This window comes from Microbacterium sp. A20 (assembly GCF_004794515.1).
In the GTDB taxonomy this organism is placed as follows: Bacteria; Actinomycetota; Actinomycetes; order Actinomycetales; family Microbacteriaceae; genus Microbacterium.
The window spans coordinates 1-50,173 of record NZ_SSDF01000049.1; the positions used below are offsets into that span (position 1 = coordinate 1).

Annotated in this window: 47 protein-coding genes and 1 pseudogene; 11 read left to right on the forward strand and 37 right to left on the reverse strand. The window is 68.8% G+C overall.

The features are described 5' to 3' along the window. Window positions 1-454 precede the first annotated feature (454 nt). Entirely contained in the window at window positions 455-1,351 is an 897-nt protein-coding gene (locus DW298_RS03365) for an aldose 1-epimerase family protein (RefSeq protein ID WP_136041074.1), read from the forward strand. Window positions 1,352-1,475: 124 nt separating this feature from the next. Here the strand turns inward: DW298_RS03365 and DW298_RS03370 are convergent, their stop codons facing one another. The 4 genes from DW298_RS03370 to DW298_RS03385 form a co-directional block, all read right to left on the reverse strand. After that, on the reverse strand, window positions 1,476-4,685 hold the full coding sequence (locus tag DW298_RS03370) for an efflux RND transporter permease subunit (protein WP_136041075.1): 3,210 nt from the start codon (window positions 4,683-4,685) through the stop codon (window positions 1,476-1,478). Between the two features lie 16 nt (window positions 4,686-4,701). After that, complete coding sequence (locus DW298_RS03375) at window positions 4,702-5,289, reverse strand: TetR family transcriptional regulator (protein ID WP_136041076.1); 588 nt, start codon at window positions 5,287-5,289, stop codon at window positions 4,702-4,704. 67 nt (window positions 5,290-5,356) lie between these two features. After that, window positions 5,357-5,716: a CrcB family protein gene (locus DW298_RS03380; protein WP_136041077.1), complete on the reverse strand. Its 360-nt coding sequence runs from the start codon at window positions 5,714-5,716 to the stop codon at window positions 5,357-5,359. After that, window positions 5,713-6,087, reverse strand: a complete 375-nt coding sequence (locus DW298_RS03385; RefSeq protein ID WP_240745005.1) for a CrcB family protein — start codon at window positions 6,085-6,087, stop codon at window positions 5,713-5,715. The genes DW298_RS03380 and DW298_RS03385 overlap by 4 nt, the downstream gene beginning before the upstream one ends. An 85-nt stretch (window positions 6,088-6,172) precedes the next feature. On the opposite strand from DW298_RS03385, the gene DW298_RS03390 reads away from it, so the two are divergent. Then, window positions 6,173-7,699: an FAD-dependent oxidoreductase gene (locus DW298_RS03390; RefSeq protein WP_136041079.1), complete on the forward strand. Its 1,527-nt coding sequence runs from the start codon at window positions 6,173-6,175 to the stop codon at window positions 7,697-7,699. Here the strand turns inward: DW298_RS03390 and DW298_RS03395 are convergent. From DW298_RS03395 to DW298_RS03425, 7 genes are all read right to left on the reverse strand, one after another. Beyond that, window positions 7,668-8,507, reverse strand: coding sequence for a nitroreductase family protein (locus DW298_RS03395; protein ID WP_136041080.1), 840 nt, complete (start codon window positions 8,505-8,507; stop codon window positions 7,668-7,670). The two genes, DW298_RS03390 and DW298_RS03395, sit on opposite strands and share 32 nt — an antisense overlap. Window positions 8,508-8,511: 4 nt before the next feature. Next, a complete protein-coding gene (locus DW298_RS03400; protein ID WP_136041081.1) occupies window positions 8,512-8,886 on the reverse strand; it encodes a hypothetical protein in 375 nt (124 codons plus the stop codon). Between the two features lie 213 nt (window positions 8,887-9,099). Beyond that, window positions 9,100-9,924 carry a MerR family transcriptional regulator gene (locus tag DW298_RS03405; RefSeq protein WP_136041082.1) on the reverse strand — a complete coding sequence of 275 codons (825 nt, stop codon included), beginning with the start codon at window positions 9,922-9,924 and terminating at the stop codon, window positions 9,100-9,102. Between the two features lie 332 nt (window positions 9,925-10,256). Next, window positions 10,257-10,721 carry a hypothetical protein gene (locus DW298_RS03410; protein ID WP_205820238.1) on the reverse strand — a complete coding sequence of 155 codons (465 nt, stop codon included), beginning with the start codon at window positions 10,719-10,721 and terminating at the stop codon, window positions 10,257-10,259. A gap of 255 nt (window positions 10,722-10,976) precedes the next feature. Next, window positions 10,977-11,942 (reverse strand): nucleoside hydrolase, encoded by a 966-nt coding sequence (locus DW298_RS03415; protein ID WP_168443191.1) that lies wholly within the window; start codon window positions 11,940-11,942, stop codon window positions 10,977-10,979. 22 nt (window positions 11,943-11,964) lie between these two features. Then, complete coding sequence (locus tag DW298_RS03420; protein ID WP_136041085.1) at window positions 11,965-12,249, reverse strand: hypothetical protein; 285 nt, start codon at window positions 12,247-12,249, stop codon at window positions 11,965-11,967. A gap of 7 nt (window positions 12,250-12,256) precedes the next feature. Continuing rightward, window positions 12,257-13,576: an MFS transporter gene (locus tag DW298_RS03425; RefSeq protein WP_136041086.1), complete on the reverse strand. Its 1,320-nt coding sequence runs from the start codon at window positions 13,574-13,576 to the stop codon at window positions 12,257-12,259. A 94-nt stretch (window positions 13,577-13,670) separates the two neighbouring features. Here DW298_RS03425 and DW298_RS03430 point away from each other — a divergent pair, with 94 nt between their 5' ends. Then, window positions 13,671-14,084, forward strand: coding sequence for a hypothetical protein (locus tag DW298_RS03430; protein ID WP_136041087.1), 414 nt, complete (start codon window positions 13,671-13,673; stop codon window positions 14,082-14,084). Window positions 14,085-14,098: 14 nt separating this feature from the next. On the opposite strand, the gene DW298_RS03435 is transcribed toward DW298_RS03430, so the two are convergent. Genes DW298_RS03435 through DW298_RS03480 form a run of 10 tightly spaced genes read right to left on the reverse strand, consistent with a single transcriptional unit; the run spans window position 14,099 to window position 22,408 of the window. Further along, entirely contained in the window at window positions 14,099-15,085 is a 987-nt protein-coding gene (locus DW298_RS03435; protein WP_136041088.1) for a nucleoside hydrolase, read from the reverse strand. A 22-nt stretch (window positions 15,086-15,107) separates the two neighbouring features. After that, complete coding sequence (locus DW298_RS03440; RefSeq protein WP_136041089.1) at window positions 15,108-15,785, reverse strand: substrate-binding domain-containing protein; 678 nt, start codon at window positions 15,783-15,785, stop codon at window positions 15,108-15,110. Beyond that, window positions 15,782-16,420, reverse strand: coding sequence for a class II aldolase/adducin family protein (locus tag DW298_RS03445; RefSeq protein WP_136041090.1), 639 nt, complete (start codon window positions 16,418-16,420; stop codon window positions 15,782-15,784). The genes DW298_RS03440 and DW298_RS03445 overlap by 4 nt, the downstream gene beginning before the upstream one ends. Continuing rightward, a complete protein-coding gene (gene otnK / locus DW298_RS03450; protein WP_136041091.1) occupies window positions 16,417-17,643 on the reverse strand; it encodes a 3-oxo-tetronate kinase in 1,227 nt (408 codons plus the stop codon). Before otnK ends, DW298_RS03445 begins: the two co-directional genes overlap by 4 nt. Then, window positions 17,640-18,308 (reverse strand): hypothetical protein, encoded by a 669-nt coding sequence (locus DW298_RS03455; RefSeq protein ID WP_136041092.1) that lies wholly within the window; start codon window positions 18,306-18,308, stop codon window positions 17,640-17,642. Before DW298_RS03455 ends, otnK begins: the two co-directional genes overlap by 4 nt. Beyond that, complete coding sequence (locus DW298_RS03460) at window positions 18,305-19,111, reverse strand: TIM barrel protein (RefSeq protein WP_136041093.1); 807 nt, start codon at window positions 19,109-19,111, stop codon at window positions 18,305-18,307. Before DW298_RS03460 ends, DW298_RS03455 begins: the two co-directional genes overlap by 4 nt. Continuing rightward, complete coding sequence (locus tag DW298_RS03465) at window positions 19,108-20,097, reverse strand: phosphoglycerate dehydrogenase (protein ID WP_136041094.1); 990 nt, start codon at window positions 20,095-20,097, stop codon at window positions 19,108-19,110. Before DW298_RS03465 ends, DW298_RS03460 begins: the two co-directional genes overlap by 4 nt. After that, window positions 20,094-20,885, reverse strand: coding sequence for an NAD(P)-dependent oxidoreductase (locus tag DW298_RS03470; protein WP_240745006.1), 792 nt, complete (start codon window positions 20,883-20,885; stop codon window positions 20,094-20,096). The genes DW298_RS03465 and DW298_RS03470 overlap by 4 nt, the downstream gene beginning before the upstream one ends. A 21-nt stretch (window positions 20,886-20,906) precedes the next feature. Continuing rightward, window positions 20,907-21,701 carry an MBL fold metallo-hydrolase gene (locus tag DW298_RS03475; protein ID WP_136041096.1) on the reverse strand — a complete coding sequence of 265 codons (795 nt, stop codon included), beginning with the start codon at window positions 21,699-21,701 and terminating at the stop codon, window positions 20,907-20,909. A 44-nt stretch (window positions 21,702-21,745) separates the two neighbouring features. Next, on the reverse strand, window positions 21,746-22,408 hold the full coding sequence (locus DW298_RS03480) for a GntR family transcriptional regulator (RefSeq protein WP_240745007.1): 663 nt from the start codon (window positions 22,406-22,408) through the stop codon (window positions 21,746-21,748). 204 nt (window positions 22,409-22,612) lie between these two features. Between DW298_RS03480 and DW298_RS03485 the strand changes: the two genes are divergently transcribed. Together DW298_RS03485 and DW298_RS03490 are read left to right on the forward strand one after the other, a co-directional pair. Next, window positions 22,613-23,452, forward strand: a complete 840-nt coding sequence (locus DW298_RS03485) for a DUF4097 family beta strand repeat-containing protein (protein ID WP_136041097.1) — start codon at window positions 22,613-22,615, stop codon at window positions 23,450-23,452. Beyond that, window positions 23,449-24,075 carry a PadR family transcriptional regulator gene (locus DW298_RS03490; protein WP_136041098.1) on the forward strand — a complete coding sequence of 209 codons (627 nt, stop codon included), beginning with the start codon at window positions 23,449-23,451 and terminating at the stop codon, window positions 24,073-24,075. The genes DW298_RS03485 and DW298_RS03490 overlap by 4 nt, the downstream gene beginning before the upstream one ends. A 62-nt stretch (window positions 24,076-24,137) precedes the next feature. Here DW298_RS03490 and DW298_RS03495 read toward each other — a convergent pair whose 3' ends face one another. Continuing rightward, window positions 24,138-24,683, reverse strand: a complete 546-nt coding sequence (locus DW298_RS03495) for a universal stress protein (RefSeq protein ID WP_136041099.1) — start codon at window positions 24,681-24,683, stop codon at window positions 24,138-24,140. A 149-nt stretch (window positions 24,684-24,832) separates the two neighbouring features. Here DW298_RS03495 and DW298_RS03500 point away from each other — a divergent pair, with 149 nt between their 5' ends. Further along, complete coding sequence (locus tag DW298_RS03500; RefSeq protein WP_029263716.1) at window positions 24,833-25,018, forward strand: DUF3073 domain-containing protein; 186 nt, start codon at window positions 24,833-24,835, stop codon at window positions 25,016-25,018. A 233-nt stretch (window positions 25,019-25,251) separates the two neighbouring features. Beyond that, window positions 25,252-26,157 (forward strand): AraC family transcriptional regulator, encoded by a 906-nt coding sequence (locus DW298_RS03505; protein WP_168429476.1) that lies wholly within the window; start codon window positions 25,252-25,254, stop codon window positions 26,155-26,157. Between the two features lie 33 nt (window positions 26,158-26,190). On the opposite strand, the gene DW298_RS03510 is transcribed toward DW298_RS03505, so the two are convergent. The 8 genes and pseudogenes from DW298_RS03510 to DW298_RS03540 all read right to left on the reverse strand — a co-directional run bounded on the left by DW298_RS03510 (window position 26,191) and on the right by DW298_RS03540 (window position 39,345). Next, entirely contained in the window at window positions 26,191-27,087 is an 897-nt protein-coding gene (locus DW298_RS03510; protein WP_136041101.1) for a carbohydrate ABC transporter permease, read from the reverse strand. Next, complete coding sequence (locus DW298_RS03515; RefSeq protein WP_136041102.1) at window positions 27,084-28,064, reverse strand: sugar ABC transporter permease; 981 nt, start codon at window positions 28,062-28,064, stop codon at window positions 27,084-27,086. The genes DW298_RS03510 and DW298_RS03515 overlap by 4 nt, the downstream gene beginning before the upstream one ends. Before the next feature lie 69 nt (window positions 28,065-28,133). Further along, window positions 28,134-29,414 (reverse strand): extracellular solute-binding protein, encoded by a 1,281-nt coding sequence (locus DW298_RS03520; RefSeq protein ID WP_205820242.1) that lies wholly within the window; start codon window positions 29,412-29,414, stop codon window positions 28,134-28,136. A gap of 161 nt (window positions 29,415-29,575) precedes the next feature. After that, a complete protein-coding gene (locus DW298_RS03525) occupies window positions 29,576-32,110 on the reverse strand; it encodes a GH116 family glycosyl-hydrolase (protein ID WP_168443192.1) in 2,535 nt (844 codons plus the stop codon). Further along, window positions 32,107-34,047, reverse strand: a complete 1,941-nt coding sequence (locus DW298_RS03530; RefSeq protein ID WP_342670884.1) for an NPCBM/NEW2 domain-containing protein — start codon at window positions 34,045-34,047, stop codon at window positions 32,107-32,109. Before DW298_RS03530 ends, DW298_RS03525 begins: the two co-directional genes overlap by 4 nt. A 213-nt stretch (window positions 34,048-34,260) precedes the next feature. After that, window positions 34,261-34,950, reverse strand: a pseudogene (locus tag DW298_RS19770) (hypothetical protein); the annotation flags it as partial. Next, on the reverse strand, window positions 34,845-37,133 hold the full coding sequence (locus DW298_RS03535; protein WP_136041106.1) for an endo-alpha-N-acetylgalactosaminidase family protein: 2,289 nt from the start codon (window positions 37,131-37,133) through the stop codon (window positions 34,845-34,847). The pseudogene DW298_RS19770 and the gene DW298_RS03535, both read right to left, overlap by 106 nt. Before the next feature lie 355 nt (window positions 37,134-37,488). Beyond that, window positions 37,489-39,345: a beta-galactosidase family protein gene (locus DW298_RS03540; protein ID WP_136041107.1), complete on the reverse strand. Its 1,857-nt coding sequence runs from the start codon at window positions 39,343-39,345 to the stop codon at window positions 37,489-37,491. 94 nt (window positions 39,346-39,439) lie between these two features. On the opposite strand from DW298_RS03540, the gene DW298_RS03545 reads away from it, so the two are divergent. Beyond that, on the forward strand, window positions 39,440-40,474 hold the full coding sequence (locus DW298_RS03545) for a LacI family DNA-binding transcriptional regulator (protein ID WP_136041108.1): 1,035 nt from the start codon (window positions 39,440-39,442) through the stop codon (window positions 40,472-40,474). Between the two features lie 161 nt (window positions 40,475-40,635). On the opposite strand, the gene DW298_RS19210 is transcribed toward DW298_RS03545, so the two are convergent. Further along, complete coding sequence (locus DW298_RS19210) at window positions 40,636-40,791, reverse strand: hypothetical protein (protein WP_168443193.1); 156 nt, start codon at window positions 40,789-40,791, stop codon at window positions 40,636-40,638. Between the two features lie 192 nt (window positions 40,792-40,983). Continuing rightward, window positions 40,984-41,208: a hypothetical protein gene (locus DW298_RS03550; protein ID WP_136041109.1), complete on the reverse strand. Its 225-nt coding sequence runs from the start codon at window positions 41,206-41,208 to the stop codon at window positions 40,984-40,986. A gap of 146 nt (window positions 41,209-41,354) precedes the next feature. On the opposite strand from DW298_RS03550, the gene DW298_RS03555 reads away from it, so the two are divergent. Both DW298_RS03555 and DW298_RS03560 read left to right on the forward strand, forming a co-directional pair. Beyond that, window positions 41,355-42,002, forward strand: a complete 648-nt coding sequence (locus DW298_RS03555; RefSeq protein ID WP_136041110.1) for a hypothetical protein — start codon at window positions 41,355-41,357, stop codon at window positions 42,000-42,002. Further along, complete coding sequence (locus DW298_RS03560; protein WP_136041111.1) at window positions 41,999-42,301, forward strand: hypothetical protein; 303 nt, start codon at window positions 41,999-42,001, stop codon at window positions 42,299-42,301. The genes DW298_RS03555 and DW298_RS03560 overlap by 4 nt, the downstream gene beginning before the upstream one ends. Before the next feature lie 24 nt (window positions 42,302-42,325). Here DW298_RS03560 and DW298_RS03565 read toward each other — a convergent pair whose 3' ends face one another. The 3 genes from DW298_RS03565 to purM are packed head-to-tail and all read right to left on the reverse strand — an operon-like array spanning window position 42,326 to window position 46,245. Beyond that, window positions 42,326-43,651 carry an MFS transporter gene (locus DW298_RS03565; RefSeq protein WP_205820244.1) on the reverse strand — a complete coding sequence of 442 codons (1,326 nt, stop codon included), beginning with the start codon at window positions 43,649-43,651 and terminating at the stop codon, window positions 42,326-42,328. Next, window positions 43,651-45,123 carry an amidophosphoribosyltransferase gene (gene purF, locus DW298_RS03570; RefSeq protein WP_136041112.1) on the reverse strand — a complete coding sequence of 491 codons (1,473 nt, stop codon included), beginning with the start codon at window positions 45,121-45,123 and terminating at the stop codon, window positions 43,651-43,653. The genes DW298_RS03565 and purF overlap by 1 nt, the downstream gene beginning before the upstream one ends. 6 nt (window positions 45,124-45,129) lie before the next feature. After that, window positions 45,130-46,245 carry a phosphoribosylformylglycinamidine cyclo-ligase gene (gene purM / locus DW298_RS03575; protein WP_136041113.1) on the reverse strand — a complete coding sequence of 372 codons (1,116 nt, stop codon included), beginning with the start codon at window positions 46,243-46,245 and terminating at the stop codon, window positions 45,130-45,132. Window positions 46,246-46,331: 86 nt separating this feature from the next. Between purM and DW298_RS03580 the strand changes: the two genes are divergently transcribed. After that, complete coding sequence (locus tag DW298_RS03580) at window positions 46,332-46,937, forward strand: zinc-binding alcohol dehydrogenase (RefSeq protein WP_136041114.1); 606 nt, start codon at window positions 46,332-46,334, stop codon at window positions 46,935-46,937. A 131-nt stretch (window positions 46,938-47,068) separates the two neighbouring features. Here the strand turns inward: DW298_RS03580 and DW298_RS03585 are convergent, their stop codons facing one another. Together DW298_RS03585 and DW298_RS03590 are read right to left on the reverse strand one after the other, a co-directional pair. Next, entirely contained in the window at window positions 47,069-47,380 is a 312-nt protein-coding gene (locus DW298_RS03585; protein WP_136041115.1) for a potassium transporter Trk, read from the reverse strand. Window positions 47,381-47,534: 154 nt separating this feature from the next. Continuing rightward, the coding region (locus tag DW298_RS03590) for an HtaA domain-containing protein (protein ID WP_205820246.1) at window positions 47,535-50,173 on the reverse strand (2,639 nt) is incomplete at its 5' end.

Consider the following 50,173-nt stretch of genomic DNA (forward strand, 5'->3'; position numbering starts at 1 on the left):
CGGGGGCGGATCGGCGGTCGCCGGCATCCGCGCGTCCACCGCGCTCGTCGCGCGCGCCGTCACGGGCGGGGCCGCCGTTGTGGCGGTCGTGGAAGGAGGTCTTCTTGGCGCCGTAGCGCGGCTCGAAGTTGGCGGCGGGACGTCCGCCGCGGGGCTTCTTGTTCTTGGGCATTGCGTTGTCTTCCTGTGTTCTCGCACGAGAACAGCGCCGCGCACACGCGCGAGCACCCAGCGCGTGGTCGGATGCGACCAGCGGGGTTCCGGACTGTCAGCGGCCGGGGCCATTCATGTGATGGTTGATTAGCGTCGAGCGACGCTCACCATCGGCCCCTGGACTCACACTTCACACACATAAAACGTCCGCGCCAACGCGCGGGTGTCCGAAGCCGACCGCACAAGTGTAGCCGACGCGCCTGAGAGAGTCCCGACGCGGGGGTGGCCGTACGATGTCGAAGTGACCACCGCATCCCCCACCGGCGCCCAGATCTCCCTCCGACTCGGCGATGCGACCGCCCAGATCGCGCAGGTCGGCGCTTCCCTCCGATCCCTGCGTGTCGGCGGCGTCGACCTCGTCCCTCCGTACCCGCTCGATCAGCCCACCCCCGCCTGTTCCGGCGTGGTCCTCGCCCCGTGGCCGAACCGCGTGCGCGACGGTCGCTGGGATGACGACGGCACCTCGCGGCTGCTCGCGATCACCGAGCCGAAGCTGAACAACGCCAGTCACGGCCTGCTGCGCTTCACGGCGTACGAGGTGTCGCACACCGACGCCGAAGCCGTGCTGCGGGCGACGATCGTCCCGCAGACCGGCTACCCGTACCTGATCGAGACGGCCGTGACCTACGCGCTCACCGCCGACGGCATCGAGGTCACGCACACGCTCACCAACCGCTCGGCGACGCCCGCACCGGTCGCCCTCGGCACGCACCCCTTCGTGACGATCGGCGACGTCGACCCGCACGACCTGGTGCTGCGGGTTCCCGCTGCGACCGCCTTCACGACCGACGAGCGGATGCTCCCCACCGGCACGCGTCCCGCTGAGGCCGCCCTGCGTGACGGGGTCCGGCTGGGCGATGTCACGCTCGACACCGGGTTCACCGACCTCGCCCGCGACGCCGACGGTCGCGTGCGGCACTCGCTCACGGCACCCGACGGTCGCCGCGTGACCCTGTGGCAGGGCGAAGGCTTCGACTATGTGCAGGCGTACACGACGCCCGCCTATCCCGGCCAGAGCCTCGCGGTCGCGATCGAACCGATGACCGCGCCCGCCGACGCCCTCAACAGTGGCCTCGGCATCCGTCGCCTCGCCCCCGACGAGACCTGGACGCTGCACTGGGGCATCGCCCTCAGCTGACCGGTTCCGACCGTCTTCGAGTCGGGCTGTTCACAACTCCTCAAGATTTGAGCCGAAAGGCCCCGGATCACGCATCTGACTGCGGATCCGGGGCCTTTCTGCGGAGTTTGAACGCCGAGCGGGACTACTCGCGGTCGCGCAACTCGCGCCGGGTGAGCTGCGGCGCGTGCGGCAGGCCGGACGCGTCGATCGCCACCGAACCGGCCGGAACCACAGCCGCACCGGAGGCATCCGGATCGACCGGAGCATCCGGCTTCGGTGCCCCACCGGCATCCGAGCCGCCGGCCTTGCGCGCGGCCCGCCGCTCCTTGGCTCCCTCGACGAGGTTGTAGAGCGTGGGCAGCACGATCAGCGTCAGCACGGTCGACGAGAGCAGACCGCCGATCACCACGATCGCCAGCGGCTGCGAGATGAACCCGCCATGGCCGGTGATGCCGAGCGCCATCGGCGTCAGCGCGAGGATCGTCGCGAGAGCGGTCATGAGGATCGGCCGCAGACGCTTCTCACCGCCGGCCTTCACCGCCTCGATGGTCGACAGACCCTTCTCCCGATACTGGTTGACGAGGTCGACGAGCACGATCGCGTTCGTGACCACGATGCCGATGAGCATCAGCACACCGATCAGCGAGGCGACGCCGAGCGGCACGCCCGTGACGATCTGCAGCAGGATCGCACCGGTCGCCGCGAACGGCACCGACACGAGCAGCAGCAGCGGCTGGCGCAGCGACTTGAACGTCGCGACCATCACCACGTAGACGATCAGGATCGCCGCGAGCATCGCGAGTCCGAGCTGCGAGAACGAGTCGGCCTGCTGCGAGGCGACACCGCCGACCTCGGCAGAGGCACCGTCGGGCAGGTCGGCCGCGGCGAGCGCCTCGGTCACCGACTGCGTGGCCGTGGCGAGGTTGTCGGATGCCGGCGGCACGGTGACCGTAGACGTGCGGCGCCCCTGCTCGGTGGTGATCGACGTGGGGCCGTTGCGCTCCTCGACGGTCGCGATGTCCTGCAGCTGCACGACGCCGAGCGGGGTCGGGATCGCGAGCTCCTTGAGCGCCTGGACCGTGGTGGGCGGCTCGGGCGTGACGATGTAGACGGTCAGCGCGGTGTCGTCGATCTCGACCGAGCCGGCCTGCTGCGGACGCATGGTGTTCGAGACGATCGAGCCGACCGCGACCTCGGAGAGACCGCGCTGCGCGGCTGCCTCACGGTCGACCACCACGGCGATGTACGGCAGCGATGCGGCGAGGTTGTCGGTCACCTGGCCGACGCCGTCGCGTCCGTCGAGCTCCTCGACGAGCGAGGTCGTCGCGGTCTGCAGGTCATCGGCGTTGGATGCCGTGACGGTGATCTCGATGTCGCTCGAGCCGAAGCCGGCGGATGCCGCGACCGACACCTCGCCCACGTCGTCGCCGAGCCCGTCGATCGCGTCCTGCACGTCGGCGCGCAGCTTCTCCTGGTCGGCGTCGCCGTCGGTGAGCACGGAGTAGGTGACACCCGCACCGCCCGAGAACGCGTCGCTGAGGGCCGAGCCGCTGGTGCCGATCGACGCCTGCACGTGCTCGATGCCGTCGATGCCGAGGAGTGCGTCCTCGACCTCGACCGCGGCATCCGACTTCGCCTGCAGGCTCGCGGTCGGGCCGAGGTCCTGCGTGACGGTCATGGTGTTCTGACCGGAGTCGCTGAGGAAGTTGATCTTCATGAGCGGCGCGGCGGCGAGCGTGGCGCCGAGCACCACGACCGCGAGGATCACCGTGAGGCCGGAGTGCTTGAGCGTCCAGCCGAGGATCGGTCGGTAGACGCGCTGCAGCTGCGTGGGCGGAGCATCCGGGTGCTCGGGGTCGATCGCGTTGCCGTGCTCGTCGAGCAACTCCTTGCCCGGCTTCAGGAACCAGTACGCGAGCACCGGGACGATGGTGAGGGCGACGAGGAGCGAGGCGACCATCGCGATGGTCACGGTCATGGCGAACGGCCGGAACAGCTCACCGACCATGTCGCCGACGAAGACGATCGGCAGGAACACCGCCACGGTGGTGATGGTGGATGCGGTGATCGCCATCGCGACCTCGCGCACGGCGAGGCGGATCGCATCACCCTTGTCGGCATCGCCGACGTAGTGACGTTTGATGTTCTCGATCACCACGATGGAGTCGTCGACCACGCGGCCGATCGCGATCGTGAGCGCACCGAGCGTGAGCACGTTCAGCGAATAGCCGAACGCCTGCAGTCCGATGAACGTGATGAGCACGCTGGTCGGGATCGAGATCGCGGTCACGAGCGTGGAGCGGATCGACAGGAGGAAGACGAGGATCACGATCACGGCGAACACGAGGCCGAGCAGACCCTCGGTGGCGAGCGTCTCGATCGACTGCACGATGAACGGCGCCTGGTCGAAGATGATCGTGAACTCGGCGTCGGGGAAGGCTTCGCTGATCGTGTCGAGCGCGGCGATCACGCCGTTCGACACCTCCACGGTGTTCGCGGCGGGGAGCTTGGTGATCGAGATCGAGAGCGCGTCCTCGCCGTCGACCCGCGAGATCGAGGTCACCGGGTCGGACTCCTGCACGACCGTGGCCACATCGCCGATGGTCGAGGTGGTGCCGACGAGCGGAAGAGCCGCGATCTCGTCGACCGTGGTGATCTTCGCGCCGGTCTGCACCGTGAGCGTCTGGCCGTCCTGGGTGATGTCGCCGCCGGGGAAGAGGGTGCCGTTCTGCTGCAGTGCGTTGCTGATCGCCTGCGTGGTCTGGCCTTCGGCCGCGAGCTTCGCGGGGTCCGGCGTGATGCTGATGCGCTGCCCGACACCGCCGACGATCTCGGCGGCGTTGACGCCGTCGACGTCTTCGAGCTCGGGGATCGCGACGGATTCGAGTTCGGCCTGCGCGTTGTCGGCATCCTCGAATCCGGTGACGGCCACCTGGATCACCGGGAAGTCGTCGATGGAAACGGACAGCACCTGCGGGGTCACGTCTTCCGGCAGCTGCGAGGAGACGCGGTTGATCGCCTGCTGGATCTTCTGCTCAGCGGTGGCGAGGTTCGTGCCGTAGGCGAACATCGCCTGCACGATCGAGGCGTTCGTGGTGCTGGTGGCCGTGGTCGATTCCAGGCCCGGCACGCCCTGGATCGCCGACTCGATCGGCGTGGACACGTCGTTCTCCACCACCTCGGGCGACGCGCCGGGGTACGTCGTCATGACGACGAGCGCCGGCAGCTCGAGCGAGGGGATCAGCTCCTGCTTGAGGTTGGTGAGCGCGAGCCCGCCGAACACCGCCGCGACGATGGTGATCAGGGCGATGAGCGCGCGGTTCTTGAGGCTCAGGATGGCGAGTTTCGACAAGGCGGTTTCCTCGGTGTCAGGGTGTGGCTGTCGCTGCGGAGGGAGTGGAGACGGAATCTCCGAGGATCCGCGCCAGTGCGGTCTCGATGAAGGACTGTTCGAGGCGGGCGTCGCGGATCTGCATGCTCCACATGACGCCGTCGATGAAGATCATCGCCGCTCGGGCACGGTCTTCGCCATAGGTCGGCTCGAGGAGTTCCACGAGCCGGTCGGAGAGGTGGCGTGCGAGCTCGCGCAGACGGGGGTCGTGCACGGCGGCGGTCACCACGGCGCGGTCGGCCTGCACGGCATGCGCGTCGTCCATGCTGTCGAACACGAGTGCCGCGATCACGGCGGGGCTGTCCCCGCGCTCCGCGATGGTCTGACGCACCCCGTCGAGGCGCGCGTCGACCTCTTCGGCGAGCGCCCGGAAGGCGGCGGCGCGCAGGTCGTCGAGGGTGTCGAAGTACTGGGTCGTCGCGCCGAGGGGAACCCCGGCGCGGGCGGCGACCATGCGGTGGGTGACGGCCTCGGCCCCCACCTCGACGATGAGTTCGGCGGCGGCGGTCACGATCTCGCGACGGCGCGCTTCAGGGTCGCGTCGACGACGCAACCCATCACCCATCCGAACCCCCTGGACATCCGTACATGTACGTTTGTACATGTACGGATTGTGAGGACGCTGGGAGCGGTCAGAGCAGCGCGCCGACGGCGAGCCCGAGACCCGCGGCGAGGAGGCCGAGCAGGAGCATCCCGACGGCGTTGAAGACGGATGCCGGGCGCTCGCCGTCACGCCACAGGGCGACCGTGTCGAGCATCGCGGTGCTGAAGGTCGTGTAGCCGCCGAGGAGTCCGGCACCGAGGAGGAACGCGGCATCCGGCAGCGCGGTCGTGACGACGCCGAGCGCGAAGGATCCGGACAGGTTCACCAGCAGGATGCCCCACGGGAACCGGCGACCGGCCAGCCGCGCGACGCCGAGGTCGACCAGGTACCGCAGCACCGCACCGACTCCCCCGGCGAGCGCCGCGGCGAGGAACAGCACCGGGTTCACGAGGCCGCTCCGGAGCGCGGGCGGGCGATACGCAGCCCAAGAGCTGCCGCGCCGAGGCCGAGCACGAGACTCCCCGCGGCGTAGGCGAACGCGAGCACCGGGGCATCCGCCCACAGCTCCACGCTCCCCGTCATGAAGGCGCTGTACGTCGTGAAGCCGCCGAGCACCCCGGTGCCGAGCAGCAGCCGCAGATCCGTGGATGCGGGGATCCGCGCGGCCAGCACGCCGATCAGCAGCGCGCCCACCACGTTCGCGACGAGCACCGCGAGGGGGATGCCCCCGATATCGGGAAGCGCGAGCCCGAGGCCGAGCCGTGCCGCCGTGCCCACCGTGCCGCCGAGGGCGACGAGGAGGATGCGGCGGAGGGTCACGTCGCCACTGTAGTCGCGCGTGACAGTGCGCCGGGGCGATGTCAAGGGCGTGGATGCCGCGCACCGCACGCCGTTGACTGTGGCCATGACCCCTCTGTGGAAGCTCGAGAAGACGCTGCCGACCGGATCGCCCTTCGAGGCGGGTGCGCGCCACGACGTCGTCATCGTCGGCGCCGGTCTCACCGGCCTCACGACCGCCGTCATGCTCACCAGGGCCGGTCTCGACGTCGCGGTGATCGACGCGGGAGGCATCGCCGAGCTCGCGACGGGTGCGAACACCGGCAAGCTCTCGCTCCTGCAGGGCATGCGGCTCGCGACGATCCGCCGCCATCACCCGGCGTCGCTCGTGCGCGCATACGTCGACGCCAACCGTGCCGGCATGGAGTGGCTGACCGCCTTCGCCGAGAGTGCCGACGTGCCGTTCACCCGCCACACCGACCACTCCTATGCGCAAGGGCCCGATGGCGCGTCGGACGTGCGCGATCAGCACGACGCCGCCCGCGAGGCCGGCCTGCCGACGCGGATGCTGGCCGCCACCACGGTGCCGTCGACGCCGTTCCCGGTGGCCGCCGCCGTGGCCCTCGACGACCAGGTCGCGATCGATCCGGTCGCGGTGACCGCCGCGCTCGCCCACGAGCTGCTGAGCGCTGGCGGCACGCTGCACATCGGCGTCCGAGCCACCGGCACCCGCGCGCTGCCCGGTCGCGTGGACACCACGGCGGGGCCGATCTTCGCCGACCACATCGTGCTCGCCACCGGCACCCCGATCACAGATCGAGGCCTGTACTTCGCCAAGACGCACGGGCTGCGGTCGTACTGCGTGTCGTTCCGGGTGCCGGGCGACGTGCCAACGGGGATGTTCCTCTCGGTCGACGGTCCGACCCGCTCGGTGCGTCCGGTCAGCGCGGCCGACGGCCCCGGGGGCGAAGCTCAGCTCGTCGTCGGGGGCAACGGCCACCCGGTCGGCAGGTCCGACAGCGAGAAGGCCGCGGTCGAAGACCTCGTCGCGTGGACGCAGCTGCACTTCCCCGGCGCCGAGGAGACGCATCGGTGGTCGGCGCAGGACTACGAGTCGCACAACCTGATCCCGTTCGTCGGCGCGATGCCCCGCGGTCTCGGCCGCATCCGCTTCGCAACGGGCTACTCCAAGTGGGGGCTGTCGAACGCACCGGCTGCCGCACAGCGTCTCACCGCCGAGATCCTCGGGGTGCCGTGGCGCGAGCGCGCGGAATGGATGACGACCATCGGCACGCGGATGACGATGCCCGCCGACCTCGGGCGCGGAGCTGTCGAGGGTGGGAAGGTCGCGGCCGCGCTCGCCGGCGGATGGGCGGATGCCGAGAGCCGCTCGGTCCCCGTCGCCCAGCCCGCCGAGGGTGAGGGCGTGGTGGCGAACCGGGGCGGTCGTCCGGTCGGCGTCTCGACGGTCCACGGCGTGACGCGCGCGGTCGGCGCGGTGTGCACGCACATGGGCGGGGTTCTCGAGTGGAACGATGCCGAGTGCACGTGGGACTGCCCGCTGCACGCCTCGCGGTTCGCCGCCGACGGCACCCGCATCGAGGGTCCGGCGGTGAAGGACCTCAGTCGCCTGCCGCGCTCGGGCCGGGAGTGACCGGGCCGGTCGTGGGGCCGTCGTCCCACCCCTGCTGAGGCGTGTCACCGTTCTCGCGGAACACGTACTGCGACACGAGCTTGCGCTGGCTGCTCGACCAGTCGATCGCGGGGCGCCGCTGCTCGGGCGGCAGGTAGCCCAGCCGGTAGACGGCCATGAGCTCGAGGTCGTCGGGCACGCGCAGCAGGTCGACGATCTCGTCCCAGCGCCCCGGGACCTCCATCGGGAAAGAGATGAACTGGATGCCCATGCCGAGCTCGACCGTTGTGAGCCAGATGTTCTCCATCGCCGCGCCCATGCTGAACACCGAGTAGAACGACGACAGCTGCCCCGGCCGGTACTCGCTGCGGTCGAGCATGACTCCGAGCAGCAGCGGCGACCCCGCGACGAGCTTGCGGTTCTCGGAGCCGAGGGTCTTGGGCACGCCGAAGGTGTTCATGAGCGTCTGGCCGCGCTTGGTGAACACCTGGCTCGTGAACGGGCGGAGCGCGGCGGGCAGCTTGTCGAACAGCATCCCGCTGCGCTTCTCCTCCATCTCGGCCTGGCTGAAGCGGAAGTACGGCTTGTAGCGCTCGAAGAACGTGCCGTTCGACATCGCCTCGGTCATGCTCTCGCCCGAGATGCGGGCGATCTGCTCGATCGTGTCGCGGCTCTCGATCACGACGAACCGCCAGGGCTGACTGTTCAGCTGCGAGGGCGCGCGGCCCGCGGCTTCGAGGAGGATGCGCTGGTGCTCCTCCGACACCGGGTCGGGCAGGAAGGGCCCGTTCGTGGTCTTGCGGCGGCGGATGGCGTCGAGCAGTTCCATGCGGTCACTTCCGGTCGGCGGGCAGGCACGAGACGACGAGTCCCGCGACGATGAAGGGGGCCGCGGCGAGCGCGACCAGCGGATGCCGGCGGCCGTGGCTGCCGAGGTACGGGATCGCGGCGAGGGGTGCGGCCGCGGGGAGCAGTGCGAGGGCGGCTCGGCGACCGGAGGTGCGGGGGCCACGGGACAAGCCGACCGCGACGGCCGCGGCGACGGTGGTGCAGGTCACGATGTAGAGCGCGTGATGCAGCCAGCGGAAGCGGCTGGTGTCGATGAGCCGCGCGGCGACCGAGGCTCCGAGCGCGCAGTTGGCCGCGTAGGCCGTGGTCGCGACGAGGAACAGCGGCGATTCGTCCCTGTCCCCGTGCCGCCGACTCATGGCACGACCCTACGCCCGCGCCCATGCCGGGGGCTCCCCCTTGCACGCCGACCCGCCCATCCGATATCGCCGCTTCCTCCCTCTTCCCTCCTCCTCCCCTTCCTCCTTCCTCCTCGCCGAGCGGCCCCTTTGTGCGCGAACGGCCCCCTTGCGCACGTCCACAACGGGGTGGTTCGCACGCAAGGGGGCCGCTCGGCATCCGGAAGGATGCGTCTACAGGTTCGCCTCCGCATAGATGCGGAGTGCGTCGCGGACGAACTCCGCGCCCTGGGTGCCGCCGGACGACGTCGCGTAGTTCGCGCCGAAGCGCGGATCCGCGACGTACATCTCGCCGAGCCCGATGACGTACGCCTTGACGTCGCCGCCGGGGACGGCCGCGGGAGTGCCGGGAATGCCCGTGAGCCACTCGACGTGGCGTCGCGCGACATCCTGAGCCTCGGCGGATGCCGGGTCGATGCCGCTCTCCGCCGCGGCGATCCAGTCGCGTCCGAGGTCGGACACGCGCTGCTGCCAGTCGGCGCGCTCGGCATCCGTCATACCCCGCCACCAGCGGTCGCTGTCGGCGTAGGCCTTCTTACCCCAACGATCCTCGACCTCCTCCTTGTACTCGGTGTGGTCGAAGCCGTCGAACATGTTCTCTGCCATGAGGTTCTCACCTCCTCTCAATGCGGTGATGGTCGATTCGACCGACGCGATCTGCCGCGCCAGCCTGGTCTGCTCCTCGCGCAGCAGCGCGAGATGGGTCTCGAGGGCGGATGCTTCGCCGCGATCCCTCTCTGCCAAACCTGTCGCGTCCTGGGTCCCTGAGCTTGTCGAAGGGCCGAGCACCTCCGCGATCTGCGGCAGCCCGAGTCCGAGCTCTCGCAGCAGGAGGATGCGCTGCAGCCGCACGAGCGCCTGTGCGTCGTAGTGCCGGTAGCCGTTGGGCGCGATGCGCGACGGCGGCAGCAGTCCGATGTCGTCGTAGTGCCGCAGCGTGCGACTCGTGGTGCCCGCCAGCCGCGCGATCTCCTGGATGGACCATTCGTCCCGCTCCATGTCGCCTCCTTCCCGTTCGATATCTCGACTCTAGAAGTTGACGCTGCGTCAAGGTCAAGCGGGAGTTGGTCTCCTCGCGCTCCCGCCCCCTCGCCACTCCTTCTCGAGTGCACGGCTTAGCGACGAATGCACGGGTTGTCTGCGCCGCCAAGCCGTGCATTCGACAGCTTCCCGTGCGCTCAGAGCAGTGACGGCGGTGCATGGAGCGCTGACCGTCAGGCCATCTCGATCAGCCACCGGATCCGACACGTCGACAGAGACCTCGTGGCGGAGCTGCCCGAGCAGAGGTAGTCATGCCGACGTCATCGTCGAGTGTGGCCCCGGGGAGGCAGTCACCGGTGCTCGATCGCATCGTCGGGGGCGGCCGTCCTCAGCCGCACCTTGTCTCCGACCGACACGGCGCCGAAGCACATGACGCTTCCGAGAACGGCGAGTCCGCCGACGACCGCGAAGGCCTGATACCAATCCCACACGAGCAGATACATCGGGAAGATACCCATGACGGCCGCCAAGGCGTTGGGGATGAGGACATGGCGGATCCGGTTGCGGCTGACTCGCGATGATCCGCCACTCACCGGTCGCTCAAGAGACCAGCACATCAGCGCGACCGGCACTCCCCCGGCCGCGAAAATCGCGAAGGTGCCGAGCAGGGGCGTGACATGATCTCGCCCTCCAGGGGATACCTCCCAACCGCCGACCGATCCGTAGCGGAACAACGCAACGATCGCAGCCGTCATCAACACGGCGCCAAGCAGCAGGAGCATGGGGGGAAACGCTCTAGTCCGTCTCGACGTCATCGCGACTCCCCCAGCAGAGCGCCGATGGTCGCATTCGAAACCCCGAGAGCCACGAGGCAACGCACCCATCGCACGCGGTAGTGCGCACCTGAGATCGTGGTCATCGTCGATTGTCCTCGAATTCGGGTGGCGGGGGTGGCAATCACTCGACTCTAGAGCTCACGGTGCGTCACCGTCAGCATCGCCCCCACACGCGAAAACGGCCCCACCCCCGGGTCGGGAGGGCGGGGCCGCTGGTCACGACGGAAACGCCGGTCAGTCGACGGCGGTTCCGAACGCAGTCACGGAGGCCGTCAGAGCGTCGGCCACGGCCTGGGCGTCGATGTCGAAGAGCACGTCGACGTTGGGCACTCCCTGCCACCGGTCGATCATCTGCACGACCGTCTGACCGCGGGTGTGCGTGCCGTTCAGCTCCACGTCCACACGCAGCCGCCGCACGGTGAACCACTCGGGGTTGAGCGCGTAGGCGACACAGGGCACGTCGTTGAGGTGCATGCCCTCGGTCTTCCACTCCGGCATCTCGTCGCGGTCGTCCTGACGGTCGGGGTAGCCGATCATCTCGCAGAGCGCCACGCCCATCGGCGAGCGCGACTCCCAGAGGGTGCGGATGTGATGGGGCGAGAGCGAGAAGCTGCGGGACACGTCCAGACCGACCTGCGTGAGCGGAGCCCCGGACTGGATGACGATCTCCGCGGCCTCGGGGTCGTTGTAGATGTTCGCGCTCGCGACCGGGGTGACGTTACCCCAGGTGAGGGCTGCCCCGCCCATGTAGATGATGCGGCGCACCGAGCGCGCGAACTCCGGCTCGAGCTTGATCGCCAGCGCGACGTTCGTCAGCGGAGCGAGCGCCATGATGGTCACCTCGCCCGGTGCCGCCATGACCGTCTCGATCATCCGGCGCACGGCATCGGACGCGACGTCGGCATCCGGATCCGGGTCGGGGTACTCCCAGTAGCCCACGCCGCCGGGGCGGTGGATGTGCTCCGCGAAGTTCGGCTCACCGACCAGCGGCCGACTCGCGCCCTTCCAGATGGGCAGGTCGGGACGACCGGCGAGGGCCGCGATCTTGCGGGCATTCGCCGTGGCGGTGTCGACATCGACGTTGCCGAAGACCGTGGTCAGCGCCTCGATGTGGAAGGCGTCCGAGGCGAGCGCCCAGAACAGCGCTCCGGCGTCGTCGATCCCGGGGTCGGTGTCAATGATCAGTCGTTCCATATCCATGCTTTCTGTCATGTCCTCGCGGCTACGCATGCCGTTCGGACGCTTCACTGTGCCCATCTGCGACCGCCGGCCTCACCCGTGCACCACGGGCGGAACGTGTGTAGACGAACAGGTACCAGCAGTTGATCGCGATGAGGGTGATGTTGAGCGCGACCATGGGCGCGCTGCCGAGCATCAGGTTGTAGGCCATGAGCATCGCCGATGCTCCGAGGTTCAGCCACCGGAGGCGAGAGATCGTCGGCTGGAGGATCGAGATGATCAGGAGAGCACTGCCGGCCCAGCCGACGATCTCACGCCAGATATCCATCAGACGGTCACTTGCCCACGAAGAGGCCGTTGCGGTTCTTGGCGAGGACGTAGAGCACGACGCTGATCGCACACAGGGTGGCGATGTAGATCGGGAAGACCCACATCATCCCCTGGCTCTGCAGCCACAGCAGCAGGTACGAGGCGGTGCCGCCGAAGATGGCGACGCCGAGGCCGTATCCGAGCCCGAGACCGGTGCCGCGGATGTGCTGCGGCAGGAGGGAGTTGGACACGACGACGAAGATCGTCATGTTGAGCAGCAGCACGATCGCGCCACCGAACATCACGCCGGCGAGCGTGCCGACTCCGGGCTGCGAGTACAGCAGCGCCAGGAAGATGGTCGGGATCGCCAGCAGACGCGCGACGACGAACCACCGCGACATCGGGAACCGGTCGAGGATGCGGCTCAGGCCGTAGGCGCCGAGGGTCAGGAAGACGCCCATGCCGGTCGTGATCGCGAACACCGCGGTGGGGTCTTCTCCGAAGGTGCCGTTCGCGAGATTCGGCAGGCCGGCGATCCAGGTGTAGTTGTACGCCTGGATGGCGCCGACGATGAACACCGTGGCGAGCACGCTCAGCCAGTACTTGCGCACATCTCGCCACACGGAGTTGTCCTTCGTGGGGATCGCGCCGACCGTGCGGATGGCCGCCGTGTCGAGCGTCTCGGGCAGCGTGCGGCGCAGCCACAGCACGATCAGACCGAACGCGCCACCCACGATGAACGGGATGCGCCACCCGTAAGCGGCGAGCGCTTCCGGTCCGAGCAGGAGGCTGATGAAGAAGATCGACAGTGGTGCGAGCAAGTTGCCCAGGTTGTTGAAGAACGCGAAGAACCCGGCGACGTAACCGGGACGGTTGGGGACCAGCTCCAGCGCATATGCCGTTCCGAGCGGTGCCTCTACACCGGCGGACAGGCCCTGGAGGAGGCGTGCGGCGACGACGATGATCGGCGCGAGAACGCCGATGGTCTGGTAATCGGGGAGGATGCCGATGATGAAACTGCCGAGGGCGACGGCCCCGACCGCGAAGATCATGATCTTCCGGCGCCCGTAGCGGTCGGCGACGAACCCGAAGACGACACCGCCGAGCGGTCGAGCGACGAACCCGACGGCGAAGACGGCCAGGGCGTTCAGGGTGGAGGCGAGCGGACTGTCGGAGGGGAAGAACGCTGCGCCGAGGTAGACCGAGAGGAGCCCGAAGATCGCCCAGTCGTACCACTCGAGAGCGTGCCCCCAGCTCAACGCCCGGAGATTGCGGCGCTCGGTCTTGCTCGCCTTGCTCGTCAACTGCTGCGGCGGCGTGGCTGCCACTACTTCTTCAGTGCTCATGGAGCTCCTTTGCTCTGCCCTCGAGGGGGAGGTGATCGACCCGTTAGCGACTATAGTATAGCAGGATTCCGCTTCGTGACAGAAAGAGTGCATCGTGACTTCACCGCTGAACGACACCGACCGCCGCCTCGCCGACGCCGCTTCCGCACTGCTCATCCGCACGCACGACGCCGACCTGCACCGCGTCGCGGCAGCCGCCCGCGGAGCGTCGGGAGAGATCTACCTCGGCCTCAGCCTGCGCTCCCCTCGAGTGAGCGTCTGCGCCGAGAGCTCGGCCCTCGCGAACGCCAGGATCGGCGGCGAGCAGCACATCGAGGCCATGGTCGCGGTCGGGTTGCGCGAAGACGGAACCACGGTCATCCTCAACCCCTGCGGCGTGTGCCGTGAGCTCGTGCCCGCCATCGCCCCGGGCATCCGCACACTCGCCGACGACGGCGGCCACCCGGTGTGGGTGACCGCCGCCGATCTGCTGCCGATGCCGTGGGTGCGCGCACGCTCCTACGACTGATCCGATCGCGCGCCTCAGCGCCAGGGAAGCGGGCGCCGCAGCACCTCGCCGATCCGCTCGAGCACGCCGTCGAAGTCCATGTCGAAGACGACACGATGGATCGGCCGCGCCTCGTCCTTCACCGGATGCACCCCGGCGAGGTAACGGTCGCCGGTCTCCTGGTCGAAGAACGTCTCGAGCGGACGCATGACCGCGCCGGTCACGAGCTCGGGGAACAGCAGGCTCGCGACGGCCATGCTGTCGTTGATGCCCATGACCCGGCGTCCTTCCGGCTGCGGGTACGAGCGCGAGTAGAAGCCGGCGTAGTCCCGACTGATCGCGGTGATCAGCTGTGCGGGGGCGAAGCCGGTCGAGGATGCGATGTCGAGGAAGAAGTCCTCGGGGACGAGGGCCTGACGGGTCACGTACGGCCCGCACCAGGTGACGTCGCCCTCATGGGCGGCCACGATGCGCGCCGCGTCGATGTCGAACGACACGTTCGGATCGCGCGAGACCCGGAACCGGCGATCCTCCCACGGCGCGGTGTCGTGGTAGAGCGCCGGCCCGAGCGTGCCCACGATGGTGGTCGAGCGGAGTCGCTGCAGCAGGTCGGGCCGCGTCTCGATGGCAGCAGCGAGGTTCGTCTGCGGCCCGAGCGCGAGATAGTCGATCTCGCCGTCGTGCTGTTCGACCAGGTCGAGCACGACGTCGACACCGACCGGCTCGGGATCCACGGACTGCGCCGGACGAAGCCCGGTGTTGCCGAAGCCGTCTTCCCCGTGGATGCCGGGGTTCATCCGCAGCTCCTGGATGAGCGGCACGTCCGCGCCGCGGTACACCGGCACATCCGTGCGTCCGCAGGTGTCGAGAACGTACCGGGCGTTGTCGGCCGCCCGTTCGCCGGTGGTGTTCCCGAACACGCTGACCACCGCCAGGATCTCGACCTCGGGATCGGCGGCCAGCAGCATCAGGGCCAGGGCGTCATCCACCCCGGTGTCGGTGTCGACGATGACTTTTCTCATGGGTGCTCTCCTCGTAGGGGGATCAGGGACGCGACAGCCCGAACGCGGCGAACGCGTCCTGCGTCGACTTCTCGGTCAGGAGGGTGACGAATCGCGCAGCGGCATCCCCGGCACCGGGGCGCGCGCCGATCGCGAACCGTCCATAGGACTGCAGTTCGTGCGGGATCGGTTCGACGATCTGCGGGCCGACGACCGAACGCAGCTCGCTGACCTGCTGGACCGCGACATCGGCCCGACCGTCGAGCAGCGCTTCCACGGTGAGGCCCGACGCGCAGCGCACCGCGCGCTCGTCGATGCGCTCGAGAAGGTCGCGCTCGCGGAGCATCTTCATGAAGTGCACTCCACTCGCGCCGCTCAGCGTGTACGCGACGGCCCGGGCGGCGAGCAGGTAGTCGAGGAACGCCGCCGCGGAGTCGTCGGCAGGTCCGGGTGTGCCGTCGAGCCGCGCGAATCCCACGGATGACACCGCGATCTCGGCGACGTGGGCGGGGTCCACCAGCCCCCTCTCGGCGAGGTCGGTCACCGACGACGAGACCCCGAGCACCAGGTCGGGCCGCTCCCCCGCCGCGATGCGGTCGAGCAGCACGGTCGTGGGCTCGAACGTCGCGTCGACGCGGGCACCCGTGGCGCTCTCGAACGCCGGGATGATCTGCTCGACGAGGGGCTTCTTCACGACGAGGCCGCTGTACAGGGTGATCACGAGGGAGTCCTTTCGGAGGGCGCTGCGAACGACTGCAGCTGCGCGGGGGTGAGCGGGGCCGTGGCGAGACCGCGGGTGAGGAAGAACAGCTGCGCGGTGTGCTCGAGTTCTTCCAGGGCATCCACCGCCGAATCCAGATCGACGCCGGCGACGACGGGACCGTGATTGCGCAGCAGCAGAGCGTGCGTCACGCGGGCGGCATCCTCCACGGCGGTGGTCGCGGCCCGATCGCCCGGGGCGAAGTACGGAAGCATCCGCAGCGTTCCGACACGCATGCCGTAGTAGGCGGTGAGGGGCGGGATCGGATCGTCGGCATCGACATCGGCCAGACACGACACGGCGGCGGCGTAGACCGAGTGGGTGTGCACGACCGCGTTGAGGTCCGGACGCACCCGTAGCATCGCGACGTGCAGGAACGCCTCCTTCGTCGGCTTCGGGCCCTCGATGTGCGTGCCGTCGAGAGCGACCACCGAGAGTTGGTCCGCCTCGATGTCGGCGAGGCTGATGCCCGTCGGCGTGAGCAGGACGCGGTCGCCGTCCCGCACCGCGAGGTTGCCGGTGCGGCCATGAGTGAGACCGCGGCGGTGGATCGAGTGCGCGACGCGTTCGATCGCGCGGCGGGTGGCGGCACTCATGCGGCGAGCCCCTGCCGAGCGACGTCCACGAACAGCTCCTCATCGCCGAAGTTGCCGGACTTGAGGATCAGGTGCACGTCGCGCCGCTCGTCGTGGATCCACGGCGCCCCCGGCGCGACCTCCTCGCCCACGACGGCGACGGTGGTGCCGAGCGCGCGGATGACCTCGCCAGAGGTCTCGCCGCCGGCGATGAGCATGCGCTTCACTCCGCGATCCGACAGCTGGGCGGCGATGAGGCCCGCCGTCCGCTCGTACAGCTCGCCGGCGCCCGGCACATCGTCGCGACGCTCCGAGGCGGGGCTGGAGGAGTAGATGAGGGCGGCCGCATCGGCGGGCTGCTCGTCCCACCACTCCACGGCTCGTGCGGCCAGCTGCTCGGCCGTGTCATCGGGTGCGGCCGCGACCCGATAGGCGGGGCTCCCGGAGGAGACGAAGCGATCGATCTGCTCGAGGGTGCGCCGCGAGCAACTGCCCGCGATGATCGCGGTACGACCCGTCGGCGGCACCGGGGCCGCTGTGCCACCCGCCGTCTCCCGCAGCGCGATGGCTCCGACGAGGCCGGCGGATCCTGCGACGAGCGCGTCGCCCTCGACGGCCTCGGCGAGGGCGGCGAGGTCGGCATCGGTGACGGCATCCGCCACCACCTGGAGAGCACCGTCGGCGCGAGCCCGGCGCAGCGTGTCGCGCACGGCATCGACCCCCCGCTGCACCACATCCAGGGGCAGCGCCGCGACCGGCTCCGCGCTCTGCGCCGCGAGCAGTCGCACGACCGAGGAGTCGCGCATGGGCGTCACCGGGTGATCGCGCATGTGGGTCTCGGCGAGCAGGGTGTCGCCGACGAAGAGGTGACCGCGATACACGGTGCGACCGTGCAGGGGCGCGGCCGGGGTCGTCACGACCAGGTCGGCGCCGAGCTCACGGGCGACCGCCTCGGTGATCGGTCCGATGTTGCCCTCGGCGGTGGAGTCGAAGGTCGAGCAGTACTTGACGTAGATGCGGTCGGCTCCCCGCTCTCGCAGCACCGCGAGCGCGGCGAGGCTCTGAGCGACCGCCTCCGCGGCGGGAAGCGATCGCGTCTTCAGCCCGATGACGACGGCGTCGGCCGAGACCGCGGTGTCGTCGATGCCCGCGCCGAGGGCCAGGAGGGTGCGCAGACCCGCGCGCCGCAGCGCTGCGGCGACATCCGTGGCGCCGGTCACGTCGTCGGCGATGACGCCGATCATCGAGGACCCTCCCGGAGCGCCGCGGTCAGCCGGCGCGCGGCTGCGGCGGGTCCGTCCAGCACCGCGACGCCGAAGCGATCAGCGAGGGACGCGGCAGCGGCGGCGAGCGAGTACTGGGCGAGCACGATCAGGTCGTATGGCTCGTCGACATCGGCGATCGCGGTGGCGAGGGCGTCGATCAGGTCCGGCGCAGCCAGCGGGACGGCCGCCGCAGGGACCACGAGCGGGCGCACCTGCGCCGACGATCCGCTCGCGACGAAGGCGTCGGTCAGACGCGCCGTGCTGTCGCTCGCGGAGGACTCGAGCGACGCGACCAGCAGCACCCGTGCGGGGGCGGCCGCGACCGCCTCGGCGAACAACGGCCCGTCGGCGGACAGCACGGCGACGCCGTCGGCCTCGCGATCACGCCGATCGGCGCGGCTCCCGAACTGCGAACAGGTGAGCAGCACGCCGTCCGCTCCCCCGGCGAGGGCCAGCTCGATGAGGCCGTCCATGCGCGCGGCCAGCGGCGCGGTGATGCCGCCCTCGACGTGCGCGTCGGCGAGCAGACGATCGTCGAGCAGGTTCCACACGGTCGCTGCGGGGACGGCAGCGGCGATCGCCGTCGCGGCCGGGGCGATCGCCAGCGGGGTGGCGCTGATGAGCGCGATCTTCGGGTCGGTCATCGGATGATCCTCTCGATCCAGGAGAGTCCGTCGCGGGTGCCCGCGACGGGGGCGTACTCGCAGCCGATCCAGCCGGGATAGCCGCTCTGCGCGATCCGGGCGAGCACGCGCTCATAGGCGATCTCGCCCGTGCCGGGTTCGCCGCGACCGGGGTTGTCGGCGATCTGCACGTGCGCGATCAGGGGACGCAGCTGCTCGAACCGTTCGATGAGGTTCCCGCGGTCGACCTGCGCGTGATAGACGTCGAACAGCACGCCGACGATCTCCGGGTCGACCTCCTGCGCGACCGCCGCCGCGGTCTCCATCGAAGCCAGACCGTAGCCGGGCTGATCGCGCTTGTTGATGGCCTCCAGCGCCAGGCGCACACCCGTCCCGCGCGCCTGCTCGGCGGCCCAGGAGATGTTCGACACGTAGGTCGCGAACGCCGCGTCCGCGTCGGCATCCGTCGGTTTGATCCCCGCCATCGCATGCACCACACCGGCGCCCAGGACGTCCGCGTACTCCAGCGCGCGCAGCACGCCGTCGCGGAACTCCTGCTCGGCTCCGGGAACGTACGCCGCACCCGAGGCGGTGGGCGAGCGCGGTGCGCCGGCCGGGGTGTTGATGAGGATCTGCGTCAGGCCCGCGTCGTCCAGCAGACGTCGCACCTCCGCGGGCGCGAGCTCATACGGCGAAGCGAACTCCACGGCCGTGAACCCGGCCTCGGCCGCCGCGTCGAACCGCTCGGCGAACGGCGCCTCGGTGAACATCCACTTCAGATTGGCGGCGAGGCGCACCGGCCCCGACGACGTCTCGACGATCATGCCGACACCGCGCTGTAGTCGGGGTTGACCACGAACTCCGGCGCTGCACCGCCCAGAGCGGCGATCACGTTGCGAGCGGCCATCCGGCCCGACTCGCCGCGTGCCTCGCGGGTCGCACCGGCGACGTGGGTCGTGGCGAGGATGCCGGGGGTGTGCAGGAGCGGGCTCGACGCGCCCAGAGGCTCGTCGGCGAAGACGTCGAGCGCGGCGGCACCGATGCGCCCCTCACGCACCGCGTCCACCAGCGCGTCCTCATCGACGATCCCCCCGCGGGCGGTGTTGATGAGCACCGCATCGCTCTTCATCAGCGCCAGCCGGGAGGCGTCGATGAGGTTCCGCGTGGATTCGTCGAGGAAGAGGTGCAGGGTCACGAAGTCGGCCTCGCGCAGCAGGTCGTCCAGATCGAGACGACGGATGCCGTGGGCCGCAGCGAAGTCCTCGTCGAAGTACGGGTCGTACGCGACGATGTGCATTCCGAACCCGGCGGCGATCGTCGCGACCGCCTTGCCGATCGAGCCCAGGCCGAGAATCCCGAGGGTCGACCCCTGCAGCTCTCGTCCGGTGAGCTGCTGCCACGTACCCGCGGCCAGGTTGCTCACGTTCTCGGGGATGCGGCGAGCGCACGCAAGCGCCAGGGCGAAGACATGCTCGGCGACGGCCTGTCGGTTGGCGCCGGGGGTCACGCATACGGGTACCTGACGTGCGGTCGCGGCGGTCACGTCGACGCTGTCGTACCCGACGCCGGTGCGCACGACGATCCGCAGCGCGTCGGCGAGCGCGAACTCCTCTTCGCCCAGCGGGCGCGTACCGGCGATGATGGCGCGGGCTCCGGCGAGCGCGCGGGCCCGGTCTTCGGCGTCGAGCGTAGCCAGTTCGGGTTCGTGCCGCGTCGTGAGGCCGGCCTCGCGCAGCATCCGATCGACCTCGTCGCCGGGCTCGAGGAATGCGGTGGTGATCAGCACGTCGTGGGAATCGGTCTTCGTCACCAGATCCCTCCTTCATAGTCGGGGGCGGCGAATGCGCCGCCGTGCAGGGTGGGTGCGGGGGCGCTGAAGTCCACCGCGTCGGTGTGGTCGGCCGCGTCGTCGCGGGGCACGTAGCCGATGGCCGCCCAGCCCGCGTCGCCGTTCCACCAGCGTTCGGTGTTCGCCGAGCAGCCGTAGACGACCTGGCAGCCCACGGGGGCACTCTCGATCGCGCAGCGGAACAGTTCGACGCCGTCGCGCCAGCTGAGCCAGAGGGCAAGCTGGCGCCGGTCCTCGGGCGCGGGGCGGAAGGTGCCGATGCGGACGAGCACCGACTCGATCCCCCATTTGTCGTGATAGAGGCTGGCGAGGGCTTCGCCGAACGCCTTCGAGACGCCGTAGAAGGTGTCGGGGCGCAGCGGTGCGCTCTCGTCCAAGATCTCGCTCGCGGGGTGGAAGCCGACGACGTGGTTCGAGCTGGCATAGACGACGCGACGCACACCGGCCCGTCGCGCGGCCTCGTATACGTGGTAGGTCCCGTCGATGTTGACGCTGCGGATGCTGTCGTACGGAGCCTCATCGGCGATGCCACCGAGGTGCACGATGACGTCGACGCCGTCGGCAGCCGCGGTGAGGGCATCCAGGTCGCCGAGGTCGCCGACCACCACCTGCTCCCCGGGGAAGAGGGGCTCGTCGGCGTCGGAGCGCGCGAACAGCACGACACGGTCGTAGCGGGAGGCGAGCCCTTCGCGGATCACGCGGCCCATCCGTCCGGTCCCGCCGGTGTACAGCACTGTCGTCATCGTCATCCTCTCCTTCGGCATCGGCGCTCAGCCGATGCTGCGGTCCTCTTCGCCGGTCGAGGCGTCGGCGAAGAACCCGATCTTGGCCCGCTGGGGGCGCTGACGCCGGGCGGTGCGTCCGTCCCAGCGCAGCTCCACATCGTGCCCGGGAACGAGCGCGGCCCCGGTGTCGGTCAGCAGCGAGCGCAACACGTCGATCGTCGCGGTACTGGCCTCGGCGTCCAGCGTGGAATCGACCCGCCCCGAGGCAAGTTCGTACACGTTCTTCACCGCGTCGCCCGCGAACACGCGCTTCTCCTCTGCACGGTCGAGATAGAACGCGAGGTGGTGCGGGGTGTGTCCGGCGCTGTCGATGGCGTGGATGCCCGGGAGCACTTCCTGCCCGACGCTCATGCGCTCGACGCGGTCGGTGCGTCGGAGCAGTTCCTGCACGTGCAGGTCGGGGATGAACGGGGTGCCCGCAGGCTGATCCGCTGCCCAACGCAGTTCCTTCTCACCGACCCAGGTGGTCGCGTGGGCGAACATGGGGAAGTTCGAGACGTGGTCCCAGTGCATGTGGGTCAGCAGCACGTCGGTCACGTCGTCGGTCGTCAGTCCGAGACGCTCGAGGCCCGCGTGGATGAGGGGGATGTACGCAGGCTGGCCGGCATCGATGAGCACCCGGCGCACGCCGTCGTCGAGAAGCCACAGGCTGCTCCAGCCGAAAGCCCCGTGCGAACTCGACTTTCCGGGGAAGCCCTCGACGAGCGGGCGCGCGATGTACCCCGACGATCCGGCTGATCCGACCGTCGGCGTCGACTGGGGTCCCTCGTTCTGCGCCATCACAAAAAATAGTATAGCGCAAACCGGGCACCCGGCGGAGGGAATCAGCCCTCGAGAAGCCTCTGGGTCGCACCGATGATGTGGTGGCGCATCGCTTCGGCAGCACCGTCGGCGTCGCCGGCCACGATCGCTTCATAGACCGCATCGTGCTCGGGCGCCGCACTGACGGCGCCCGTGCGGCCGAACTTCGAGAACAGCCGGAACCGTTGGATCTGCCCGCCGAGCGCGGCGTACGACATCTCCAGGAAGGCATTGCCGGACTGCGCCGCGATCATCATGTGGAAGCGTGCGTCGCTGCGCCAGTAGAGGTCGAAGCCTTCGGTCTCGGTGTCGGCGACCTCGGCCGAGCGGCGGAAGTCCTCGACCGCCTCACGCAGCCCCTCCAGGAACTCCGGCGTCGTGCGCAGGGCTGCCTCGTACGCGAGACGGGGCTCCAGCAGCACGCGGGCCTCCCCCAGCTGCTCCACCTCTTCGCGCGTCATGACCGGGGCCACCTGGTAGCCGCGCAACGCCTCGCGCTGGACGAGTCCGGTGTGCTCCAGGCGCGCGAGCGCCTCACGCAGCGGGGTCTGGCTGACGTCCAGTTCGCGCGACAGGGCTCCGATGTTCAGGCTCTGCCCTGCTGCCCGCTCTCCCGACATGAACTGATGCAGCAGCACCTCGTACATTCGGTCGGCGATGGGCTGCTTCGTCGATCGCCCGGCCACGTCTTCTCCCCTCGAAGTCCTTCCGTCGAAGACTACCGGTCGCCCCCGCGGGCCCCCGGCGGACGCGCGGCCACCGCAGCGACCACCCCCTCTCTGATGAGGATTTCATCGGAACTTCGGATGGAGGGTTGACACCATCGAGATATATCGTGTTACGCTGGCCAGACACGATATATCGTGACCCTACACACAGGAGAAGCACACATGACCGAGAAGTGGCTCATCGCCCCCGGCGAGGAACGCGTCATCGACATCGAGTCCGTCACCCGCCTCAAGGTGGGCCTCGTCGGAGGACAGGTCGACATCATCGCCCACGACGAACCGGGCATCCGCATCGAGGTGCACGGCGTCACCACCAAAGACCTCCGCATCGAGTCCCACGACGGCGAGGTCGAGATCGACCACCCGCAGCTGGGCTGGGACAACTTCCTCGAGGTGTTCCGCAACTTCGGCTCCGGCGGCCCCCGCGCCGAGGTGAGCGTCGCGGTCCCCCGCTCGATCGCCCTCAACCTCGGCGTCGTCAGCGCCGGCGCCCTCGTCTCGGGCATCCGCAACGACGCCCGCCTCAACACCGTCTCCGGCGACATCATCGTCGACACCCTGATCGGCGACCTCACGGTCAACTCGGTCTCGGGCGACGTGCAGGTGCGCGGCCTCACGGGCTCGATCAACGCGAACAGCGTCTCGGGCGACGTGGCCGTCACGGGCGCCGTGCGCAAGGCGACCGTCGACATCGTCTCGGGCTCCACCCTCGTGGATGCTGCGGGAGACGTGAACACCATCAACATCAACTCCGTCTCGGGCGGCACCACCGTGCGCCTCGACGAGTCCCTGGCCGCGAACTACGTCGTCCGCTCGCTGAGCGGTCGGCTGCTGATCGACGGCGTCGAGCGCAGCACCTCGGGCCCCAGCAACTACACCGGCACGAAGGGCGAGCTCTCGGGACGATTCGTCGACCTGCGCGCGAACTCCGTCTCCGGTGGCGTCACCGTCCTCCGCCGCACGCCGGCCTCGATCACGGAAGACGAGGAGTGGGAAGCATGAGCCCCGCCGTCTTCTCCCACGGCGACCTGCGCCTGTACCTGCTGTCGCTCCTCGCCGAGGCGCCGCAGCACGGCTACGGCATCATCCAGTCGCTGACCGACCGCACCGGCGGTACCTACACGCCGAGCGCCGGCACCATCTATCCCCGCCTCGCGAAGCTCGAGGAGGAGGGCCTGGTCACCAAGACCGTCGACGGCCGCACCACCATCTACGCGATCACCGAGGCCGGTCGGGCCGAACTCGCATCGCGTGAGGGCGACCTCGCCGGCATCGAGGCGGGCCTCACTGATTCGGTGCGACTGATCGCGAGCGAGGTCCGACAGAGCGTCCAAGATGCGATGAAGAGCCTCCGCGCCGATCTCGCCGCCGCCGAGAAGGGCGAGCGCACCGCGGCCAAGAACCGCCCGCGCACGGCGGGAGACGACTCCCGGCTTCTCAGTCGCGAGGAGATGCATCGTGCGGATGCCGTCATCAACGCGTTCCGCGCCCGGGTGCGCACCGACCTGCGCACGCACCTCGCGAAGGGTGGCACGCTGTCTCCGTCGGTCGTGACCGAGCTGGAGGATGCGCTCGACAACGCGGCCCGTGGAGTCACGGTCTCCCTGAGCAGCTCCGGATCCTGAACACGCAGAGGGCCCCGTCGGCGAACAGCCGACGGGGCCCTCTGTTGTGGAGCGGCCGCCCTCTAGGACTCCGGCCAGATCTCCTTCTGCTCATCCGGCACCGACTCGCCGAGCGGCACGACCAGGATCGAGCGATGCTGCCGGTGCGCGAGCCGCGCCGCGACCGAGCCCGTGAAGAACTCGCGGATCGACTCTCCGATGCCGCGCTTGCGGGTGCCGACGACGATGAGCGATGAATCCAGCTTGTTGGCGAGCTGCTTGATCGCGAGCGCCGGGTCGCCGACGAGCTGACGCGCCGTCCAGGTGACGTCCACCCCCGCCAGGATCTTTGCGGCAGACGCCTCGACCGCCTCGAACTCCGCAGCACCCGCGTCGAAGTTGATGTCGATCGGAGCCGAATGCACGTAGCCGTCCGGATCCTCATACGTGACGAATCGCGTGACGTCCACGTGCGCCACCACCAGCGGGACACCGAGGAGTCGCGCGTAGCGCACGGCCTCGTGGATCACGTGGGGGTCCTGGTCCAACTGCATGCCGACGATGACGGCTTTCTGCAACGCCGCGTTCTGTGCGGCCTCGTTGGACGGAGTGGGAGTGTTGTCGGTCATGAGATCGTTTCCCTTCACCAGACTGGCCTCGGCCAGTGCATCTTCCCCGCGTGCTATTCTGAATGCTACTCTTACCGGCTTCGCGCCGGTGTCGTGAAATGCCCCGGGCCTCAAACACCCGCGGCTTAACTCGTGAGGGGGTCTCGCGCATGGGCCGTGGCCGTCAGAAGGCGAAACACACCAAGATCGCCCGCGAACTCAAGGCGTACAGTCCGTCGGTGAACTACTCCGCGCTCGAGCGCGAGTTGGCTCACCCGACCGACGAAGACGCCTACGTCGACAAGTGGGCCGATGAGTATGAAGACGAAGACGAGGACGAGCTAGAGAAGGCCTGACCGCCCGCTCTGCTTCGTGACACCCGCACACCACGTGCGGGTGTTTCGTCGTGTCCGGGCGCCGCACCGCGGAGCGCGGTTCCGGCGCGACGCTGTCGAACATCCGGTCCCTGTCCGAGCCGGATACGCGGCGCGCAGGAATATCGCCTCGTGCACCCGAGGTCTGCCAAGCTGGTGGCAGTGCCGTGACGCTCCGGCACGTTCTGGGCAGCGGCGCGCGGGATCGAGGCAACGTGGACAATCCGGGATGGGTCGAATACGCCACCCCGCCCCAACCGCTCCGCGACCACGGGGTCGCGTGCCTCGGCGCGGGCGAGCACCGAAGCACGGCATCGTTCCGTGCTCGCACTCTCGCGTCGTTCGCATTCATCCATGTGTCCCGCGGAAACGGCTGGTATTCGCACCGTGGCCCGTTCGGCGCAGAGCGCCTCGTCCGTGCGCCGGCTCTGATCTGGATCATCCCCGGCCGGGAACACGGTTACGGCCCGGACAGCGCGGGATGGGACGAGCACTGGACGCTGTTCGGCGGCCCCGCGGTGCAGAGCTTTCTGAAGCTCGGCGTGTTCGACCCCGGCAATCCAGTGGTCGACCTCGACACGACCCCGGCGGAGTTCCCCTCCCTGTTCTCGCGGCTGCGATCGGCGCTGCACACCGGCGGCGTAGCCGGCGGGCTCCAGGCGTCGATCATCACCCAGCAGTTGCTGTTGGCCTCCAGTTCCGGGCGCCCTGACGTGCTGCCCGACGACCAACGTCTGCTCCGGCAGTTGCGGCGTTACTCCCATCACCCCATGACCATGGCCGCCCGAGCGAGGTCCCTCGGTGTCACGCTCGAGACCCTCCGCGAGGTCGTCAAGGCTTCCACCGGGATGACCCCGGTCGACGTCGTGCTCGAGGCAAGGATCTCGCAGGCCCAGACCTTGTTGGCCGAGACCTCGCTCGGGGTGCGGGTGATCAGCGCTCGAGTCGGCTACGACGACCCCGCGTACTTCACCCGCCTGTTCGCCGCACGCGTGGGGGTGCCGCCGACGGTGTTCCGCGAGCAGCAGTCGCGCCTGCCGCTGACCGGGTCGACAGGCACCATCAGCGACCAGGCCGACACTGAATCCGGGGGCGACCACTCGGGCGACGCGGTCAGGTGACGCCGCTTCACCGTATTCAGACGCCCTCAGGTGTCACTTGACGGCACCTGCGGTCAAACCCGCCCGCCAGAAGCGCTGAAGGCTCAGGAACGCGATCACGAGCGGAAGCACGGAGAGCAGCGCGGCGACCACCACCGTTCCGGCCGGCACCTGCCCGTTGCTCCCTGCCCAGCCGACGAGCCCGACAGTCACCGGCTGCAGCGACGTGTCATTGAGCACCATCACCGGGAGCAGGAAGTTGTTCCAGACCTCCACGAACTGGAAGAGGAAGATCGTGACGAGCGCCGGCGACATGATCCGCAGACCGATCGCACCGAAGATGCGGAACTCACCCGCACCGTCGATGCGGCCCGCCTCGATGAGCTCATCGGGCACGGACTGCGCGGCGAACACACGAGCCAGATACACGCCGAAGGGACTCACCACACTGGGCAGCAGCACGGCGAGCGGGTTGTTGAGCAACCCCACCTGATTGAACAGCAGGAACAGCGGCAGGGTGAACATCACCTTGGGGATCAGCACCGCTGCGAGGATGACGCCGAAGACGACTCCCCGTCCGCGGAAGTCGTACTTCGCCAGGGCATAACCGGCCATGGCCGAAAGCAGGGTTCCCACGGCCGCGGACAACCCCGCGTAGAAAAGACTGTTCAGCATCCACCGCCCGAAGATGCCGTCGGACTCGGCGAAGACGAGCGCGATGTTGTCGAACAGACCGAAGCCGTCGAACCACAGGCTCGGCTCCGAGAACTGCCGACCCGATGGCTTCGTCGACGCCACGACCAGCCACCAGATGGGAGCGACGAAGTACACGGCGGAGACCCCGAGGAGGGCGAACACCCCGAGGCGGCTCAGGAGGTTCCCCTCGCGTGACGAGCGCGTCGGCTGCTTGACCGGCGGACGGGTGGCCGAGACCAATGTGGGAGCGGTCATCGTTCGCCTCGATTCGTGAGCCGGAAGAACAGGAAGGAGACGCCGCCCACCAGGAGCGCGAGCACGACCGATTGCGCGGCCGCGTAGGGATAGTTCTGAGCCGTCGCCTGTGCTTGAGCCGCCATGAGCGGGGTGAAGCTGTTGCTGATCGCGCCCCCCGATATGGCCTGGAGCACCTTCGGCTCGTTGTAGAGCTGGGCCGAGCCGATGATCGAGAAGACTGCGGTGAGGATCAGAGCGGGCCGCACCATGGGGATCTTGATCGCCCAGGCGATCCGCCACGCACCCGCCCCGTCGATACGCGCCGCTTCGATGGTCTCGGAGGGGATCGTCTGGAGGGACGAGTAGATGATGAGCATGTTGTAGCCCGTCCATCCCCACGTCACGATGTTCGCGATGGACCAGAGCACGAGACCGTCGGAGAAGAACGGGACTCCGCCGCTGAACATCTGATCCAGCGCTTTGTTGATCGGACTCGTCACCGGTGAGTACAGGAACGACCACAGCACCGCCGCGATGACGCCCGGCACCGCATAGGGAAGGAAGGCGGCGAGACGGAAGAAGCCCTTGCCTCGGGCCGACTTGGAGTCGAGGAGGAGCGCGAGCAGGAGGGCGAAGCCGAGCATCAGCGGCACCTGCACCACGCCGAGCAGGGCCACCCGACCGAGCGACGCGATGAAGTCGCCGTCCTCGATGAGCCGGGCGTAGTTCGCCAGCGGCGCGAACTCCAGACTCGGCGCCTCGAGCCCTAGACCCGAGCGCTCCAGGACGAACAGGCTCTGCACGAACGCGTACACGATGGGGACGAGGTACATCGCCACGAAGAGCACGCCGAACGGGGCGAGGAAGAGAAGGGGAGTGCGCCAGCGCGCATGCGGTCGCGCTGCAGTCGCGCCGCCGGGGGCGGGCGAGGATGTCGAACCTCGGGTTCGTCGGCTGTCGGCGGTCGTGATCGTGCGCGTCGAAGAAGTGGTCATGCTGTCCTCTGCCATGTCGAGGGGCCGTCCGGTCGGGGCGGCGATGGCACCCCGACCGGACGCGGGAGCTCACTCCGAAACGGAGATGCCCTGAGCGTCGAGAGCGTCGAACGTCTTCTTCTGAGTCGTCTCGACGGCGTCGACGAGAGTTCCGCCCTGGCCCGCCCATGCCTTGCTCAGCCCATCATCGAGGAACCCGACCGTCTCGGGCGTGTTCGGGCCCCAGGTCCATCCTGTCGCGACATCCTCGGACGCCTCGGCGAAGACGTCGAAGATGACCTGGTCGCCGAAGTACTCGTCGGGTTCGGACAGCGCCGGCAGGCCGAGGAGCTCGGTCGCGGCAGGGTACAGCGCCGCGTCCTCGATCAGCCCCGTGTACGTGTCCGCGTCGGTGCTCATGAAGTGCGCGAAGGACCATGCCGCTTCCGGGTCGTCGCATCCCTTCATGACAGCCGTGGCCGAGCCGCCGACGTTGCCGACCTTGGTCTCGCCGGCTTCCCACTGGGGCATCGGCGCGACAGCCCACTGACCTGCGCCATCGGGCACGCTGTCCGTGAAGACCCCGGCGAGCCATACCGCTCCCACGTGCGTCGCGATGCTTCCGTCGCCGAGTCCCGCATACCAGGACTGGTCCCACATCGGGGCCGGGCTGATCATTCCCCCGTCAATGAGCGTCTGCCAATAGGCCGCGACGTCCTGGTTCCCCGACGAATCGATCGACACGTTCCAGGTGTCGTCGCTGATGGAGAACCAGGGCGCCTCAGCCTGCCACGCGAACCCCGCGTAGTCGTAGTTGAGATAGCCGGCGGACAGGAACTTGCCTGCGGCCTTCAGCTGCTCTCCCGCTGCCTGGTACTCGGCCCAGGTCGTCGGCACGTCGATGCCGAGCGAGTCGAACACACCCTTGTTGTAGTAGAGAGCCATCGGCCCCTGGTCGACCGGCGCACCGTAGACCGCGTCGCCGATGTTCACTGCAGACCACGGGGCCGGCTGGAATTCGTCTTCGCTGTCCTTCGCGAACTCGGAGACGTCCTGAAGCACACCCTGGGCCGCGAAGCTCGTGAGCGTCTCATAGCCCACCTGCGCCAGGCACGGTGCACTGCCCGCCTTCGAGGCGTTGAGCATCTTGTCGTAGCCCCCCTTCGAGCCCGGCGCGATCTCCTCGTAGGTCACGACGATCTCGTCCTGCGAAGCGTTGAATGCCTCCGCTGCGTCTCCGTAGCCGGGGGACCACCCCCAGAAGACGATCTCCGTCGGCCCGGACTTCGCCGCACCGGAACACCCGGCCACAGCGAGGCCGACACCCAAGGCTCCGACGGCTGCCACGGTTCGCAAGACTGCTCTCTTCACTGCTGCATCTCCTTTGAATGAGCTCGGACACTTCGCCGCCGGCTTCGGGACCGGGCAATACGAGGTACATCTTGATGGTGGCACATTTTGTTTGCGATAACAAGCGCCACATTCCCTCATTATCAGCAGGTGTGGAGTCAATCTGCTACGGAATGTTGGCGCTAGCACTCGGTCTGCAGCGTGACTTCGAGTCGGTCACCCGCCGCGAGAGTCGTGTCTCCCTGCGCGGACCAGCGACCCACCCCGTCGACATGGATCGCCGTCAGCGTCAGGACGCCCTCTTCGACGGACACGCGGAGGCGCGCACCGTCGAGCGACGCGGTCCCCCATCCGAATCCGTTCGTCCAGACGAGATCCGAGCGCTCGGATCGCGGAGCGAGGTGGATGGACTGCTCGACGGCATCCACTCGGAGCCCCTGCCAGGCAAGGAGGGTCCCCCAGCTCGCCATCGAGCGGACGTAATGTCTGCCGCATTCCATCTCGTCGAACGGATTGCGCCGTGTTCCGTCGAAGCGGGCCCGAACGTCCGACACGACACGCAATGCCTCCCCCGGCATCCCCGCCTGGACGAGGGCCGTCGCGGCCGCGTACTCGAAGCCCGGCATCGCCTCGGAGCAGTAGGGGAAGGGCGTCTTCGGTCGGTCGCCGCGCGGAAAGCTGCAGATGACCAGACTCGCCTCATCGGCGAGCGCGAAGCTGCGCATGTGGTTCAGCGTGCGATCCGCGCGATCGCGACGGTTGTTGCGGAAGACCGCGGCAGCGGCCGACCGGAAATGCTCGGGGTCGAACGGTCCTCGCAGACCTGCGAGCCGGGCCGCTGTATCTCCCACGAGCTGGTCGACGAGGCATCCTGCTCCGAGCTGGGAGACCGGGTCACGGCCGATCTCGTCGGTCTCCGTCCGGCGCCGCAGACCGAAGGCGACGGCGTCGCCCTCGCGAAGGGGGCGCACGTCCTGCTGGTAGTAGTCGCCGTTGAAGGTGACGGACTCGGTGAGGCGGCGGCCGGATTCGTGCAGTTCGGCGCAGAGCGCCGCGAAACCATCGTCCCCGACCGCGGCCGCCATCACCGCACCGGCGGCGAGCGCGGCCAGATACCAGCCCTGCATCTGCGGACTCGGTCCGTAGAACTCGACGTCGTAGGTGTTGTGCTGCACACCTTCCATGAGTCCGTCGCGATCGGCGTCCCAACCCCCCTCGATCCAGCAGAACTCGATCGCGCGCCGCGCGGCCGGGTACAGGCGCCGAAGCCACTCGTCGTCGCCGGAGAGACGCCAGTCGTGATAGAGCCGGACGACGGCGCCGGTCTGGCCGTCGGCCGCGGCATAGGGCCACTCCCGAGCGTGGGTCTCCAACGGCAGCCCGATGCGGAAGCTCATCTTCCCGGACTCGTCGGTGGCGTGCAGGAACTCGAGCTCCCGCATGCTCCGCGCGAGCTCGCCGAACAGATGGGAGGTGGCGTACTCGTAGTGCCAGACGTGCGTGCAGTTGCCGTGGCAGCTGCCGGTGTCCGCGGCGCACCCCTCCCAGCCATAGAAGTGGCCGTCGCCGGTGCGGAACACCGTCTGGGAGCGCAGGACCGAGGTCGCACTCAGAGCCGCCTCGAGAAGCTCGGTGGGCACATCCTGCCGACAGAAGGCCTCGACGAAAGAGCGCGTCCTCCGCTCGAGTCGCTCGAGGTCGGGAAGGGTCTTCCGGACGACGTCGAGCGCGTCGGCGAACTTCGTCGCATAGTGATTGTCGAGATGGGTGTCATCTTCGTAGGTCCAGCTGTCGCCGAACGCAAGCGGCACCCACTTCCACGCCCGCCGGCGCGGCAGGTGCCAGGACAGGAGGAACGTGACTTCGGCGCTCCCTCCCGCCTCGATGTCGACGGATGACGCGAGACTGCCGACCAGGGCCGTCGCATCGGGATGGTCGGTGAGCCGCCCATCGTGAAGATCGTCCCAGTACTCGAGCAGGTCGTCGCCGAAGTGCGGCTCGGGCCAGGCGGTGCGCCACGTGACATCCTCTCCCGCCCGCACCGAGAGCGCGAAGGTGCCGTCCTCCTCCGGCCGGCCCCCGGCAGCCTTGTACTGCAGAGATGTCAGGCCATCCGCGCGATGCAGGGTTACGCTCCGCGCGCTGCCCTCGCCACCGAGCGGATGCGCGATCGATGCACACACGGTCGCCTTCACCGGCGAAGCGCTCCGGTTCGTCAGGCGGTACCGCAGGACGGCGAGCGGAAGGGAGCTGGCCTGCACATCCCCGGGAACGAACGGGTTGAACGCCTCGAGCGACGCGTCGAACGCGAGGTCCTCGTCGCGGAGGTCCACGCGGGCGAAGGGATACGCGGCCGAGAACTCGGCCTCCCGAAAACGGGGCAATCCGTGGTTCTGCGCCATGGATCCATCCGGCCCGTCGAACGCGCTGTCGTCGATCGGCCCTTCCAGGGCGACCAGGCTCGTGGCGTCGGGCGTCTCCACGCGGGCGACGACGTGGGCGACCCGCGGGAACCTCCCGGATGCGGGTGCATCGCCGATCTCCCAGTCCGTCAGCCTGCCGTTCCCACCGAGACCGATCGTCCCGGTCCCGATTCCACCGAGCGGCATGACCACCCGACGCAGGGCGGCGCCCGAGTACCGTCGTTGCGCCGGCCAGCCGTGCGGGTTCGCTCCGCTCCCGTCGCCGGGAACCTCGGCAGCTCTCCGCTCCCTCATCCCTCGACCTCCGCGACGGGATCGACGAACACACCGCTCACGACCGCGTTGTTTCCCGCGATGGGCTCGAACGTCACCGTCACGGTGCCCGAGACCGCCCAGGAGTACCACGCCCCGGAGGAGAACCCCGACGCCTCGACGGTGTCGAGCACTCTTCCTGCGGTGTCCCGAATCGTGATGCGCTCCTTTCTGGCGTCGTCGCTGTCCCAGTCGAGCAGATAGAAGGAGAACCGGTGCGGCTCGGCCGTCGGCGCGGACACGGTGAACGTCGGTGACTTCACATGCCAGGCGGAGGCGATCCTCCCGGGCCGGTCCCCCGCAGCGAGTGCTCGTACGTCGTCGGTCTGCTGCGTCCACACGTACGCGGGACCGGCTGCGGCGACGTCGAGGCTCACACCGTTTCCGGGGGCGACTCCGCCGCCACCGGCGATCTGCCATCCCGCCGAGCCGTACACTCCGGACCAGTCCCCTGCGGACTCGAGATCCACGCGCCGAGCCGACGCCGATGCTCGATCGGCGGGTTCCGCGCAGCGTAGCTTCGCGTCGCCCCAGCTCGCATGATCGTTGCCGATGCCGTCTCCGGCGTCGGCCACGCGGAGTTCGAGGCGGTGCACCCCGGTCACGTCGACATCGATGACCTCGTTGTCGCTGTCCGCCCTCATCGTCGGACTCTCGTAGAGCACCTCTCCGTCGCCGACGACCGAGAAGACGACGGATCCCTTGGTCTTCTGGGCGTCATCGAGGCCCACCGTGGCGTGGAAGGCCTGGCAGGTTCCGTCGAGCGCCACGCTCACCGCCGACGGCCCGTCGGTCAGCGGCGCCATGCCGATCCCCTTGTCGAAGGGCTCACCATCGAGGACGATCCTGTCGCCGTCGCCCCACAGCCGCTCTCCGAGGGATCGATCGCGCTCGACCGGTCCCCATCCGGAGGTCGCCGAGGTCCATTCGTTGTCGCTCACGAAGGACTCGCCCGCCGGCGGTGCCGTGAACAGCGGGACCACGGTCAGGGCGAAGACACGCATCCCGTTGTCGGGCAGCGTCACCGAGACGACCGTCTTGCCCTGCTCGGCAGGAGCGGTGACGTAGTACACCTGGTAGCCCACTCCCTGATTCTGCGGACCGTTCGCGCCGTTGTTGTAGGTCGAGCTCGCCACCGGCCGGGCGGCGAACTGTCCGGGAGCGGTGCAGCACCAGTTGGGTGCCGCGACCTGGGATGTCGAGGTCGAGCCATCGTGGTACGTGATCGTCACCGTCCCGCGCTTCCCGTTGCCGCCGGCAGCGAGGAATCCGATCGCACCGCCGCTTCCGTCCAGCTCGACGGTCTGCCCGGAACTCGTTGCACTGTTGGGGACCCCGACTTCGGACGGCCACGTGAACGCCGCCTGATCGATCGTCACCGCTCCCCCGGGGACGAGCCCCGCGGCCTCGAGCGCCTGGCGCGAATAGCTGTTGCCGTTCCCGTCGAAGTCTCCTCCCGCCGGCGCCGAGTCATCGGTGATCGAGACCCGATCGTAGGCCTCCGCGATCGAGCCGTAGGCGACGCGCGGGTCGACGGGCTCGCTGGTCGCGCCTCCGCGCTTCCCGTCCTGCGTGAACTCCGCACGACCGATGAGCCAGACGGGTTCCGCCGGCAGCTCTGCGCGAGTGGTCACGGAGAACGTGGCCGACACGGACGCCCCCGGAGCGACCTCCGCGATCGGCTCGGCGTCGACCGCCTTCACTTCCAGTCCTGACGAGGCGGGGAGCGTGAGCGTGACGCCGCTGTGAGCGACCGAACTCTCGTTCGTGTAGGTGACGACCACGTCGGTCTTCTTGCCGGGCTCCAGCGAGGGGGAGTCCACCGAGACCGTCGCCAGCGACCGGCATTCAGCCTCGGACGCGCCATCGACGGGCCCCAGGTCGTCGATCACCAGATCGTCGATGACGGCCGATTGCATGCCCGCGGCGACCTGCTCGAGCGCGAGGTAGGCGTCTCCACAGGACCCGGCGACGAAGGTGCGCTCCCAGGGTGCGTCCGGTGCCGAGTCCTGAGGTGGCAGCGAGTCCGTCCAGCCATCGGGCTTCGGCCCGTCTGCCGGCGCGCTGTCGAGCGGTCGCGCGGTCGTCCGAGCGAGACGTCCGCTCGTGAGGGGGTCGGCGACTCCATCCGCTCCGACGCCGAAGGCGAAGGTGCCGGCGGCGTCGGACTGATACGCCAGCCGCACCCGGTAGGCGTGACCGCTCTCGAAGTCGATCGTGCCCGGCCAACTCCGATAGACCTGTCCGACCTTCCCGTTCGCCGCCTTCAGCGACCAGTCGCCGCTGATGGTGTCTCGGGTGTAGCCCTCGTGGCGTTCGGAGAGATGCACGGCGGCTTCGCTGGGCTGATCGAGGACGAACGGCCCCCACCCTTGGTCGACGTGCTCGAAGTCCTCGCTGTAGAAGGCCTCGCCGTCACTCGGATCGCCCCCGCCGTCGCGGACCACGCGCACATCCGCGAACTGGACGGCACCGGCGGCACCGGCTCCCGCGCTGAGCGCGATCGTCGCCGTCCGCTGTCCCTTCGGAACGGTGAAATGAACGCGGACGCGTTGGAACGGCTTCCCGAAGAGCTGATGGTCCATGTCGTCCTGCAGCGGTGGCGTCGCCGTGATCGTCCGGGTTCGCGACCGCTCGCCATTGACGTCGACGGAGAGCGTCGCCGGCCGACCGTCCGACGTCGACACCCACGCCGACGCGGCGTAGGTGCCGGGCTTCAGACCGTCGAGCCGCTGCGAGACCGTCCCATCCGCCGCACCGGCGACGTTGAGCACGGGCCAGCCGTTGTCGTCGGTGACGACCTCGATGCCGGAGACGTCGCCGCTGCTCGAGGTCCGGGTCCATTCGTCGAAAGTGCGCGAGGCGAAGCTTCCGTCGGCGACCAGCGCGCCCTTCCGAACGAAACGTCGCCGACTGCCGCGGGCTTGGCCGGGTAGAGCACGTAAGGGACGTTCGGATCGAGGTCCAGCCGTACGGCCCCCTTCTTCGCATCGACGGAGCCCTCCGCGACACGACCGGTGTCGGTGAGCCGGTAGATGTTGTACCGTCCGGACTGCCGCATGTCTTCGGGCACCTGCCATTCGCGTGGCTCGCCGGATGCGCTCCACGCATAGATCCGATCGGGATCCGGCATGCCGCGGCCGCTCTTCACATCGTCCTGCCAGGGGAGGAAGTACTCGTCGCCATCGGCGACCAGCCGACCGTCTTTGCTGATCTGCCGCCGCCCATCGACCTCAGCCGAAACGACATCGTCTTCCAGACCCACCCGGCCTTCGGCCATCGTCACGACGTCGAAGTGCTGGAGGTACTTCGTCGGAAGGTTGACGGTGAACGTCTTCGCCACCCAGGCATCGACGTCACGTTCGCCGTGCCAACCGCCGATCCCGAGGTTGCTCGCACCGCCCAGAAGCGGCTGAGCCGACTTGGGCCAGACATCGGCGTAGGAGTTGTACAGGAATCTCATCATGTCGGACTCGATCCCCACCGCGTCGTACTCGCCGGACTGGTGATAGAAGGTGACGTACGGCCACAGCCACGACGGGAACTCCGATTGCAGCGGCAGACCGGCGTCGTTGACCGGTTTCGCCGAGGCCCAGGCTTCCCAGTCCTCGCCGAAGAACACGTCCGAGTACACGAATCCGAGTTCGGGAAGGTCGTGCTTGAGCGCCGCGATCCGTGTCGCGTAGTCACCGCTGGCGAGGTCCTTCTCCCGGTCCAGGTAGAAGTGCGCATCCCCGTAGAAGTAGCTCGGCTCGGTGGATGACAGGCGGTCCCACCGGAAGATGTCCGACTCGGGCATCGCCACTCCGCTGTTGATGTGCACGCCGAACTCGGCGTTGAACTTCGAGGCGGATTTCGTGGCGGTCTTCAGGTCGGCGAGACCACCGGCACGCTCGTTGTAGTGATCGGCGAAATCGCCGTGGGCGGAATCATGGCCCTCGGACTCGTACCCCTTGAGCTGCACGGACTGCCCCAGCCCATCGGTGTAGAGGTAGCCCTTCTTCACGTCGTCGAGCGCTTTGATGAAGGGCTGCTGGACTCCGCTCATGAAGTTCATCGAGATGTACTGCACGACCTTGTCGGCGACCTCGTCTCCGCCGAACGGTGTGGGCATGATCTGGCGGTAGCCCGCGGCAGCATCCTGCCAATCGACGACCCCGTCGCCGTTGCGTTCGGCGCTCACCGCCACGTCGATGCGGGGCAGCTCCACCACGCCGCCGTCAGGGCCACGATAGGTCCAGGTGCTGCTCCAGACCGATGACCGCTTGACGCCGTCGCTCTCCGTGGTCTGGTAGCGCAGCGGACCGTACGTCGTGACCGCGTTGGTCGCCACGCCCGCGGCGAGGCCGGAGTTCGAGACGAAGGCGACGTTCGCCGGCTGCGGTTCCGCGTCGACGGGATCCGAGGCGACCGGCTGGTACTGATCCTGGTTGCCCTTGTTGTCGTAGTACGTCTTGCGCAGCAGCATCGTCGAAAGCTGGGCCTGCGCGTCGTCGCCTCGCACCGAGACGATGCCCTGGTCGGGGAGGGCGAGGGTTTCGACCCGGAGCTCGCCGTTCTCGCGGATCTCGGTCACCCGGAAGGAGGTGACCTCCTTCTTCACCTCGATCACGGCGGAGATGCGCACGTCGATCTCCGGGACGCTCATCACATACTCGACCTTCGACTTCGCGGCCTTCGCCGCAACCGTCGGCGTGTACGCCTTGCCGTTGATCTCGAGGTCATGAGCGGACCCGTCGGCTCCGCCGAGTGTGGCACCCGTGTCTCGCCAGGTGTATCCCACGACGCGTGGGAACTCCGCGTCGACGTCCACCGCGAGTGCGGAGGAGCGCAGGGCGAAGGTGCCGTCGGGGGACTTCTCACCGTCTGCGACGGCAGGCGTCGCGACGAAGAGTTGTGTCGCCAGCAGCACGGCGAGGGAGGCACCGAGGGTCCTGCGTGGGAGCGGCGGCACCGCCGGTGCGGGCGTATGAACGGAACGCGGGAACGGAAGTGGGAGTCTCATGCGCGATCGATCTCTTTCAGCGTTGAAGGCAACGAGGGCACAGCACGGGGGTGCGGTGCTGGAAGCCTATGAACGCAGATCATCGTGCGCATTGGACTTTCGAGGCTGCGACCCGGACTCTTCTGGGCCCATCCTGCGCGGAGCCCTCGAGGTGCGCGAGTGAGCACATCGGCCATGACGAGGCAGCACCGCCGGGGGCCACGTCGAGTGCACGGCTTGCTCGCGAGTGCACGGCTTGCTCGCGAGTGCACGGGGTGTGTGCGAGAACAGGTCGTGCACTCGGCAACAAGCCGTGCATTCGGCAACGCAGATGAGGGCGCGGGCGAGAGCGCGGGCGGGAGCGCGGGCGCGTGACTCAGGAGCCGACGAACTCCTCGGTCTCGCCGAAGGAGGGCTCCTCGCGGATCTCGACCGTCGCGCCGAGACCGTCGGTGTCGAGCACCACGATCTCGTTCCGCCCGGCTCTCCAGAGGGGCGCCGGTGCGTAGAGCGTCTCCTGCGGACCCACCTTCCAATACCGGCCGAGGAGGAAGCCATTCAGCCAGACCATCCCCTTCGATCCACCGGGGAAGGCGAGCCAGGCATCGAGCGGCTCGGTGATGTCGAAGGATGCCGCGGCCACGCCGTCGGAGACCTCGGTTCCCGCAACCGTGGCGAGGCCGCCCCGCACTCCGGCATCCATCCACGTGGCGGAGTCCGGAGCGTCCTGCGGGACGAGGCGATGCGTCCATCCGTTCACCAGACGACGGCCGATCATCACGCCGCGCATGATGCCCTTGCCCTCGCCCGTGTACGGGCCGTAGTTGATGCGGCCGAGGCTCTCGACGACGATCACGAGTCGGCCGGCCTCGCCGGCGGCGGGCAGCGCGAGAGACGTCTCACCGTCGCGCTCCAGCACCCCGAGCCGACGACCGTCGAGGAACACCACCGCCCGGTCGTGCAGTCCGTCGATCGTGAGCGTCGCGTCGGCGGGGTACGACACCTCGGCCTCATAGGCGACCAGGCCGTCTTCGGCACCCAGCTGTTCGAACGTGAGCGGGCGCGGGGTGACGTCGCCGGTCACGGGCAGGCTCGCCACGAGGTCGAGCGCGGACCCCCGTGGATGCAGCGCGGCCGACGACGCGGCCTGCCTCCGCGGGGCTGCGGGAACAGGCGGGAGTTCGCGCGAATGGAACGGCGCGAACATCGCCCGGAGCGCGTGGAACTTCTCGTTGAGCGTTCCGTCTTCGCCGATCGGCGCATCCGAGTCGTAGCTCGTCACGGTCGGCTGCAGCACCCGGTCGTGGTTGGCGCCGTTCCAGAGGCCGAAGTTCGTGCCGCCGTGCGCCATGTAGAGGCTGACGGATCCACCGGCGGCGAGCAGCTCCTCGATCGTGCCCCCGGTGCTGGCGGCGGAGCGCACGTGGTGCCGCTCACCCCAGTGGTCGAACCAGCCGCCCCACAGCTCGCTGCACATGAGCGCATCGCCCTCGCGTCGCAGCTCCACGGCCCTCGCGACGCCCGTGCCGAAGGTGAAGGTGGCCATGGCCCCCGGCACACTGCCGTGCTCGATCATGTCGCCGGTGAGGCCATCGGCCGTCGTGAGCATCTCGATCATCCCCCGACGGCGCAGCCCGTCACGCAGGTGGGCGAGGTAGCCCGCATCGCTGCCGAAGGAGCCGTACTCGTTCTCGACCTGGATGGCCACGATCGGTCCGCCCTGCGAGGCCTGGAGCGGGACGAGCCGCGGGATGAGCTCGTCGTACCAGGCGTCGACCGCTGCAAGGAACTCGGGGTCGCTGGTGCGCAGCGCCGCGACGCGCCCCGACACCCAGAACGGGATCCCGCCGTTGGACCACTCCGCGCAGATGTACGGGCTGGGCCGCAGGAACACGTCCAGGCCCACCTCGCCCGCGAGCCGGATGAAGCCTTCGATGTCGCGCCAGCCGTCGAAGCGGATGTCGCCCTCGACACGCTCGTGGAAGTTCCAGGCGACGTAGGTGTCGACCGTGTTCGCGCCCATCGCAGCGAGGCGGCGGAGTCGGTCTTCCCACTGGTCCGGGTGCACGCGGAAGTAGTGGATCGAACCGGCGAGGATCCGATGGGGCATGCCCTCACGGAGAATCTCCCCGTCCCGCCAGGTCAGGGTGGGCTCGTCGATCCGCAGCGCGGCTTCCGGGGTGTCGACGGCAGCGGAAGAGCCGCCGAGAGCCGAGGCGAGGGGGTCAGGCATAGCGCTCCAAGCACGAGTGTTTGCGTTCACATTATCGCATCGGTACACCTCGCACTTCCTGGTTTTCCGCCGATTGATCGCTACCATTGGTCACATGTCACCACGCCGCCCGAAAGACGACCGCGCGCCCAGCCAGGTCGATGTCGCCCGACTGGCCGGCGTCTCGACGCAGACCGTCTCGCGCGTCATGTCCGGGCAGGACACCGTGCGCCCCGAGACCGCCCGGCGGGTGATGGCCGCTGTCGAAGAGCTCGGGTATCGCGTGCATGCCGCCGCCGCCTCCCTCGCCTCAGGCCGCACGCGCGTGCTGGGCGTGATCGTGGTCTCGACCGACCGCTACTCGTCCGCAGCCCTCGGCGTCGGCATCCAGCAGGCGGCCGCGGCGAACGGGTACACGGTGACCACGGCGGCGGTCGCCGATCATGCTTCCGCCGAATCGTTCCTGGAGGCCTTCGATCGGCTCGAGCGTCAGGGCGCCGAAGGCATCATCCTCGGCGTGCCGGTCGAACTCGACAGCCCCGCGATGCGGGCCCGCACCGAGCGCACCCCGGCCACCCGCAGCGAGCGCACCTCCCTCGACGAGGATGCGCCGCTCGCCGTGGACCAGCGCGCGATCGCCCGTCTCGCCGTGGAGCACCTCCTCGACCTCGGCCACTCGACCGTCTGGCACGTGTCGGGCGACGACTACTGGACCGAGACGCAGCAGCGCAGCGAAGCGTGGGAGCAGACGCTGCGCGACCACGGCATCGCGCCGCCGCCCGTCATCCCCGCCGACTGGACCCCCGAGTCCGGCTACCGCGCCGGCCGCACGATCGCGGCCATCCCCGAGGTCACCGCGGTGTTCGTGAGCAGCGACGAGATGGCGTTCGGCCTGATCCGCGCGCTGCACGAGGCCGGCCGCAGCGTGCCCGACGACGTCTCGGTGGTGAGCGTCGACGACATCGCCCTCGCCGCCTATGCCTCTCCCGCGCTCACGACCGTCCGCCAGCCGTTCGAGGCGATGGGGCGGGCAGCCGCCCTCCGGGTCATCGCCCAGATCGAGGGGCACGAGGCGGTCGGCGAGGTGCCGTCCACCGACCCGCAGCTCATCGTGCGCTCATCCACCGCACCGCCCCGCTCGGCACCGTAGTCCTCTCCCGGTTCTTCGCCACACATGCTCTCCGACGCTCGAGCCCGATACTCAACGGCACGAGACTCAGCGGGAACATGATCGCCGGGAACCCGAAGACGCTCACCAGAAGACCCCTTGGAACACGAAGCACCAAGGGGTCTTCTTGAATCCCAAGGGACTCAGAGTGTGGTGGCAGCGACGATCGCGATTGTCGCCACGACTCCCGTCACGAGAATCAGCACGACTCCGATGGCTACCATCCACCAACTCTCGCGCCCCCTGTACCAGCTCCAGAGGATCGCCACGATCGATGCGATGAAGGTGGCGACACTCACCAAGATCTGCGCGTGCCACGCTCCTTCCGCAACCGCAAATTGCATGAAGGGCCGCAGCCTGCGATGCGAAACGTCTGCATGAACACCCAGTAGCCCACGCCCGCCGAGACAACGGCCTGCAACAGAAGAACAGCGACGCCGCGCGCACGGGCATTCGGGTTCCGATAGCTGGTGTCCGCTATGGCGGACGCCTCAGGGGCTGGGCTCACCGCCATCGCGCGCGTGCCCACGCGGGGATCTCCCCCGCGAGGACCAGAGCTTCTGGCGCAACCGGGGGAACACGAGGGTGACGGCAACGAGGACCGACACCGCGACGTACATCAGGAAGACCGGATTCTGAGGGGACAGGTACTGGTACATCACGAAGTTCAGTACCGCGCTCACCACTGCCAGCGCGACAACGACCCACCGGATCATCCGCGACTGATTCCCTCATCGCCATTCTCTCGTCCCCCTCTGCCGACGCGCCCTGAGTGTCGCGCCGGTAGTACCGTGAACTGCCCACCGCTAGTAACATGTTACATTTATCGTGACGCGGGTTTCGTTCACAAATGGAGGTAACGATGCTTTCTCGAAAGAACCTTGGTATCTGGTCGGCTGCGGCAGCTGCTCTACTGGGGCTGCTCGGGGCTGCTATGCCCGCGCAGGCGGACGAGCTGCCAGAGGACTCGTTCGCCGATTTCACGGAGTCCTTGGGCGTCTCGGCCGCCACGGCGCAGGCCCTCGAAGCAAAGTTTGACTCTCTAGACGATGTTGACCAGCACGCGCTTCTTTTCTCACTAGCGACTGAGCCAGGCTCAGTCTTCGATCTGCGTGCGGAAGCTGAGGCCATCACCGCGGTTCCTGCGACCCCTGCCGTCAAGGGCGACGCGCTGACGGCTACGACGACGAGGGGCTACATGGCCAAAGACTCTCAGACCGCCTACATGCTCGGGATTCCGGTCCAGACGTTTACCAATGAGTTCAAGTACGAAGCGACGTCGACGGGCGTGACGCGGGTTCTGAGTTGCGATGGGTGGCATTCTGGGGTCGGTGTCTCCGACTCGGTCAATCGCTCCAGTTACATCAGCAGCGGTCGGGGAACGTGCAGCGTGATCCATCACATGAGCTTGGTCGTCAAGGGCTCACCGATCTCCTTCAACAAGCAGCACCTCATCACGACCAACGGCGGCAAGCCCTCGGCTTACGTCGCGACCATTCGAACGGTATGAGAGTCGAGCGCACGATATCTACTCAACGTGGACAAGGCTCCTCCCGATGGTGGATCCTCGCCCTCGCCGTGTGCGGAGGCGTTCTCGCGCTGTTCACCCCGTGGGCATTTCTCGTGGAAGCCGCTCTGCTCGCCTTCGTGATCTTCCGGTTGACGCGACGGCCGCGCCGCACGGAAGCGATCGTCCTCATCGTGTCCATGGCTATCCTCACGGTCGTGCTCGTGGCACTCCTCGCGGCAGGCATCGCAGTCGTCGACTTTGTGGGAACGTCCGACGGAAACTCCATCCCGCTCCCCTGAGCTTCGGCGGTGTGTGAGTCACCCTCACCAGCGTCCGTGCCGGCGCTCCCACTCGTCTTCGACCGTGCGGCGACGCCCTGCGACGATGCCCGCGGGGATCGCGACGATCAGCACCCCCGCGATCACGAGCAGCGGGATCTGCCAGCCATGGGTCGTCTCGTGGAGCAGCCCGACCAGCAGCGGGAAGGTCGCCGCGATCGCATAGCCGATGCTCTGCACGAAACCGCTCAGCGCCACAGCGCTCTCCGGGGTGCGAGCACGGATGCTCAGAAGCACGAGACTCAACGGGAACATGATGGCCGTGAGCCCGAAGATGCTCACCCACAGCGGCAGCGCGACGGTCGGGAACAGCAGGAGCCCGGCGAGCCCGACCAGACCGCCGATGACGGCAACAAAGAACAGCGGCCGCGTGGCCTGGAAGCGGACGACGAGGATCGGCACGAGCAGCGAGCAGGGCAGGCCGATCAGCGCGAACAGCGAGAGCAGGAAGCCCGCCGTCGCCGGGGTCACGCCGCCGATGTCGACCAGCATCGTCGGCATCCAGGCGAACGAGACGTAGGCCATGGTCGACGAGGTGCCGAAGACGACGGCGAGCGCCCACGCGAGAGGCAGCCGCCACAGGCGGGCGAAGTGCCCCCGTTTCGCCGGAGCGGTGGAGATCGGTCCGGTCGCGGCGGCCACGGCATCCTGCACGTCGTTCACGCCGTCGGTGGGGTCGGGAACCAGGAGCTCCGTCTTCATCGGGGCGTCCGCGCGCGAGCCGCCCTTCACCAGCAGAGCCACCCACGGCACGAGCGCGATCCCGGCGACGATGCCCCACATACCGAGCGACACCCGCCAGCCGAGCGAGTCAGCCACCGGCACCGCCACCAGCGGGGGCAAGAACGTCGACACCGCCAACGTGGTCGAGTAGATCGTCATCACGATCCCGAGCCGATCCGGGAAGTACTTCTTCACCAGCGGAGGCAGCAGCACGTTGCCGGAGCCGACCCCCGCAAACACCACGACGGTCGCCGCGAGCAGGGTCGTCGAGTCCACCGCGAACCCGCGCAGCAGCATGCCCAGCGCCATCAGGGCGATCACGGCGACCGCCATCCGCTCCAGCCCGAATCGACGCTCGAACAGCGGGGTGAGCAGACCGAAGATCGCGAAGCACACCGGCGGCGCAGCGCCGATCAGCCCGACGATGACCGGCGAGACCGGGAAGTCCGCGGCGACATGGTCGATGACCGGCGACAGGGAGGCGACCGCGGAGCGCAGCGAGAACGCCACCAGGACGATCCCCACGAGTGCGAGAGCCCGACCCTGCCACAGCGGTCGGCCCTTCGACGAGCTCAGGGACCCGGACATCAAGAGGTCTGTGACCCCTCCACCCAGGCGAGGTACTCATCCGAGACCGTGCCGGTCACATACCGGCCGTCGAAGCAACTCATGTCGAGATCGGTGAGGACCGACCCCTCGATGATCGCGGCCTTGAGGTCTTCGACCTCCTGGTACACGAGGTGATCGCAGCCGAGCTCGGCGGCGATCTCGGGGATCGTGCGCCCATGGGCGATGAGCTCGTGGCGCGACGGCATGTTGATTCCGTAGACATGCGGATGCCGCACGGGAGGCGCCGCAGAGGCGAAGGTCACCGAGGCGGCGCCGGCGTCCCGCGCCATCTGGATGATCTCCTTCGAGGTCGTCCCGCGCACGATCGAGTCGTCGATCAGCAGCACGTTCTTGCCCTGGAACTCGGTCGACATGGCGTTGAGCTTCTGGCGCACGCTCTTCTTGCGCACCGCCTGCCCGGGCATGATGAAGGTGCGGCCGACGTAGCGGTTCTTGTAGAAGCCCTCGCGGTACTCGATGCCGAGCTTGCGGGCGACCTCCATGGCCGCGGGGCGCGAGGAGTCGGGGATCGGCATGACGACGTCGATCTTGTCCATCGGCACATGCTTGGCGATGGTGTCGGCGAGACGGTCGCCCATGCGCAGGCGCGACTCGTAGACGGAGATGCCGTTCATGACCGAGTCGGGGCGGGCGAGGTAGACGTACTCGAACGCGCAGGGCGCGAGCGTCGCGGCCGTGGCGCACTGCTTGGAGAACAGCTCGCCATCGTTGGTGATGAAGACGGCCTCACCGGGCTCGACCTCACGGACGACCTCGTAGTCGCCGTTCTCGAGCACGAGCGACTCGCTGGCGACGACCCACTCGTCCTTGCCCTCCGCACCGGGGACGGTCGACGGACGACGGCCCAGGATCAGCGGACGGATGCCGAAGGGATCGCGGAACGCGAGCAGACCGTAGCCGGCGATCACGGCGATCACGGCGTAGGCGCCCTCGATGCGCTCGTGCGTGCGAGCGACGGCCTCGAAGACCCGCTCGGGGTCGAGGTCGACGGTCGACGTCGTGTTCTGCAGCTCACCGGCGAGCACGTTGAGCAGCAGCTCGGTGTCGCTCGACGAGTTGAGGTGACGGCGGTCGCGCTTTGCCATGTCGGCCGTGAGCTCACGCGTGTTGGTGAGGTTGCCGTTGTGGATGAGGATGATGCCGTACGGCGCGTTCACGTAGAACGGCTGCATCTCCTCTTCGTTCGAGGCCGTGCCCTTGGTCGCGTAGCGCACGTGACCGAGGCCGACGTTGCCGAGCAGCGCGCGCATGTCACGGGTGCGGAACGCCTCGCGGACCATGCCCTGCGCCTTGGCGTTGTGCATCACGCCGTTCGCCTCGGCGGTGGCGATGCCCGTCGCATCCTGGCCGCGGTGCTGCAGCAGCAGGAGTGCGTCGTAGATGTCCTGATTGACCGGGGCAGAGCCCACCATTCCGACGATGCCGCACATGGGCTCTTACTTCGCTCCGTCCGCGTAGGCGCCGACCAGGCGCACTGCTCCACCGTCGACGCCCTTGGCGCCCTGTTCGAATTCGCCGGCCGGGCGCGGGCCGAAGCCGACGGTCCCGACCTGCCACGAGGGCATGCCCTCGGCGTTCAGCGCCGCGATCGCGGCATCCTTCTTGTCTGCGGCCACCACGGCGAGGAAGCCGATGCCGAGGTTCCAGGTGCCCTCCGCGGACTCCAGCGTGGAGCCGGCGATGTCGCTGAGCACGCGGAAGACGGGGCTCGGCGACCAGCTGCTGCGGTCGACCTCAGCCCAGCTGCCCTGCGGGAGCACGCGCGCGAGGTTCGCCGCGATGCCGCCCCCGGTGACGTGGCTGAGCGCGTGGACGCCGCCGCCGAGCTGCTCGATGAGACGCAGCAGCGGAAGGGTGTAGAGGCGGGTCGGCTCGAGGAGTGCCTCGCCCCAGGTGGTGCCGAAGTCGGCGGCGTTGTCGCCGTAGCCGATGCCGGCGCGGGTCACGATGTGGCGGACGAGCGAGTAGCCGTTGGAGTGCAGTCCGCTGGAGGCCACCGCGATCACGGCATCGCCGTCGCGCACGCGATCCGCGCCGAGGATGGCATCCGCCTCGACCACTCCGGTGGCTGCGCCCGCGACGTCGTAGTCGCGCGGGCCGAGGAGTCCGGGGTGCTCCGCGGTCTCGCCGCCGACCAGAGCGGTGCCCGTGGCCGAGCACGCCTCGGCGATGCCGCGGACGATGTCGGCGATGCGCTCGGGAACGACCTTGCCGCAGGCGATGTAGTCGGTCATGAAGAGGGGCTTCGCACCCACCACGACGATGTCGTCGACCACCATGCCGACCAGGTCCTGGCCGATCGTGTCGTGCTTGTCGATCGCCTGCGCGATCGCGACCTTCGTGCCGACGCCGTCGGTGCTGGTCGCGAGCAGCGGGCGACGGAAGTCTCGCAGCGCACTGGCATCGAACAGGCCGGCGAATCCGCCGACACCGCCGAGCACTTCGGGGCCGTGCGTCGCGCGCACGGAAGACTTCATCAGCTCGACGGCGAGATCACCTGCAGCGGTGTCGACGCCGGCTTCGGAATAGGGATTGGTGGGGGAGGCAGCCACCCCTCCAGCCTACCGCCCGCAGCCGGTCCGACTCTCCGCGAAGTCGCACCTCGGATCCGGACCCCCTCCCCGCCTACGATGGGGCCATGGCCGACAAGCCGCAGTGGCTCATCCGCGAAGACGCGAGCGTACCGGTCCTCGTCGCGCTCGCGCTGCGTCAGCGACTCGGGATCCGCGCACCGGAGGACCTTCCCGCCCTTCGCGACCTCGCCGTGCGGGCGCCGGATGCCACGGATGCCTCCTCGGCCGTCGAACAGCAGTGGCGCAACTACTGGGACATGACAGTCGAGCCGCGCGCACACCCCTCAGATGTGCCGCTCGAACTCATCGACGGGTTCGAGACCCTGGTGGCTCTGCCCGCCTCCGGCGCGGAGGAGCTCGCCGCCGCGATCGCCCCGCAGGCGACATCCGCTCTCCTCTACGCGCACGCCGCGCACGATCGGTACGTGAGCTCGATGAAGAGCCATACCGGCGGCGACGCCTACCGCGCCTACGCCAGCGCGATCGCGGAGTTCGAGCGCGAGGTCGGCCGTCGCGCGCACTCGTTCGAGCTGAACGTGCAGGTGCTGCCGTTCTCGCAGCGCGGCATCTGGTGGATCGGAGACCTCACGGTCGCCGTGACCGACGGGCTGCGCCGCGACGTCGTGGCGTTCGACACCGCCATCCGCCCGGTGATCGCCGAGCTCGCGTAGCGCTCCTCGCCCGGGCGCCGAGGGGGCGCCGAGTGCACGGGTTGCTCACGAGTGCACGGGAAACACGCGCGCGAAAGCCGTGCGCTCGGCAACAAGCCGTGCACTCGGCACGAGAGCAGGTGCGGAGGGGGTCAGTCCTCGACGACGGTCTCGCGGTCGACCTGCACGACGCGGTCGTGACGGCGGGCGATGCGCTCCATGACGAGCCCCGCGACGCCGCCCAGGGCGATGCCGATCGGCACCGTCCACAGCAGCAGGAAGCCGAAGACCTGGCCCGGCGGGTAGACGATGTCGAGAGCCTGCGACTCGTCGAAGCTGCCGGTCCAGGTGAGGATGCCGGCGGCGATGATGCCGAGCACCACGCCGATGCCCATGAGCACGCCGTACCGCGGCACACGGCGCACGGTCGCTTCGACGGTCTGGTGGGTATCGGTGGGGGCCATACCTCCATTGTCCCACCGTCGGCCGATGCCGGGAACCCGGGGTGGCGTCCGAGGCGACGAGCACTTGTCGGGAGAAAGTACGGATGCCGGAGCCATCACGGCGAGTGCTCCCTGCATCCGTACTTTCTCCCGACATCCGTACCGGGTTCTCGACTCAGACCTCGGTCGTCGTCTCCGCGGTCTCGCCCTTGCGGTTGCGCCGGGCGATGAGCACACCGCCGGTCGCGGCGAGGGCCACGACCACAAGGCCGCCGACGATCCACGGCCACACCGGGGCGCCGTCTTCGTCTGCCGGCTCGGTCACCGCGGTGACGGCGGTGGTGGCTTCGGAGTCGACCTCGGCCTCCTCCTCCATCGCGACGCCGCACTCCGCGTCGACCGGGATGATCGCGGTCACCGGGTCGAGCGCCTCGCCCGCGGCATAGGTGCCGAACGCGGCAGCCCCCGCCTCGGTGAGTGTCGTCGGGATCGCGTCGAGCGAGAGCTTCCCGTCGACGACCGCGGCATCACCGAGGGCGAACTCCGCGAGGCGGACGGCCTTCTGGTCGACGCTCTGGCCGTCCTGCGTGGTGCCGCTCACGTCGAAGACGAGGTAGCCCTTGTCGCCGGCGAGCTCGAGCCGGGCGTTCCCCAGCGTCGTGTTCAGTGCGCCGTCGTGGCCGGTGAACGTGATGCTGCCGCCGTAGGTGATGACACCGGCGAGGGTCTTGTCATCGAACGAGCCGGTGCCGCTCTCCCAGACGTAGTCCGGGTAGCGGTACTCGACATCGGTCAGCGTCCAGCCGCCCTTCGCGATGCCCTCGATGTAGGTGCGGAACGACTCCTTGTACCCCCACTGGAGCGTGGCGCCCTCGACCGTGCACGCGCCGATCACGGTCTTCGCGCGGGTGAGCGTGAACGACAGGCCGCGGTCGACCGAGCCCTGCAGGGTGAGCGTATGCGCGCCGTCTTCGAGGCTGGCGGGCAGCGTGCCCGACCAGGTCGCGACGCCCGCAGCATCCGCGGTCACGGTGTCGAGGAGCACGGGGGTCGAGTACACGACGACCTTGATGCCCTCTTCGTTCGGCTGGAAACCGGATGCGGTGATGGTGGCCGGCTGCCCGGATTCGAGCGCGGCGAGGTTCTCCGCGTCGACGTCGATGCCGTCCGATGCCGGCGGGGCCGCGGGCAGGGTCGTCTTCGCCTTCGCGGCGGCCGCAGCCACGGTGCCCGTGTTCCCCGCGGGCGCCGCCGCGACGGAGCCGATCGTGAAGGTGACCGGGTTGAGGTCGGTCGAGTACCCCGCCAGCACCCGATCGCGTCCGGCGGCCGTCAGCGACGCCGGCGCCGCGGTGTAGGTGACGGCACCGTTCGCCGAGATGCGCGCCGCCCGCGAGAGGTCGAGCGTCGCGAACGGCACCTGCGCACCTCCGCTGGTCACGGAAAGTGTCGCCGCTCCCGCCGAGGTGATGCGGATCTGCGGGTTCGACACGGTGACGTCGAGCACCCCGTGGTGGCCCGTGAAGCGCACCGATCCGCGGTAGACGACGCTGCCGAGCCCGGTCTTCACGTCGAAGTCGCCCCCGACGGTCTGACCGAACTGGAACTGGTTGCCCGAGCGCGTCGCACCGTCGGAGACCGCGATGGCCCCCTGGGCGATGCCACCGGTGACGTAGCGGGCGAAGTCCGAGGAGATCGCCCAGCGGAGCGATCCGCCGGGAACGCTCGCCGGCGGGGTCGTCGGCTTCGTCGGCGGCTTCGGGTCCGTGGGCTTCTCGCCGAACAGCGCGCGCCACTGAGCATCCGTGATCGTCACCGTCGAGCGCGCGTAGATCGTGTCGGCGGTGGGCATGGAGTGCTGCTTCCACACGATCACCTCGTACGACTTCGTGCGGTCGAGGTTCTTCGCCGCCGTCGTGAGATCGACCGTGAACGAGCCGAAGGTGATGTTCTGCACGTACTGCATCGCGAGGAAGCCGTCGGAGGCCGTGACATCCGCCTCCGTGCCCTTCTCGATCAGTGCGACGTATGCGCCCGGGATCGACCCGAGCTTCGTGGCCGCGGCCGTGACGGTCAGCCCGTCCTTCGCGGTCGCCGACTTCACGGTCGCGCCGAGAGCGGGGCCCTCCGGGAGGATCGCGTTCCACTGCTCGTCGCTGACCGGCACGGTCGCACGGGCGTAGATGGTGTCGGCGTTCGGCATCGTGTGCTGCTTCCACACGATCACCTCGTACGACTTCGTGCGGTCGAGCGTGTCGGCCGCAGCCGTGAGGTCGACGCTGAACGCGCCGCCGGTGATACCCCGCACGTACTGCATCGCGAGGAAGCCACCGCCGGCCGTCACATCCGCCTCGGTGCCCTTCTCGATCACCGCGACATACGCGCCGGCAATGTCGCCGAGCTTCGAGGCCGCCGCCGTGACCGTCAGGCCGTCCTTCGCCGTCGCCGTCTTCACCGTGGCGGTGAGGCCCGCGGCGTTGCCGTAGTTCAGTGCCACGCTCTGCTCCTGCGCGGCGTTGGTGACTCCGCCCGCGCCGTAGGTGTACACGCCGTAGGAGCCGGGGGTGGCGGCGGTGTCCTTCAGCGTCAGCGTCGCCTGGAACGTGCCGTCGGCCGCGATGTCGACCCACTGCGCGCGGATCGCACCCTGGTACTGCGACGGCACCTGGTTCAGCACACCTTCGGCGAGCGCCCATGCCTGCGCCGCGACCGAGCGGCTCGCGGATGAGGCGCCGGTCGACGGCTTCCAGTCCGCGGCGAAGTTGCCGAACACCACGTACGTGCCCTGCGGCAGATCCTTCGGGATCGGAACGC

What these genes read in the sequence shown, in the direction of transcription:
- DW298_RS03375 (WP_136041076.1), bottom strand. Translation starts at nt 5,289, where the DNA reads ATGGGTGATGGGTTGCGTCGTCGACGCGACCCTGAAGCGCGCCGTCGC.
- DW298_RS03390 (WP_136041079.1), top strand. Translation starts at nt 6,173, where the DNA reads ATGACCCCTCTGTGGAAGCTCGAGAAGACGCTGCCGACCGGATCGCCC.
- DW298_RS03395 (WP_136041080.1), bottom strand. Translation starts at nt 8,507, where the DNA reads ATGGAACTGCTCGACGCCATCCGCCGCCGCAAGACCACGAACGGGCCC.
- DW298_RS03400 (WP_136041081.1), bottom strand. Translation starts at nt 8,886, where the DNA reads ATGAGTCGGCGGCACGGGGACAGGGACGAATCGCCGCTGTTCCTCGTC.
- DW298_RS03405 (WP_136041082.1), bottom strand. Translation starts at nt 9,924, where the DNA reads ATGGAGCGGGACGAATGGTCCATCCAGGAGATCGCGCGGCTGGCGGGC.
- DW298_RS03410 (WP_205820238.1), bottom strand. Translation starts at nt 10,721, where the DNA reads ATGACGTCGAGACGGACTAGAGCGTTTCCCCCCATGCTCCTGCTGCTT.
- DW298_RS03415 (WP_168443191.1), bottom strand. Translation starts at nt 11,942, where the DNA reads ATGGATATGGAACGACTGATCATTGACACCGACCCCGGGATCGACGAC.
- DW298_RS03420 (WP_136041085.1), bottom strand. Translation starts at nt 12,249, where the DNA reads ATGGATATCTGGCGTGAGATCGTCGGCTGGGCCGGCAGTGCTCTCCTG.
- DW298_RS03425 (WP_136041086.1), bottom strand. Translation starts at nt 13,576, where the DNA reads ATGAGCACTGAAGAAGTAGTGGCAGCCACGCCGCCGCAGCAGTTGACG.
- DW298_RS03435 (WP_136041088.1), bottom strand. Translation starts at nt 15,085, where the DNA reads ATGAGAAAAGTCATCGTCGACACCGACACCGGGGTGGATGACGCCCTG.
- DW298_RS03445 (WP_136041090.1), bottom strand. Translation starts at nt 16,420, where the DNA reads ATGAGTGCCGCCACCCGCCGCGCGATCGAACGCGTCGCGCACTCGATC.
- otnK (WP_136041091.1), bottom strand. Translation starts at nt 17,643, where the DNA reads ATGATCGGCGTCATCGCCGACGACGTGACCGGCGCCACGGATGTCGCC.
- DW298_RS03455 (WP_136041092.1), bottom strand. Translation starts at nt 18,308, where the DNA reads ATGACCGACCCGAAGATCGCGCTCATCAGCGCCACCCCGCTGGCGATC.
- DW298_RS03460 (WP_136041093.1), bottom strand. Translation starts at nt 19,111, where the DNA reads ATGATCGTCGAGACGTCGTCGGGGCCGGTGCGCCTCGCCGCCAATCTG.
- DW298_RS03470 (WP_240745006.1), bottom strand. Translation starts at nt 20,885, where the DNA reads ATGACGATGACGACAGTGCTGTACACCGGCGGGACCGGACGGATGGGC.
- DW298_RS03475 (WP_136041096.1), bottom strand. Translation starts at nt 21,701, where the DNA reads ATGGCGCAGAACGAGGGACCCCAGTCGACGCCGACGGTCGGATCAGCC.
- DW298_RS03485 (WP_136041097.1), top strand. Translation starts at nt 22,613, where the DNA reads ATGACCGAGAAGTGGCTCATCGCCCCCGGCGAGGAACGCGTCATCGAC.
- DW298_RS03490 (WP_136041098.1), top strand. Translation starts at nt 23,449, where the DNA reads ATGAGCCCCGCCGTCTTCTCCCACGGCGACCTGCGCCTGTACCTGCTG.
- DW298_RS03495 (WP_136041099.1), bottom strand. Translation starts at nt 24,683, where the DNA reads ATGACCGACAACACTCCCACTCCGTCCAACGAGGCCGCACAGAACGCG.
- DW298_RS03500 (WP_029263716.1), top strand. Translation starts at nt 24,833, where the DNA reads ATGGGCCGTGGCCGTCAGAAGGCGAAACACACCAAGATCGCCCGCGAA.
- DW298_RS03510 (WP_136041101.1), bottom strand. Translation starts at nt 27,087, where the DNA reads ATGACCGCTCCCACATTGGTCTCGGCCACCCGTCCGCCGGTCAAGCAG.
- DW298_RS03515 (WP_136041102.1), bottom strand. Translation starts at nt 28,064, where the DNA reads ATGACCACTTCTTCGACGCGCACGATCACGACCGCCGACAGCCGACGA.
- DW298_RS03525 (WP_168443192.1), bottom strand. Translation starts at nt 32,110, where the DNA reads ATGAGGGAGCGGAGAGCTGCCGAGGTTCCCGGCGACGGGAGCGGAGCG.
- DW298_RS03530 (WP_342670884.1), bottom strand. Translation starts at nt 34,047, where the DNA reads ATGCAATCGGCCGTCATCGACGATCTGGTGATCGACGACCTGGGGCCC.
- DW298_RS03535 (WP_136041106.1), bottom strand. Translation starts at nt 37,133, where the DNA reads ATGAGACTCCCACTTCCGTTCCCGCGTTCCGTTCATACGCCCGCACCG.
- DW298_RS03540 (WP_136041107.1), bottom strand. Translation starts at nt 39,345, where the DNA reads ATGCCTGACCCCCTCGCCTCGGCTCTCGGCGGCTCTTCCGCTGCCGTC.
- DW298_RS03545 (WP_136041108.1), top strand. Translation starts at nt 39,440, where the DNA reads ATGTCACCACGCCGCCCGAAAGACGACCGCGCGCCCAGCCAGGTCGAT.
- DW298_RS03550 (WP_136041109.1), bottom strand. Translation starts at nt 41,208, where the DNA reads ATGATCCGGTGGGTCGTTGTCGCGCTGGCAGTGGTGAGCGCGGTACTG.
- DW298_RS03555 (WP_136041110.1), top strand. Translation starts at nt 41,355, where the DNA reads ATGCTTTCTCGAAAGAACCTTGGTATCTGGTCGGCTGCGGCAGCTGCT.
- DW298_RS03560 (WP_136041111.1), top strand. Translation starts at nt 41,999, where the DNA reads ATGAGAGTCGAGCGCACGATATCTACTCAACGTGGACAAGGCTCCTCC.
- DW298_RS03565 (WP_205820244.1), bottom strand. Translation starts at nt 43,651, where the DNA reads ATGTCCGGGTCCCTGAGCTCGTCGAAGGGCCGACCGCTGTGGCAGGGT.
- purF (WP_136041112.1), bottom strand. Translation starts at nt 45,123, where the DNA reads ATGTGCGGCATCGTCGGAATGGTGGGCTCTGCCCCGGTCAATCAGGAC.
- DW298_RS03580 (WP_136041114.1), top strand. Translation starts at nt 46,332, where the DNA reads ATGGCCGACAAGCCGCAGTGGCTCATCCGCGAAGACGCGAGCGTACCG.
- DW298_RS03585 (WP_136041115.1), bottom strand. Translation starts at nt 47,380, where the DNA reads ATGGCCCCCACCGATACCCACCAGACCGTCGAAGCGACCGTGCGCCGT.